At 60.7% G+C, this 56,803-nt stretch carries 51 protein-coding genes, 8 tRNA genes and 2 pseudogenes (1 of these 61 cut by a window edge); 23 read left to right on the top strand and 38 right to left on the bottom strand.

All coding sequences use genetic code 11. From position 1 onward, the window contains the following. A pseudogene (locus tag AD670_RS32210) lies at positions 1-655 on the top strand (cache domain-containing protein) (its annotated part extends 158 nt beyond the left edge of the window); the annotation flags it as partial. A 36-nt stretch (positions 656-691) separates the two neighbouring features. Then, positions 692-1,513, top strand: a complete 822-nt coding sequence (locus AD670_RS32205; RefSeq protein ID WP_371263171.1) for a methyl-accepting chemotaxis protein — start codon at positions 692-694, stop codon at positions 1,511-1,513. Positions 1,514-1,755: 242 nt separating this feature from the next. Here the strand turns inward: AD670_RS32205 and AD670_RS04510 are convergent. The 4 genes from AD670_RS04510 to AD670_RS04495 form a co-directional block, all read right to left on the bottom strand. Beyond that, positions 1,756-1,832 (bottom strand) — tRNA-Asp (locus AD670_RS04510). A 19-nt stretch (positions 1,833-1,851) separates the two neighbouring features. Beyond that, positions 1,852-1,927, bottom strand: a tRNA-Val gene (locus AD670_RS04505). 176 nt (positions 1,928-2,103) lie between these two features. Then, positions 2,104-2,180, bottom strand: a tRNA-Asp gene (locus tag AD670_RS04500). A gap of 19 nt (positions 2,181-2,199) precedes the next feature. After that, positions 2,200-2,275: transfer RNA gene (locus AD670_RS04495), tRNA-Val, on the bottom strand. A 159-nt stretch (positions 2,276-2,434) separates the two neighbouring features. Here AD670_RS04495 and rdgC point away from each other — a divergent pair. From rdgC to sugE, 3 genes are all read left to right on the top strand, one after another. Then, positions 2,435-3,355 carry a recombination-associated protein RdgC gene (gene rdgC / locus AD670_RS04490; protein WP_053128675.1) on the top strand — a complete coding sequence of 307 codons (921 nt, stop codon included), beginning with the start codon at positions 2,435-2,437 and terminating at the stop codon, positions 3,353-3,355. Between the two features lie 84 nt (positions 3,356-3,439). Then, positions 3,440-4,405, top strand: a complete 966-nt coding sequence (locus AD670_RS04485) for a bile acid:sodium symporter family protein (protein WP_053128673.1) — start codon at positions 3,440-3,442, stop codon at positions 4,403-4,405. A gap of 107 nt (positions 4,406-4,512) precedes the next feature. Next, the gene (gene sugE / locus AD670_RS04480; protein ID WP_017136389.1) at positions 4,513-4,827 is read left to right on the top strand and encodes a quaternary ammonium compound efflux SMR transporter SugE; all 315 of its coding nucleotides are present in this window, start codon (positions 4,513-4,515) and stop codon (positions 4,825-4,827) included. Positions 4,828-4,883: 56 nt separating this feature from the next. On the opposite strand, the gene AD670_RS04475 is transcribed toward sugE, so the two are convergent. From AD670_RS04475 to AD670_RS04465, 3 genes are all read right to left on the bottom strand, one after another. Beyond that, positions 4,884-6,758: an MFS transporter gene (locus tag AD670_RS04475; RefSeq protein ID WP_053128671.1), complete on the bottom strand. Its 1,875-nt coding sequence runs from the start codon at positions 6,756-6,758 to the stop codon at positions 4,884-4,886. A gap of 57 nt (positions 6,759-6,815) precedes the next feature. Then, the gene (locus AD670_RS04470; protein ID WP_053128669.1) at positions 6,816-7,964 is read right to left on the bottom strand and encodes a TDT family transporter; all 1,149 of its coding nucleotides are present in this window, start codon (positions 7,962-7,964) and stop codon (positions 6,816-6,818) included. An 88-nt stretch (positions 7,965-8,052) separates the two neighbouring features. Next, positions 8,053-9,252: an MFS transporter gene (locus AD670_RS04465; RefSeq protein ID WP_053128666.1), complete on the bottom strand. Its 1,200-nt coding sequence runs from the start codon at positions 9,250-9,252 to the stop codon at positions 8,053-8,055. 91 nt (positions 9,253-9,343) lie between these two features. Here AD670_RS04465 and AD670_RS04460 point away from each other — a divergent pair, with 91 nt between their 5' ends. Next, a complete protein-coding gene (locus tag AD670_RS04460; protein ID WP_082340903.1) occupies positions 9,344-9,883 on the top strand; it encodes a TetR/AcrR family transcriptional regulator in 540 nt (179 codons plus the stop codon). A gap of 125 nt (positions 9,884-10,008) precedes the next feature. Here AD670_RS04460 and AD670_RS04455 read toward each other — a convergent pair whose 3' ends face one another. From AD670_RS04455 to AD670_RS04440, 4 genes are all read right to left on the bottom strand, one after another. Beyond that, complete coding sequence (locus tag AD670_RS04455) at positions 10,009-10,788, bottom strand: ABC transporter permease (RefSeq protein WP_053128662.1); 780 nt, start codon at positions 10,786-10,788, stop codon at positions 10,009-10,011. Next, positions 10,785-11,717 (bottom strand): ABC transporter ATP-binding protein, encoded by a 933-nt coding sequence (locus tag AD670_RS04450; RefSeq protein ID WP_053128661.1) that lies wholly within the window; start codon positions 11,715-11,717, stop codon positions 10,785-10,787. The genes AD670_RS04455 and AD670_RS04450 overlap by 4 nt, the downstream gene beginning before the upstream one ends. A gap of 133 nt (positions 11,718-11,850) precedes the next feature. Continuing rightward, a complete protein-coding gene (locus tag AD670_RS04445; protein ID WP_053128660.1) occupies positions 11,851-12,468 on the bottom strand; it encodes a glutathione S-transferase family protein in 618 nt (205 codons plus the stop codon). A gap of 56 nt (positions 12,469-12,524) precedes the next feature. After that, positions 12,525-13,184, bottom strand: a complete 660-nt coding sequence (locus tag AD670_RS04440; RefSeq protein ID WP_053128657.1) for a transglutaminase family protein — start codon at positions 13,182-13,184, stop codon at positions 12,525-12,527. Positions 13,185-13,386: 202 nt separating this feature from the next. On the opposite strand from AD670_RS04440, the gene AD670_RS04435 reads away from it, so the two are divergent. Both AD670_RS04435 and AD670_RS04430 read left to right on the top strand, forming a co-directional pair. Beyond that, a complete protein-coding gene (locus AD670_RS04435; RefSeq protein ID WP_053128655.1) occupies positions 13,387-15,834 on the top strand; it encodes an acyl-CoA dehydrogenase in 2,448 nt (815 codons plus the stop codon). A gap of 75 nt (positions 15,835-15,909) precedes the next feature. Then, positions 15,910-16,317 (top strand): PA2817 family protein, encoded by a 408-nt coding sequence (locus AD670_RS04430; protein ID WP_053128652.1) that lies wholly within the window; start codon positions 15,910-15,912, stop codon positions 16,315-16,317. Positions 16,318-16,346: 29 nt separating this feature from the next. On the opposite strand, the gene AD670_RS04425 is transcribed toward AD670_RS04430, so the two are convergent. Beyond that, positions 16,347-17,279, bottom strand: coding sequence for a LysR family transcriptional regulator (locus AD670_RS04425; protein WP_053128651.1), 933 nt, complete (start codon positions 17,277-17,279; stop codon positions 16,347-16,349). Between the two features lie 89 nt (positions 17,280-17,368). Here AD670_RS04425 and AD670_RS04420 point away from each other — a divergent pair, with 89 nt between their 5' ends. Next, on the top strand, positions 17,369-17,995 hold the full coding sequence (locus AD670_RS04420; protein WP_053128648.1) for a serine-tRNA(Ala) deacylase AlaX: 627 nt from the start codon (positions 17,369-17,371) through the stop codon (positions 17,993-17,995). Between the two features lie 147 nt (positions 17,996-18,142). Next, entirely contained in the window at positions 18,143-19,882 is a 1,740-nt protein-coding gene (locus tag AD670_RS04415) for a dipeptidase (protein ID WP_053128646.1), read from the top strand. A gap of 93 nt (positions 19,883-19,975) precedes the next feature. Here AD670_RS04415 and gltS read toward each other — a convergent pair whose 3' ends face one another. The 5 genes from gltS to AD670_RS04390 form a co-directional block, all read right to left on the bottom strand. Beyond that, on the bottom strand, positions 19,976-21,187 hold the full coding sequence (gene gltS, locus AD670_RS04410) for a sodium/glutamate symporter (protein WP_053128644.1): 1,212 nt from the start codon (positions 21,185-21,187) through the stop codon (positions 19,976-19,978). A 199-nt stretch (positions 21,188-21,386) separates the two neighbouring features. Next, positions 21,387-21,462 (bottom strand) — tRNA-Gly (locus tag AD670_RS04405). Positions 21,463-21,465: 3 nt separating this feature from the next. Continuing rightward, a tRNA-Glu gene (locus AD670_RS04400) sits at positions 21,466-21,541 on the bottom strand. 105 nt (positions 21,542-21,646) lie between these two features. Next, positions 21,647-21,722: transfer RNA gene (locus AD670_RS04395), tRNA-Gly, on the bottom strand. A gap of 3 nt (positions 21,723-21,725) precedes the next feature. Further along, a tRNA-Glu gene (locus tag AD670_RS04390) sits at positions 21,726-21,801 on the bottom strand. Between the two features lie 359 nt (positions 21,802-22,160). Here AD670_RS04390 and AD670_RS04385 point away from each other — a divergent pair. After that, positions 22,161-22,931, top strand: a complete 771-nt coding sequence (locus AD670_RS04385) for a hypothetical protein (protein WP_053128643.1) — start codon at positions 22,161-22,163, stop codon at positions 22,929-22,931. Positions 22,932-23,057: 126 nt separating this feature from the next. Further along, on the top strand, positions 23,058-23,870 hold the full coding sequence (locus AD670_RS04380) for an alpha/beta fold hydrolase (RefSeq protein ID WP_053128641.1): 813 nt from the start codon (positions 23,058-23,060) through the stop codon (positions 23,868-23,870). Between the two features lie 36 nt (positions 23,871-23,906). Here AD670_RS04380 and AD670_RS32200 read toward each other — a convergent pair whose 3' ends face one another. The 4 genes and pseudogenes from AD670_RS32200 to AD670_RS04365 all read right to left on the bottom strand — a co-directional run bounded on the left by AD670_RS32200 (position 23,907) and on the right by AD670_RS04365 (position 28,365). Then, positions 23,907-24,749, bottom strand: a complete 843-nt coding sequence (locus AD670_RS32200; protein WP_371263170.1) for a methyl-accepting chemotaxis protein — start codon at positions 24,747-24,749, stop codon at positions 23,907-23,909. Between the two features lie 15 nt (positions 24,750-24,764). Then, positions 24,765-24,965, bottom strand: a pseudogene (locus AD670_RS32195) (HAMP domain-containing protein); the annotation flags it as partial. Between the two features lie 1,024 nt (positions 24,966-25,989). Then, entirely contained in the window at positions 25,990-27,402 is a 1,413-nt protein-coding gene (locus tag AD670_RS04370; protein ID WP_053128638.1) for a PLP-dependent aminotransferase family protein, read from the bottom strand. Between the two features lie 201 nt (positions 27,403-27,603). Then, positions 27,604-28,365, bottom strand: coding sequence for an SDR family oxidoreductase (locus AD670_RS04365; RefSeq protein WP_053128636.1), 762 nt, complete (start codon positions 28,363-28,365; stop codon positions 27,604-27,606). A gap of 228 nt (positions 28,366-28,593) precedes the next feature. Here AD670_RS04365 and AD670_RS04360 point away from each other — a divergent pair, with 228 nt between their 5' ends. After that, a complete protein-coding gene (locus AD670_RS04360; RefSeq protein WP_053128635.1) occupies positions 28,594-29,601 on the top strand; it encodes an NADP-dependent oxidoreductase in 1,008 nt (335 codons plus the stop codon). Between the two features lie 36 nt (positions 29,602-29,637). Here the strand turns inward: AD670_RS04360 and pyrF are convergent, their stop codons facing one another. Beyond that, positions 29,638-30,336, bottom strand: coding sequence for an orotidine-5'-phosphate decarboxylase (pyrF, locus tag AD670_RS04355; protein ID WP_017734306.1), 699 nt, complete (start codon positions 30,334-30,336; stop codon positions 29,638-29,640). A gap of 259 nt (positions 30,337-30,595) precedes the next feature. Here pyrF and AD670_RS04350 point away from each other — a divergent pair, with 259 nt between their 5' ends. Together AD670_RS04350 and AD670_RS04345 are read left to right on the top strand one after the other, a co-directional pair. Beyond that, positions 30,596-31,360: a response regulator gene (locus AD670_RS04350; protein WP_053128749.1), complete on the top strand. Its 765-nt coding sequence runs from the start codon at positions 30,596-30,598 to the stop codon at positions 31,358-31,360. Further along, positions 31,360-32,397, top strand: coding sequence for a HAMP domain-containing sensor histidine kinase (locus tag AD670_RS04345; RefSeq protein WP_053128634.1), 1,038 nt, complete (start codon positions 31,360-31,362; stop codon positions 32,395-32,397). The genes AD670_RS04350 and AD670_RS04345 overlap by 1 nt, the downstream gene beginning before the upstream one ends. Here the strand turns inward: AD670_RS04345 and AD670_RS04340 are convergent. From AD670_RS04340 to AD670_RS04300, 9 genes are all read right to left on the bottom strand, one after another. Beyond that, the gene (locus AD670_RS04340) at positions 32,394-33,455 is read right to left on the bottom strand and encodes an AI-2E family transporter (protein WP_053128632.1); all 1,062 of its coding nucleotides are present in this window, start codon (positions 33,453-33,455) and stop codon (positions 32,394-32,396) included. The two genes, AD670_RS04345 and AD670_RS04340, sit on opposite strands and share 4 nt — an antisense overlap. Before the next feature lie 71 nt (positions 33,456-33,526). Then, positions 33,527-34,345 carry a DUF4892 domain-containing protein gene (locus tag AD670_RS04335; RefSeq protein WP_053128630.1) on the bottom strand — a complete coding sequence of 273 codons (819 nt, stop codon included), beginning with the start codon at positions 34,343-34,345 and terminating at the stop codon, positions 33,527-33,529. 102 nt (positions 34,346-34,447) lie between these two features. After that, entirely contained in the window at positions 34,448-35,302 is an 855-nt protein-coding gene (locus AD670_RS04330) for an alpha/beta hydrolase (RefSeq protein WP_053128628.1), read from the bottom strand. Continuing rightward, positions 35,299-36,102, bottom strand: a complete 804-nt coding sequence (locus tag AD670_RS04325; RefSeq protein WP_053128626.1) for an alpha/beta fold hydrolase — start codon at positions 36,100-36,102, stop codon at positions 35,299-35,301. The genes AD670_RS04330 and AD670_RS04325 overlap by 4 nt, the downstream gene beginning before the upstream one ends. Positions 36,103-36,199: 97 nt before the next feature. Continuing rightward, complete coding sequence (locus AD670_RS04320; RefSeq protein WP_053128624.1) at positions 36,200-36,643, bottom strand: hotdog fold thioesterase; 444 nt, start codon at positions 36,641-36,643, stop codon at positions 36,200-36,202. 31 nt (positions 36,644-36,674) lie between these two features. Continuing rightward, positions 36,675-38,324 carry an AMP-binding protein gene (locus tag AD670_RS04315; RefSeq protein WP_053128622.1) on the bottom strand — a complete coding sequence of 550 codons (1,650 nt, stop codon included), beginning with the start codon at positions 38,322-38,324 and terminating at the stop codon, positions 36,675-36,677. Between the two features lie 85 nt (positions 38,325-38,409). Next, entirely contained in the window at positions 38,410-38,859 is a 450-nt protein-coding gene (gene sixA, locus AD670_RS04310) for a phosphohistidine phosphatase SixA (RefSeq protein ID WP_053128620.1), read from the bottom strand. After that, positions 38,856-39,203, bottom strand: coding sequence for a DUF4389 domain-containing protein (locus AD670_RS04305; protein WP_053128618.1), 348 nt, complete (start codon positions 39,201-39,203; stop codon positions 38,856-38,858). Before AD670_RS04305 ends, sixA begins: the two co-directional genes overlap by 4 nt. Positions 39,204-39,213: 10 nt before the next feature. After that, positions 39,214-40,239: an NAD(P)H-dependent glycerol-3-phosphate dehydrogenase gene (locus AD670_RS04300; protein WP_053128616.1), complete on the bottom strand. Its 1,026-nt coding sequence runs from the start codon at positions 40,237-40,239 to the stop codon at positions 39,214-39,216. A 195-nt stretch (positions 40,240-40,434) separates the two neighbouring features. Here AD670_RS04300 and AD670_RS04295 point away from each other — a divergent pair, with 195 nt between their 5' ends. From AD670_RS04295 to fabB, 5 genes are all read left to right on the top strand, one after another. After that, the gene (locus AD670_RS04295) at positions 40,435-42,555 is read left to right on the top strand and encodes a TonB-dependent receptor domain-containing protein (RefSeq protein ID WP_347709461.1); all 2,121 of its coding nucleotides are present in this window, start codon (positions 40,435-40,437) and stop codon (positions 42,553-42,555) included. Position 42,556: 1 nt separating this feature from the next. Next, a complete protein-coding gene (locus AD670_RS04290; RefSeq protein ID WP_053128611.1) occupies positions 42,557-43,486 on the top strand; it encodes an ABC transporter substrate-binding protein in 930 nt (309 codons plus the stop codon). Further along, positions 43,483-45,384 (top strand): ATP-binding protein, encoded by a 1,902-nt coding sequence (locus tag AD670_RS04285; RefSeq protein WP_053128609.1) that lies wholly within the window; start codon positions 43,483-43,485, stop codon positions 45,382-45,384. The genes AD670_RS04290 and AD670_RS04285 overlap by 4 nt, the downstream gene beginning before the upstream one ends. Before the next feature lie 250 nt (positions 45,385-45,634). After that, positions 45,635-46,150 (top strand): 3-hydroxyacyl-[acyl-carrier-protein] dehydratase FabA, encoded by a 516-nt coding sequence (gene fabA / locus AD670_RS04280; protein ID WP_003172830.1) that lies wholly within the window; start codon positions 45,635-45,637, stop codon positions 46,148-46,150. 11 nt (positions 46,151-46,161) lie between these two features. Further along, entirely contained in the window at positions 46,162-47,382 is a 1,221-nt protein-coding gene (fabB, locus tag AD670_RS04275; protein WP_012723103.1) for a beta-ketoacyl-ACP synthase I, read from the top strand. A 147-nt stretch (positions 47,383-47,529) separates the two neighbouring features. On the opposite strand, the gene AD670_RS04270 is transcribed toward fabB, so the two are convergent. After that, on the bottom strand, positions 47,530-48,552 hold the full coding sequence (locus AD670_RS04270; protein WP_053128607.1) for an amidohydrolase family protein: 1,023 nt from the start codon (positions 48,550-48,552) through the stop codon (positions 47,530-47,532). Positions 48,553-48,691: 139 nt separating this feature from the next. Here AD670_RS04270 and AD670_RS04265 point away from each other — a divergent pair, with 139 nt between their 5' ends. Next, positions 48,692-49,108: an OsmC family protein gene (locus tag AD670_RS04265; protein ID WP_053128605.1), complete on the top strand. Its 417-nt coding sequence runs from the start codon at positions 48,692-48,694 to the stop codon at positions 49,106-49,108. A gap of 64 nt (positions 49,109-49,172) precedes the next feature. Next, positions 49,173-50,069 (top strand): pirin family protein, encoded by an 897-nt coding sequence (locus tag AD670_RS04260; RefSeq protein ID WP_053128602.1) that lies wholly within the window; start codon positions 49,173-49,175, stop codon positions 50,067-50,069. A 4-nt stretch (positions 50,070-50,073) separates the two neighbouring features. On the opposite strand, the gene AD670_RS04255 is transcribed toward AD670_RS04260, so the two are convergent. The 4 genes from AD670_RS04255 to AD670_RS04240 all read right to left on the bottom strand — a co-directional run bounded on the left by AD670_RS04255 (position 50,074) and on the right by AD670_RS04240 (position 53,788). Continuing rightward, positions 50,074-50,802 (bottom strand): dienelactone hydrolase family protein, encoded by a 729-nt coding sequence (locus tag AD670_RS04255; protein ID WP_053128600.1) that lies wholly within the window; start codon positions 50,800-50,802, stop codon positions 50,074-50,076. Positions 50,803-50,868: 66 nt separating this feature from the next. Next, entirely contained in the window at positions 50,869-52,773 is a 1,905-nt protein-coding gene (htpG, locus tag AD670_RS04250; RefSeq protein WP_053128747.1) for a molecular chaperone HtpG, read from the bottom strand. An 89-nt stretch (positions 52,774-52,862) separates the two neighbouring features. Beyond that, positions 52,863-53,315, bottom strand: coding sequence for a PaaI family thioesterase (locus tag AD670_RS04245; RefSeq protein WP_053128598.1), 453 nt, complete (start codon positions 53,313-53,315; stop codon positions 52,863-52,865). Continuing rightward, positions 53,312-53,788, bottom strand: a complete 477-nt coding sequence (locus AD670_RS04240) for a PaaI family thioesterase (protein WP_053128596.1) — start codon at positions 53,786-53,788, stop codon at positions 53,312-53,314. The genes AD670_RS04245 and AD670_RS04240 overlap by 4 nt, the downstream gene beginning before the upstream one ends. A 158-nt stretch (positions 53,789-53,946) precedes the next feature. Here AD670_RS04240 and AD670_RS04235 point away from each other — a divergent pair, with 158 nt between their 5' ends. Further along, the gene (locus AD670_RS04235) at positions 53,947-54,198 is read left to right on the top strand and encodes a hypothetical protein (protein WP_012723095.1); all 252 of its coding nucleotides are present in this window, start codon (positions 53,947-53,949) and stop codon (positions 54,196-54,198) included. 104 nt (positions 54,199-54,302) lie between these two features. Here AD670_RS04235 and AD670_RS04230 read toward each other — a convergent pair whose 3' ends face one another. Both AD670_RS04230 and brnQ read right to left on the bottom strand, forming a co-directional pair. Next, positions 54,303-55,040, bottom strand: coding sequence for a DUF599 domain-containing protein (locus AD670_RS04230; protein WP_053128594.1), 738 nt, complete (start codon positions 55,038-55,040; stop codon positions 54,303-54,305). Positions 55,041-55,183: 143 nt separating this feature from the next. Further along, positions 55,184-56,497, bottom strand: coding sequence for a branched-chain amino acid transport system II carrier protein (brnQ, locus tag AD670_RS04225; protein ID WP_053128592.1), 1,314 nt, complete (start codon positions 56,495-56,497; stop codon positions 55,184-55,186). Positions 56,498-56,803 lie beyond the last annotated feature (306 nt).

Raw genomic sequence — 56,803 nt, 5'->3', positions numbered from 1 at the left:
GAAAGACTACGCCAACCTTGCCCAAACCTCAGTGGCGCAACTGTATGCGCAGGCCGAGACGGGGGACACCGCAACGCGTGCGCTGGCGATCGCGCGACTGTCGAAAATGAAGTATGGGGACGATGGCTATTTTATCGGTTACGACAGTCAGGTCGTGCGCCTGTTTCGTGGCGACAGCAGCGAAGGCGTCGGCACTAACATGAGTGACCGCAAAGACAAGAACGGGATTTACCTGAACCGGGAAATGGTTGCCGCAGCGAAGAACGACACCCACTTCGTCAACTATTCGGGGGCCCTGATCAATACGGATAAAGTCGTTCCCAAGCTGGCTTACAGCTTTTACCTGCCTGCCTGGGACATGGTGGTGGTCACTGCGGTTAACCTCGACAGTATCGAAAGCCAGGTGGCCAAAGTACGAGGGGAAATCCATCAGCGTGTGCGCAGCCTGGTCTACGGGATAACCGTCATCGCCTTGATTGCGCTCGGGATCACCGGCGTGCTCGCATTGTTATTGGTTAAAAGCAGCCTGCGTCCCCTTTCGCGGATTCGCGAGCACCTTGATGAAATCGCAGCGGGCGAAGGCGATCTGACACGGCGCTTACCCATCAGCCGCGACGAGTTCGGCCAGGTGGCTGTGTCGTTCAATGCCTTCGCCGATAAGATTCATGGGCTGGTCAGCCAGATCGTCGGCATGGCCCGAGAGCTGAATACATCGGTCACCCAGGTGGCCGAACAGAGCAAATGCATCGATCAGGTCATGGAACAGCAACGCCAGGAAACCGATCAGGTCGCCGCAGCCATTAATCAGATGTCATCCGCGGCGCAAGAGGTAGCGGTCAGTGCGCAGAGCGCTTCGGATGCAGCCGGCGAAACCGATTTGCAGGCCCAGCACGCCAGGCAGGTCGTCAATGAAAGCATCGCCCGGCTGGGTACCCTGACCGAGGACCTGTCCGCGGGAGGCGTCTCATTGAAAAGCCTGCAAGGCGATGTAGAAGGCATTGTCACGGTGCTTGATGTCATCCGCTCGATCGCCGAGCAAACCAACCTGCTGGCACTCAATGCCGCGATCGAAGCGGCACGCGCCGGGGACGCGGGGCGCGGATTTGCCGTGGTTGCCGATGAAGTACGCGCGCTGGCAAGCCGGACGCAACTTAGCACCCAGGAAATTCAAGCGATGATCGAGCGCCTTAACCAGGCCACAACCAAGGTCGTCACTGCGATGAGCCACTCCGGCGCAGCAGGTCATGGCGCCAGCCTGCACGCGGAACAAGCCGGGCAGTCGCTGGGCAAAGCGGTCGAGTTGATCGTCACCATCAACACGATGAACGCGCACATCGCCAGCGCCGCGCAAGAGCAGACGTCGGTCGCCGAAGAAATCAATCGCAGCGTCCATCAGATAGCCCGCGCGATTGAAAACGTCGCCGACCAGACGCAAAGCGGCGTACACACGGTCGATGAGCTGTACGCCATCGGTCATCGCCTGGAAGGTTTGTTGAGGCAATTCAAGATTTAACCGGGACGCCGGCTTGCGTTCAGATTGCAACGTCTGCATGCGGTGGGGCCAGATGAGCCTTCACCAAGACACTGCTGCTGTGCTTATCCACAATTGCCGGGATAACAATCAGCAATCCGCCTTGGGTCAATTTTCAAGTGGCTGGAGGTGGATTCCAGTGGAATCCAGAAACGAAAAAAGCGGCACAAGGCCGCTATTTCCGTGACCTCCAGGCGCTCAGTGGGCCTTGGCGGAAGCAAATATGGCGCAGCGGACGGGACTCGAACCCGCGACCCCCGGCGTGACAGGCCGGTATTCTAACCGACTGAACTACCGCTGCGCGTAACACTTGAAGCGAATGGTGGGTGATGACGGGATCGAACCGCCGACCCTCTGCTTGTAAGGCAGATGCTCTCCCAGCTGAGCTAATCACCCTTCGTTTCGGTGTGGGCGCATCATACACCAAAAAATCGTAATGTCTTGATTTAAATGCAGTTTATTCAAAAAAAGTTTACCGCACGATTTTTTGCCATATTCCGGACAGCAAAAAGCCCGCTATTAAGCGGGCTTTCTGTGGTGACCTGGCGTTCAGCGTTCCAGATTACCGAATATGGCGCAGCGGACGGGACTCGAACCCGCGACCCCCGGCGTGACAGGCCGGTATTCTAACCGACTGAACTACCGCTGCGCGTAACACATGAAGCGAATGGTGGGTGATGACGGGATCGAACCGCCGACCCTCTGCTTGTAAGGCAGATGCTCTCCCAGCTGAGCTAATCACCCTTCGTCTCGGTGTGGCGCGCATTCTACGGAGCGACCTTGGGTCTGGCAAGCACTTTCTTAAATCTTTTTTTTGAGGCCTTCCAATGGCTTAGGCAGGGTTGGCCTGGGGCGCTATCAAGAGAATAATGCCCCCCTTTGTATAAAGGAGAGACTCACCCCATGTGGTTCAAGAACCTGCTTATCTATCGCCTGACCCAAGATCTGCCTGTTGATGCCGAGGCGTTGGAAGCGGCCATGGCCACCAAACTGGCGCGCCCTTGTGCCAGCCAGGAGTTGACCACCTACGGTTTCGTCGCACCGTTCGGTAAAGGTGAAGACGCTCCCCTGGTTCACGTCAGCGGTGACTTCCTGCTGATCGCCGCCCGCAAGGAAGAACGCATCCTGCCGGGTAGCGTGGTGCGTGACGCACTGAAAGAGAAAGTCGAAGAGATCGAGGCCGAGCAAATGCGCAAGGTCTATAAAAAGGAACGCGACCAGATCAAGGATGAAATCATCCAGGCCTTCCTGCCCCGCGCTTTTATTCGCCGCTCGTCGACCTTTGCCGCCATCGCGCCGAAGCAAGGCCTGATCCTGGTGAACTCGGCCAGCCCGAAACGCGCCGAAGACCTGCTCTCCACCCTGCGTGAAGTGATCGGCACCCTGCCGGTGCGCCCACTCACCGTGAAAACCGCGCCAACGGCCATCATGACCGACTGGGTCACCACCCAGAAACCGGCCGATGACTTCTTCGTCCTCGACGAATGCGAACTGCGCGACACCCACGAAGACGGCGGCATCGTACGTTGCAAGCGTCAGGACCTGACCAGCGAAGAAATCCAGCTGCACCTGACCACCGGCAAAGTCGTGACCCAACTGTCCCTGGCCTGGCAGGACAAGCTGTCCTTCATGCTTGACGACAAGATGACCGTCAAGCGCCTGAAGTTCGAAGACCTGCTGCAAGACCAGGCGGAACAGGACGGTGGCGAAGAGGCCCTGGGTCAACTGGACGCCAGCTTCACGCTGATGATGCTGACCTTCGGTGACTTCCTGCCGGCGCTGATCGACGCCCTCGGCGGCGAAGAAACCCCGCAAGGCATCTAAGCCGTGTGAAGATCAAATGTGGGAGGAGCCCCTCCCACATTTGATCGCAGTTGCACTTCAAGCCTCTAACAACAAGGACACCCCATGCGCGCACTCGCCGCCTTGAGCCGCTTCGTCGGCAATACCTTCGCCTACTGGGTGTTGATTTTCGCCGTCGTCGCGTTCCTCGAACCCAGCTGGTTCATCGGCCTGAAAAGCGCCATCGTCCCGCTGCTGGGCCTGGTGATGTTCGGCATGGGGCTGACCCTCAAACTTGAAGACTTCGCCGAAGTCGCCCGCCATCCGTGGCGCGTGGCCCTGGGCGTAGTCGCACACTTCGTGATCATGCCGGGAGTGGCGTGGCTGCTGTGCCAGGCCTTTCACCTGCCGCCGGAAATTGCCGTCGGCGTGATCCTGGTCGGTTGCTGCCCAAGTGGCACGTCCTCCAACGTGATGACCTGGCTGGCCCGTGGCGACCTGGCGCTTTCAGTGGCCATCGCCGCCGTCACCACCCTCCTCGCCCCGCTGCTCACTCCGGCACTGATCTGGCTGTTGGCATCAGCCTGGTTGCCGGTGTCGTTCATGGAGTTGTTCTGGTCGATCCTGCAAGTGGTGCTGCTGCCGATCGTGCTCGGCGTGGTCGCGCAACGCCTGCTCGGCGAGCGGGTCCGCCACGCGGTAGACGTGCTGCCCCTGGTGTCGGTGATCAGCATTGTGATCATCGTTGCTGCAGTAGTGGCGGCCAGCCAGGCGAAAATCGCCGAGTCGGGCCTGCTGATCATGGCCGTGGTGATGCTGCACAACAGCTTCGGTTACCTGCTGGGCTATTTCACCGGCCGTGTGTTCAAACTGCCATTGGCCCAACGCAAATCGTTGGCGCTGGAAGTGGGCATGCAGAACTCCGGGCTCGGCGCCGCATTGGCCAGCGCGCACTTTTCGCCCCTGGCGGCGGTGCCCAGTGCGTTGTTCAGCGTCTGGCACAATATTTCCGGGGCATTGCTGTCGACGTATTTCCGCCGCATGAGCGAGAAAGAAGACCGCCGCGCACTGGAGAACACGCCGCAAACTTGATCGCATGATCAATTGTCGGCACTCTACCTAGCTTCGCGGGGACGACCTCGCGACGCTATTGAGGCGCACAATCCGGGGACGACCCCGCCTATAGAAGCGAGGTCATCATGTCCTGGATCATTCTGTTTTTTGCCGGCCTGTTCGAAGTCGGCTGGGCCGTCGGCTTGAAATACACCGACGGTTTCAGCAAGCCACTGCCCACCGCCCTGACCATTGCTGCCATGGCCATCAGCCTCGGCCTGCTGGGGCTGGCCATGAAAGAACTGCCCCTGGGCACCGCCTACGCCATCTGGACCGGCGTGGGTGCCGTGGGCACGGTGATCGCCGGAATTATCCTGTTTGGGGAATCCATGGCGTTGTTCCGGCTGGCCAGTGTGGCGTTGATCATTTGCGGGCTTGTTGGGCTTAAGATCAGCGCTTAGGCTGCTACCGCCATCGGGGGCAAGCCCCCGATGAGTCCGGAACATCCAGCACAGAACTACCTGACACTCCCCCGCAAAACACCAACCACCGCCTGCAACTGCGCAGGCGTAGCCGCCTCCACAGCAACAGGCTCACCTGCCACCAACACCACCCGCGACCAGATTCGATGAAACAAGCCCTTGTTCGGATCGCGGCTGAAGAAACTCCCCCACAACCCCTGCAACGCCATCGGAATCACTGGCACCGGCGTCTCTTCCAGAATGCGCGTCACACCGCCACGGAACTCGTTCATCTCGCCATCACTGGTCAATTTGCCTTCCGGAAAGATACACACCAACTCCCCGTCCTTCAGGTACTGCGCAATGCGCGTGAAGGCCTTTTCATAGATCTGGATATCTTCGTTGCGCCCGGCAATCGGAATCGCCCCGGCGGTGCGGAAGATAAAGTTCAGCACCGGCAAACGGTAGATCTTGTAGTACATGACAAAGCGAATCGGCCGACGCACCGCGCCGCCAATCAACAGCGCATCGACAAACGACACGTGATTGCACACCAGTAGCGCGGCGCCTTCGTCCGGGATCAGGTCGAGGTTGCGATGCTCCACGCGGTACATGGAATGGCTGAGCAGCCAGATCATGAAGCGCATGGTGAACTCGGGGACGATCCTGAAGATGTAGGTGTTGACGGCGATGTTGAGCAGCGACACCACCAGGAACAACTCAGGGATCGACAGCTTGGCCACACTCAGCAGCAGGATCGACACAATCGCCGACACCACCATGAACAACGCATTGAGAATGTTATTGGCGGCGATCACCCGCGCCCGCTCGTTCTCGGCAGTACGCGACTGGATCAGCGCATACAGCGGCACGATATAAAAGCCGCCGAACACACCCAGGCCCAGGATATCGAACAACACCCACCAGGCCTGGCCATAGCTGAGCACCGCGAGCCAATCGTTGGCTTGAACGTTCTGCGGGAAGCCCCCGGAATGCCACCACAACAGCAGGCCGAACACCGTCAGGCCGAACGAGCCAAACGGCACCAGGCCGATTTCCACCTTACGCCCGGAGAGTTTTTCGCAGAGCATCGAGCCCAGGGCGATGCCCACCGAGAACACGGTGAGGATCAGGGTCACCACGGTTTCATCGCCGTACAACCACTCCTTGGCGTAGGCCGGGATCTGCGTCAGGTAGATCGCGCCGACAAACCAGAACCATGAGTTGCCGACAATCGAGCGCGACACCGCCGGCGTCTGCCCCAGGCCCATGCGCAGCGTGGCCCACGACTGGGTGAAGATATTCCAGTCCAGACGCAGTTGCGGCGTAGAAGCCGCTGCCCGCGGAATGCTGCGGCTGGCCAGGTAACCCAGCACGGCCACGCCGACAATCGCCACCGCCACGATCGGCGCGTAATGACTGGACGACATCATGATCCCGGCGCCAATGGTGCCGGCCAGGATGGCCAGGAACGTGCCCATCTCCACCAGGCCGTTGCCACCTACCAGCTCATCTTCGTGCAGGGCCTGGGGCATGATCGAGTACTTCACCGGGCCGAACAACGCCGAGTGGGTGCCCATGGCAAACAGCGCCAGCAGCATCAATTCCAGATGGTTGAACAGGAAGCCCGTGGCGCCGACGGCCATGATCACGATCTCGCCGATCTTGATCGCGCGGATCAACGCATCCTTGTTGAATTTCTCGCCAAACTGCCCGGCCAGCGCCGAGAACAGGAAGAACGGCAGGATAAACAGCAAGGCGCACAGGTTGACCCAAATGGCGCGGTCACCGTCGATAGTGAGCTTGTAGAGAATCGCCAGGATCAGCGATTGCTTGAAGATGTTGTCGTTGAAAGCGCCCAGCAACTGGGTGATGAAAAACGGCAGGAAGCGCCGTGTGCGCAGCAAGGTGAATTGTGAGGGGTGGCTCATCGTCCGTGTTCCTGCGTGGCCTAATAGTTATCAGGCCACGACTTTACCTAACTCCGCTTACTTATTCCCTAGTCCTGCAATGCACAGCGAAACAAAAAGCTCTCCTTTATAGGCGCCCTGCAGGGTGCGCTTGGCCACGATCAGCCACATCAGCGCCAACGCCACCACCAGCATGCTGCCAAATGCGCTGAAGAAGCCCAGGTGCAGCAGGCTCGCCAGCTTCAGCGTGGCCAGGGCGTAAACGCCCAACGGGAAGGTAAAACCCCACCAGCCCAGGTTGAACGGAATACCGCCGCGCAGGTAACGCAGGGTGATCAATACCGCGATCAGCATCCACCATAAGCCGAAGCCCCACAGGGTGATACCTGCAACCAGGCCGAGACCATTGGCCATTTCACCGACGCCAGGCAAGCCATTGGCGGCAAAGATGGCCGGTGCATCGCCGCCCAGCAGCAACATGCCCAGGGCACCGGTACCGATCGGGCCCAGCGCCAGCCAGCTCGACGCGGCCATGTTGGCGTGGGGCAGTTTGTGCAGGGCCATACGCAACATCAGGATGGTCAGGATGCTGAACGCCACCGGCAGCGAAAACGCCCACAGCACGTAGCTGGTCACCAGCATCACCAGTTGCGAGTGAGCGTCCGCAAGATGCGGCGCGAGCAAGCCACCGCTGGCTGCGGCGACTTCGGCCGCCACCACCGGCAACAGCCAGACAGCCGTCATCTGGTCGATGCTGTGTTCCTGGCGGGTGAACATCATGAAGGGAATCAGTACACCGCAGGCCAGTGCCATCGCCACATCCAGCCACCACAGGGCTTCGGCCAGCGGGATCACATCACCACCCCAACGCGGCAGGCCAAACAGCAGCAAGCCATTGAGAATGGTCGCCAGGCCCATGGGAATGGTGCCGAAGAACATCGAGACCGTGGAGTGCCCGAAGATCCGCCGCGCCTCGTGGAAAAACATCACCCAACGCGCGGCATATAAGGCACTGAACAAGATGAACAGGCCGATGGTGAACCACCACAGCCCTTCGGCAATGGCATGCAAACCTGGCAGATTGGCCGCCAACTGCGCCAGGGCCAGCGCCAGCACGCCGGTGCCCATGGTCGCGGCGAACCAGTTGGGGGTGAATTGACGAATCACTTCCCGGGGACGGGTCAGGTGACTGAAGGGTTTGTAGCTGGTGGTCGTCGAGCAGGTCATGATGGCAATCCTCTTCCTCGCATGAGGTTGAGACCATGGTAGAACCTGATCGAATATCTATATAACGGGTAATATCTCTAACTGTTATCTACTTTGCAGATATACAGGCCGCCTTGGACTTTGCCGAATCCTGCAGCAGCAACGCGATCAACGCCCCGAGGGCCAGCAGAATGAGGACTGCGCCGTAACCGTCGGTGGTGGCGATCAGGCCAAAGCGGCGAATGAGGTTGCCCGCCAGCAGCGAAGGCAAGCAAAACGCCAAATAACTCAGCACATAGAATGCCGACATCAAGCCTGCCCGTTCATGGGGCAAGGCCAACGGCACCACACTGCGCAAGGCGCCGAGAAAGCCGGCGCCGAAGCCACTGCCGGCGATCAACGTGGCGATAAAAAACAGTGGCAGGCTGGCGCTGTGCACCGCCGTGAGGATCATCGCCACGCCCACAGCCAAGAGCATCGCGCCCAGGCGCAGTACCTTGCTGGCCGGGCGATTGCGCAGGGTGAAGATCATCAGCGCACCGCTCAAGGTCAGCACCGCCACCAGGCCGCCGCCGATAAGGTTGGACGTGGAGCCTGTCGCCGCCCGTACCAGCGACGGCGCCAGCGACAAGTAGAAACCACCCATCGCCCACACCGCCACGTCCACCGGCAACGACAGCCATAACGCCCGACGCGCCTGGGGCGGCACATGCAGGGTTGGGCGCAGCGAAGCCAGCGCACCGGGAATACGCTGGACGGTTTCCGGCAGGCGCCACACGCACAGTGCCTGCACCAGCATCAGCGCCAGCAGTGTCCAGTAGATCAACTGCGTCGGCAGCGGCGCGAACTCCACCAGCAAACTGCTGCCCATCGCCCCGCACGCCATGCCCAGCAGCGGCGCCACACTGTTGACCAACGGGCCCTGCTGGCGGTCGGTGTCGAGCAACGCCGCGCCCAGCACCGCCGTGGCCATGCCGGTGGCAAACCCCTGCACGGTACGTGCGGCGATCAGCCAGGCCACGCTGCTTTCATTGATAAACAACACCATCGCCAGCATATTCAGAAGCAGTGCGGTGAAAATCACCGGCCGGCGCCCCAGATGGTCCGACAGCGATCCGACGGTCAACAACGCCGCCAGCAGGCTCAAGGCGTACACACCAAAAATCAGCGTGAGCATGCCCGCGGAAAAATGCAGGCCTTCCTGATACAGGTGATACAACGGCGTTGGCGCACTGGACGCCGCGAGAAACGTCAGCAAGGTGACCGCAAGGAACACCAGGCTGGAACGATGAGAAGTGAGGCTGGACATGGGCACGCTCCGCTAAAGCTAATATTTTGCTTTTGCGGAGTGTGCTACCCGCCAGCGCTTAAAGCAAATTCTTTGTGTTAAGGTCGCAAGCATGGCGATAAAAGAAGGTCTCCGCCCGGGGGGCCGCAGTGCCCGGGTACAAGAATCGGTCCATTCGGCCGTGCGTGATTTGCTGGAAGCCCATGAGCGCTCCAGTGTCACAGTGCCGATGATTGCCGCACGCGCAGGCGTCACGCCGTCGACTATCTACCGGCGCTGGGGCGACCTCTCGGTGCTGCTCGCGGACGTGGCCCTGGCGCGCATGCGCCCCGACAGCGAGCCCGCCAACACCGGCAGCCTGCGTGGCGACTTGCGGGCGTGGGCCGAGCAATACCTGGATGAGATGAGTTCGGAGCCGGGCCGCAACATGATGCGCGACCTGCAATGCAGCGTGACGCCGGGCTACTGCGTGAGCATCTTGAGTGGGCAGTTTCAGGCGATTGTCGATCGTTATCCGGACCCGGCGCCACCGAGCGTGGACCACTTGATCAATCTGCTCGCAGCGCCGACGGTGTTTCGTATTCTGTTCTCAACCGCGCCACTGAAAGTTGAAGAACTGCACGCGCTGATCGAGCTGGCACTGAAGGCCTGAAGACCTGACACAAACCAAATGTGGGAGGGGGCTTGCTCCCGATAGCGGTATGTCAGTCAGCTTATCTGTAGCTGACACATCGCAATCGGGAGCAAACCCCCTCCCACATTTTTCTACCGCGTTTATCAGGTACGCATCCCGCGCCCGCTCACCAACAACCGCGCGCAACCGATATACAACACCACCGTCGCCACCAGCATGAAGGTGATCGCCACGCTGATCTTGATATCCGACACGCCAAGGATGCCGTAGCGGAAGGCGTTGACCATGTGCAGCACCGGGTTGGCCAGCGACACGGTCTGCCAGAACGGCGGCAGCAGGGTGATGGAGTAGAACACGCCGCCCAGGTAGGTCAGCGGTGTCAGCACGAAGGTCGGGATGATCGAAATATCATCGAAATTGCGCGCGAACACGGCGTTGATAAACCCCAGCAACGAGAAGATCGTCGCCGTCAGCACCACCACCAGGATAGTGACGCCGAGGTGATGCACCTGCAGGTGGGTGAAGAACAGCGACAGCAGCGTCACGATCACCCCCACCATCAGGCCGCGCAGCACGCCGCCCAGGGTGTAGCCGATCAGGATGGTGTGCGGCGACACCGGCGAGACCATCAGCTCTTCGATGGAGCGCTGGAACTTGCTGCCGAAGAAACTGGAGACCACGTTGCCGTAGGAGTTGGTGATCACCGACATCATGATCAGACCCGGCACGATGTACTCCATGTAGGTGAAACCACCCATGTCGCCGATCTGGCGGCCGATCAGGTTGCCGAAGATCACAAAGTACAAAACCATGGTGATCGCCGGCGGCAGCAGGGTCTGCGGCCAGATCCGGGTAAAGCGCTTCACTTCGCGGTAGACGATGGTCTGCAGCGCGACGAGGTTGGGTTGCAGCTCAGAACTCATACCGCCACCTTCGTCAGATTTTTCTCCACCAGGGACACGAACAACTCCTCAAGGCGATTGGTTTTATTACGCAGGCTCAGCACTTCGATGTTCTGGGTCGCCAACTGGGTGAACAACGCAGTGATGCCCATGGCTTTATCCACCTGGACTTCCAGGGTGTGGCTGTCCACCAGGCGGCTGGGGTAACCAAGCAGTTGCGGCGGGACCGACAGGTTGTTCTTCAGGTCAAGCAGGAAGGTCTCCACATGCAACTGGCCCAGCAGGTTACGCATGCTGGTGTTCTCGACAATGGTGCCGTGGTCGATGATGCCGATGTTGCGGCACAGCTGCTCAGCCTCTTCCAGATAGTGAGTGGTGAGGATGATGGTGATGCCCTTCTCGTTCAGCTCAGTGAGGAAGGTCCACATCGACCGACGCAGCTCGATGTCCACGCCGGCGGTGGGTTCGTCGAGGATCAACAAGCGCGGTTCATGCACCAGTGCGCGGGCGATCATCAGGCGACGCTTCATGCCGCCGGACAGCGAACGCGAAGGCACGTCGCGCTTGTCCCACAGGCCCAGTTGAGTCAGGTACTGCTCGGCGCGTTCCTTGGCGATTTTCGCCGGGATGCCGTAGTAACCGGCCTGGGTCACGACAATGTCGAAGGTCTTTTCGAACTGGTTGAAGTTGAATTCCTGGGGCACTACGCCGATGGAACGCTTGAGCGCCGCCGGGGATTTGTCCAGGTCATGGCCGAAGATATTCACTGTACCGCTGGTCTTGTTGACCAGGGTCGAGAGGATGCCGATGGTGGTGGATTTGCCGGCACCGTTGGGACCGAGCAAGGCGAAGAAGTCACCTTCAGCAACGTCCAGATCGATACCACTCAGGGCCTGGAAACCGTTGCCGTAGGTTTTGGTTAGCTGCCGGATGGACAGAGCGGAACTCATATCGGAATACGCACCAAAGAAGGATTAGAAACAGTAGATGAGGGCGCAGCCCACGTAGTTCAACGGCGGCGCATGACAGGCATGGTGCTTGCCCGCGCCGCACAAGTACAGTCACCTGTATTAATAGTCAGTATTAAGTCAACGCGGTCATGACCGCTTTGCGGTAGGCAGGGCGTTGTTGCAGGCGCTGGTACCAGGCCTCCAGATGGGGCATCGAAGGGCGTTCGATGGGCATCTCGAACCAGGCGTAGATAAAGCAGCCGAGGGGAATATCACCGATGCCGAAGGTATCTCCCGACAGGTAAGGCTGCTCGGACAATGCGCTGTCCACGGTGCTCAGTGCATCAATACAGGCCTGACGCCCGGCATTGATGCTGTCCCAGTTCTGCTTTTCCGCCGGGGTGCGCACAATGCCCCAGAACACAGCCTTGAACGGTTCGGCAAGGGTCGAGGTGGTCCAGTCCATCCACTTTTCGGCACTGGCACGCACTTGCAGGTCGCTCGGGTAAAACGCCGACGCGTGCTTGGCGCAGAGGTAGCGCACGATGGTGTTGGACTCCCACAACACAAAGTCACCGTCCTCGATCATCGGCACCCGACCGTTCGGGTTCAATGCCCGGTACTGCGGCGTGTCGACCACACCAAAAGCCCCGCCCGCATCAATTGCCTCATAGTCCAGGCCGAGTTCCTCGGCGCACCACAGTGCTTTCCTGACGTTTGATGAATTTTTACGACCCCAGATTTTCAGCATGACCGCGCCTTATTGTTGATGAACATGGCTTGATGAACGCAGCAGCATACGCCGGTTCACGCGCGGCTTAAATCGCTCTGCATATCGCCCAGCAGGGCCGGCATGTCCTCGCCAAACAAGTGCGGGTAACAGGCCTGGATATGCGCGAAGAAAAAATCCTCGGGCACATCCGGGAACTGGCCATGGTCCACCACGTACTCCATCGAGCGCTGTCCCTGGCGATTGAATGCATGGAATACGCTGTGGTTGATCCCGTCGAAGTCCAGCGGTGGTACGTCGAACACGTCACACAGTTGCCGGTTGAACGCCGGGGTCGCCTTGACCCAGCGGCCATCGAGGTAAAGCTCGGTGTAGCCATGCATGGCGAACACATCGCTTTTGAGCAACGCGATCAGGCGTGGCGTCGACAGATGATTGCGCACGTCCGCCAGGCCGATGCGCGCCGGAATGCCACAGTGGCGGGCGCAGGCCGCGAGCAGGGTGGCCTTGGGCACGCAATAGCTTTCGCCGGCGGCCAGCGCAAAGCTCGCGCTCAGGCTGTCGGGGTCGCGGCTGAAGGTGTAGGGGTTGTAGCGAATGGCCTCACGCACGGCGTAATAGAGGCTGACCGCCTGGTCACGTAAAGCCGCGCTGGGACCGCGATGTTTTTCGGCGAACTCCACCACCGCAGGGTGGTCACTATCGATGAAGCGGCTGGGACTCAGGTACGTATCCATGAGCTTGATCTCCGAGGGAAGCCTGGAGTTTAACGACAGGTCTGTCCTAGAGATAACGACGAATCGGCCAAATGTCGGCGCCTGCTGAGAGGCGCTCCCAACCTAACTTCCAGTACAACTTGTAACACCTGATCACCCCGCTTGTTCGGATGCCGACTAAGCTCCCTGGTGGTTTCGCCCCTGGTTTCACGGAGGATTGAATATGCTGTTGTTGTGGATACTGGTTCTGGTGGTCGGCGTTGCCTATCTGGCACATCGCCGCGTCGCCCCGCTGCCCGCCCTGGGCGTGGTCGCCGTTTACCTGCTGGCGATGGGCGCCTGGAGCCACGCACCGGGTTGGCTGCTGCTGATTTTCTGGGTGTTGATCGCTGTGGTCGCCGCGCCCCTGCTGTTGCCGGACCTGCGCCGCCAATACTTCACCAAGCCGTTGTTCAGCTGGTTTCAGAAAGTCTTGCCGCCGATGTCCGAGACCGAGCGCGATGCCATCGACGCCGGCACCGTGTGGTGGGACGGCGAGCTGTTCAGCGGTCGCCCCGATTGGGACAAGTTGCTGGCCTACCCCAAGGCCCAACTGACCGAGGAAGAACAGGCATTTATCGACGGCCCCACCGAAGAACTCTGCGCCATGGTCAGCGACTGGGAAATCGGCCAGGCCATGGACCTGCCGCCAGCCGCGTGGGAGCACATCAAGACCCACGGCTTCTTCGCCCTCATCATCCCCAAGGAATACGGCGGCAAAGGCTTCTCGGCCTACGCCCACTCCCAGGTCGCGATGAAACTCGCCACCCGCAGCGGCGACCTGGCCTCCACCGTGATGGTGCCCAACTCCCTCGGCCCGGCCGAACTGCTGCTGCACTACGGCACCGACGAACAACGCAACCACTACCTGCCGCGCCTGGCGCGTGGCGATGACATTCCCTGCTTCGCCCTCACCGGCCCGCTGGCCGGCTCCGATGCTGGCGCCATGCCTGACACGGGCGTGATCTGCAAAGGTGAATGGGAAGGCAAGGAAACCCTCGGCCTGCGCCTGAACTGGGAAAAACGCTACATCACCCTTGGCCCGGTCGCGACCCTGCTGGGCCTGGCCTTCAAGGCCCACGATCCAGACCACCTGCTGGGTGACGAAGAAGACCTGGGCATCAGCCTGGCGCTGATCCCTACCGACACCCCCGGTGTGGAAATCGGCCGTCGCCACCTGCCCCTCGGCGCCGCATTCATGAACGGCCCGAACTCCGGCAAGGACGTGTTCATCCCCCTGGAGTACCTCATCGGCGGCCAGGAAATGCTCGGCAAAGGCTGGATGATGCTGATGAACTGCCTGTCAGTCGGCCGTTCGATCTCCCTGCCCGCCGTGGGCACCGGCGCCGCCAAGTTCACCAGCCTGGTCACCGGCCAATATGCCCAGGTACGCGAGCAGTTCAACGTACCGCTGTCGGCTTTCGAAGGTATCCAGGAAGCCCTGGCCCGCATCGGCGGCAACGCCTGGCTGATGGACAGCGCGCGCATGCTCACCGCCAATGCCGTGGACCTCGGCGAAAAACCCTCGGTGCTGTCGGCGATCCTCAAGTACCACCTGACCGAGCGCGGCCGCGAGTGCATCAGCCACGCCATGGACGTGCACGGTGGCAAGGGCATCATCATGGGCCCGAACAACTACCTGGGCCGCAGCTGGCAGGGCGCGCCGATCTTCATCACCGTGGAAGGCGCGAACATCCTTTCGCGCAACCTGATGATCTTCGGCCAGGGCGCCATCCGTTGCCATCCGTTCGTGCTCAAGGAAATGGCGTTGGCCGGTCGTGAAGACCACGATCAGGCGCTGAAGGAGTTCGATGGACTGCTGATGCAGCACATTGGTTTTGCCGTGAGCAATGCCGCCAGCACCCTGGTGCTGAACCTCGGCGTTGGGCACTTCGAGAAAGCCCCGGGCAACCGTTTGAGCCAGGGTTATTTCCGCGCCTTGAACCGCCAGGCTGCCGCGTTCGCGCTGCTGGCGGACCTGAGCATGATGCTTCTGGGTGGTGAGTTGAAACGCCGCGAACGCCTGTCGGCACGCCTCGGTGACGTACTGAGCCACATGTACCTGGCATCGGCGGCACTCAAGCGTTACCACGACCTGGATTCGCCGGATCACCTGGAACCGCTGTTCGCCTGGGCCATGGAAGAAAGCCTCGGCGAGTCCGAACGTGCGCTGGATGAACTGCTGAGCAACTTCCCGAATAAAGTGCTGGGCTGCCTGCTGCGGGTGATTGTGTTCCCGTTCGGGCGTCGCCATACCGGTCCATCCGATGCGCTGGATGCCGAAGTGGCCGCGGTGATTGGCCGCGCCAAAGGCGATCCGACCCTGGAAGAATTGCTGGCTGGCTGCTACCGCCCGCAATCGGCAGAAGATCCCGTGGGCGCGCTGCAACACGCCTACGACCTGCTGGGTGCCAGCCACCCGCTGCAGAAAAAACTGCATGCCGCGCTCAAAAGTGGCCAGGTCAAACCGACCGCCGGCGAACATGCCATCGACGCCGCGCTGCATGCCGGTGTGTTGCAACCGGCGGAAGCGCAAACCCTGCGTGACGCCGAAGCGGCACGGCGCAAGGTGATCGACGTGGATGATTTCAGCAAGGAAGAGCTGGTAAACGCTGAGGGTAAAGTCCGCTGAGTCCGGCGGTCATATAAAAACGGGCGCGAGGGGCATATACTCTCGCGCCCGTTTTTGCTTTAGAGGACTTATCTCGTGTCCAACGTCGTTGCCGATCATCTCGTCTTGCTCGACCACCTGCGCAGCATCCTGGTTGCCGTCGGCGAAGCCGAACAGGTGCCCGAGGAAAGCCACACCCTGTTCCTGGAGCGCTTTGACGAACTGCGCGCCCTGCTGCCGATCGACCCGATCGAAAGCCAGTACCTGGGCCAGGACCTGATGAGCCAGGTCATCCTGCGCTACCCACAGATCGCCCACCTGGTTCCACGCGACCTGCTGTGGTTCTTTGGCGGCGATTGCCTGCACTTCATGCCCGACGAAGAACTGGACCTGTACCAGGCCCTGGAAGAACGTCGCTTTGAAGCCGAACAGAATGAAGAACCGTTCGACTGGAACCAGGAAAAGCAGCTGCTGGCCATGCCGCAAGACCAAAGCAAACACTGATCCATAGGCGCGAGGGAGACGCTTGGTTCCTACAGCTTTTTCAACGTGGGCTCCCTCGCCATACACTCCACCAGATAATCGATAAATACCCGCAGCTTCGGCGGCAGGTAACGCGTGGGCGAATGCAACAACCACGCCTCGCCATGGTAGGACGCAATAAAGTCCCACCCCGGCAACACCTGTACCAACCGCCCCTCCTCCAACGCATGCCGCGCGGTGAAATACGGCAAGCTGCCAATTCCCACATGCTGCGACACCGCATCCAGCCGCACGCCGGTGTGGTTCGCCGCATAACGCCCACGCACGCCGACCGTTACCGTCTTGCCGCCCTGGCGGAATTTCCAGCGCGAGTCCCCCGGAGTTTCACCCAGATAGATGCAACTGTGCGCCAGCAAGTCGTGGGGATGCTCCGGCGTACCGTGCTCGACTAAATACTGCGGCGTGGCACAGAGTAAATGTTCAATCGGCAATAGCTGCCGCCCCACCAGACCCGGCGGTGGGCTGTCGGTGATGCGGATGCTCAGGTCGACGTTGTCGTCAATCAGATCCACATGCCGATCTTCAAGGATCAATTGCACGTCCACCTTGGGATAACGCCGCAGAAACTCCGGCATATGCGGGTGCACCACAAACCGCCCCACCGCCTTGGGCACACTGACCCGCACCAGGCCCTCGGCTTCGTGGGTGAACTGGCCGCTGATCTCCATTACTGAGCGCGCCGCATTGACCATCTCCTGACAGCGCTTGAACACCTCCTCACCACCCTCACTCAGGCGCAATTTGCGCGTGGTGCGCTGCAGCAAACGGGTAGCCAGGGCCTTTTCCAGGCGCGAAATACTGCGACTTACCGCCGACGGCGAAACGCTCAACTGTCGCGCCGCTTCAGAGAAGCTGCCGGTCTCTACTACCTTGACGAAAATCGCCATTTCACCCAGCAGCGGCAAAGGAAGATTGATGCTCATGACGCACAGGTCCATTGATATTTGAGCGGATTATCACCTATCCAAGCACTATTTATACTGCCCGCAGAACCCTGATGCGGATGCAGAAAATGACCGAACGCCTGTTTTTCACCCACGACCACCTGACCGCCGAGCTGGAAGTGCTGAGCTGCACACCCTGGGAGGGCCAGTTTGCGGTCGTCTTGCAGTCGACGATTTTCCATCCCCAAGGCGGTGGCCAGCCGTTCGACACGGGCTGGCTGGGCGACAGCCAGGTACTGCGGGTCACCCAGGAAACTGATCGCGTGGTGCACTACGTCAACCAACCGCTGGAGCCGGGCCCCATCACCGCTCGGGTCGATGAACCACGCCGCACCCTGCATACCCGCCTGCATTCCGCCGGACATTTGATCGGCAACGTCGGCGAAACCCTGGGCTGGATGCCCATCAAGGCGCATCACTGGCCAGGTGAGGGCAAGATCACGTTTATCCGTGGCGAAACGGCTCAAGCCATGGACGCCGAGTTCATTCAACAGCAGATCAACCAATGGATCGCCGCCGACTACCCGCGCCATATGACCCTGGACGACGGCAGCCGCGAAGTGGGTTTCGGTGATTTGCCCGCCTACGCGTGCGGCGGCACCCATGTGCAAACGCTGAGCGAACTGGGCCAGGTCACGATCCTCGCACTCTCGGAGAAAAAGGGTGCGTTGTCGGTGCGTTACAGCCTGGAGTAGAAAGCGGCGCTGAGGGTGCTATTGAGTTTTTAGATAAGCCTCCTGTTCGCGTCCCGGGCACACCTTGGCAGTGGTAGTGTGTCGAAATATTTCTGACATATTGATCAGAAATCCCCTACTTCCCCCTGCAAAGGAATGCCTTCAACCATGCACTTTCCACTCAAGCAATTGGCGGCTGCCACACTTTTCGCGGCCAGCCTTTCGGTGATGACTACGCCCGCCTTTGCCAACATCACTCCAGAGCAAAGCACGGCGATTCTGAAGAGTTTCAGCGAAACGTCGGTCACTGATTTCCGTGGTTTCCTCGGCACCCTGGCCAAGGGCGACCTGGGCAAGGCCGACGACGTGGGCCCGGCGATCAGCGCCTTCCTCGATAACAAAACCCTGACCGCCGACCAGCAGAACGAAATCCACCGCCTGCTGGGTATTTACACCCGAGTGAAATACGGCAAGGCTGCCCTCGACACCCTGCGCGAACTGGTGGAAATCCCGACCTTTAACGTCGACGGCGTGCCGCAGTACAGAAACCCGGAATTCATCCGGATTGCCGACAAGATCCAGGCCCTGGCCAAGACCTTCAACCTGAACTTCCGTAACGTCGACAACCGCGTGTACGAGATTTCCCTGCAAGGCAGCGGCGACGAAGTGGTGGGCATCCACGCCCATGCCGACGTGGTGCCGGTAACGCCGGAAAACTGGGTGCTGAAAGACGGCACCAAGCTCGACCCGTTCAAGGTCACGCTGATTGGCGACCGCATGTATGGCCGGGGCACCGAGGATGACAAAAACGGCATCGTGGTGGCGATGTACGCCATGAAGGTGATCAAGGAAGAAAAGTTGCCGTTGGCCCGCAACTTCAAGCTGCTGGTGGACACCACCGAAGAAACCTCCGGTGACGCGATCCCCTATTACTTCGAACGCAACCCGACGCCGCAATACAACCTGGCGCTGGATGGCGGCTACCCGGTGGTGATTGCCGAGAAAGGTTATGGCACTGTCATGGCCACCTTCCCGCGCCGCAAAGGAGAAGGCAAAGGCGCCGAAATCATCTCGATGACCGGCGGCATGGCCACCAACCAGATTCCATCGGCCTCGGTTGCCACGTTTATCAGCGACAAGCCTGCCGCACTGGCCGCCAGCCTGCAAAAAGCCGGCGCGGAGTATGCCAAGCGCAATGGCGGCGACTTCGAGGTCGCAGCCAAGGTGGTCGGCAAAGAGGTCAAGCTGACGGTGACCGGGGTTTCCGCACACTCCTCCGAACCACAATCGGGCATCAACCCGGTGTCGCGCATGCTGGAGTTGATCCACGTTGTCGACGGCAAGATCGCCCTCAAGCATAACCACATCACCGACGCCGCCCGTTATGCCTCGGATAACTGGGGCCTGGATTATCTGGGCGGCAAATTGGGCGTAGGTTTCTCCGACGATTTCATGGGGCCGTTGACCACCTCGTTGACCTTTGTCGGCCTGGATGACAAAGCCTTCAAGCTGGCGGTGAACCTGCGTGTACCAAAGGGCAAATCGCCGGAGAAGCTGAAAACCGAGATTGCCGACAAGCTGAGCGCCTGGGACAAGCAAACCAAGGTCAACGTGGACTTCACCTACTCGGTCGCCGAACCGATGTTCCGCAACCCGGAAGGTGAGTGGGTGAAGGCGTTGTTGGCCGTGGCCAGCGAGAACCTGGGCATGGAGCATAAGTTCGGCACCTCGGCCGGCGCGACGTCCGTGCATGAACTGCCCAATGGCGTGCAATTCGGCCTGGCGCGGCCGGAAGTGAAATACACCGGACACACCGACAATGAGTTCAAGACGGTCGAACAGTTCTTGCTGGATCTGCAGATCGTCACCGAGATGATGGGGCGTATCGGGCAGTTGCCGAAGCTCTGACAGCGGTTCGAGCCCGCTACGGCTCAGCAACAGATAGCACATGCAAAAACGCCGATCAGCATTGATCGGCGTTTGCATTGATAAACAAAAAACTCAACCTGCCACGCCCAGGAACGGCAACGCCAAGTACAACTTGATCACCACCGCATTGGTGATATCGATGAAAAACGCCCCCACCATTGGCACCACCAGAAACGCAATCTGCGACGGGCCGAAGCGTTGAGTCACTGCTTGCATATTGGCAATGGCGGTTGGCGTGGCGCCGAGCCCGAAACCGCAATGCCCTGCCGCCAACACCGCCGCATCATAGTTGCTGCCCATGACCCGGAACGTGACGAAAATCGCGAACAGCGCCATCAACAACGCCTGCGCGGCCAACAGGATCACTATCGGCAGCGCCAGTGCCGCAAGGTCCCAGAGTTTGAGCGACATTAGGGCAATGGCCAGGAACAACGACAAACTGACGTTGCCCAGCACCGACACTTCACGCTCGAAAACTTGATGCCAGCCCAGCGCCGACAACCCGTTACGCAGCACTACACCGATAAACAGCACGCACACGAAAGTAGGCAATTCGAACGCTGTTCCTTGAAGAAAACCATTGAGCAAAGTGCCGACCTGCAGACTGATCGCGAGAAGCGCGAGGGTCTCGATAAACGAGGATGAAGTGATCAAGCGTTCCTGGTTTGGCTGCTCGAAGCCCTTGGGCAGGCGCGGTTGCGGGTGCTCCAGGCCTGGCGTCTGGACACGCTTGATGAGCAAGCGCGCGACCGGCCCACCAATCAAGCCGCCGAGGACCAAACCGAAGGTTGCCGAAGCGATGGCCAGTTCGGAGGCGGAGGCGACCGCATACTTTTCGCTGAACACCGAGCCCCACGCAGCCCCGGTGCCGTGACCACCCGACAATGTCACGGAGCCCGCAAGCAAGCCCATCAGAGGGTCAAGCCCCAACGCCGTAGCCAACGCGATGCCCATGGCGTTCTGCACCACCAACAGTGCGGTAACGACCAGCAGGAAAATACCCAGGATGCGTCCGCCTTTCTTCAGGTTGGCGAAGTCCGCATTCAGTCCAATGGTGGCAAAAAATGCCAACATCAACGGGGTTTGCAACGAAGGGTCGAACCGCACCTCGATATCAGCCAGCCCGCGCAACGCCAGCAGCAGCATGGCAACCAATAAGCCGCCGGCCACCGGCTCAGGAATGTTGTAAATGCGCAAAAAACTGATACGTGCGACCAGCCCGCGCCCCAGCAATAGAACCAGTGACGCGGCGACCAGCGTGGAATAGAAATCGAGTTCAAGCATCTAGGCAGCTCTCTGGAATGGGCCGGGAAATCGGGCACGCCAGAGTAAAGATCACGAGGCCTGTACGCACCCACCTCACTCCAACTACAGAAAACTCCTACAAAACGTACAACAACGCCCGGCAAAACGGGTGTGCATCATCGAAAAAACAGCACAAACAAAAACGCCGATCATCTCTGATCGGCGTTTTTGTTGAATATGGAGCGGGAAACGAGACTCGAACTCGCGACCCCGACCTTGGCAAGGTCGTGCTCTACCAACTGAGCTATTCCCGCAAATGGCGTCCCCTAGGGGACTCGAACCCCTGTTACCGCCGTGAAAGGGCGGTGTCCTAGGCCACTAGACGAAGGGGACACGCTACTGAAACACATGGTGTGTATTTCAGTGCCCAGAGGCCTCGTCCGAAGACTTGGTCCTGGTTTCACTCAGTGCCGCCCGAAAGCCACACTGCTTGTAAATTGGAGCGGGAAACGAGACTCGAACTCGCGACCCCGACCTTGGCAAGGTCGTGCTCTACCAACTGAGCTATTCCCGCATATGGCGTCCCCTAGGGGACTCGAACCCCTGTTACCGCCGTGAAAGGGCGGTGTCCTAGGCCACTAGACGAAGGGGACACACGTACAACATTCACTCCCTACCGCGTTTCGCTGTGTGCTTTACGCTGTAAGTGGCGCGCATTCTATGGATGGATTGAAAGGTCGTCAACCCCCAAGGATAAATTTATTTAAATCAATGACTTCGCCCGCGTTTACCGGGCTTGGCGGGCATTCTGGCCGCCCGGGGCTTGGCGCCTATATTCTGGCGCCCGACAAGACGCTATAGTTCGCTGCAGCAAATGATGGCAATGTGCATCTACGCGGTAAGCGGCTACCTATATAGAAGAAACTACCTGGGCAACTGGTCGATCAGTCCTATCCGCCGACAAGTCCAGTCACTACACTCCACTGTAAACCCTATCAAAGAGGTCACACCGGTGACACCACTCATGATCACCCTGCTGGTAATAGCCGGGATCGTAATACTGATCGCCATTGGCTACATGAACCACGTGGTGGAAAACAACAAGCTGGAAAAGCAGCGCACCGAGATCGAGCTTAATGATCGGCTGCGTCGTTGCGGTGAAATCACCGAGACCTTCCCAGGCCAGTTGATGACCCCGGCGCTCAAACTGTTACTGACCCGCCTGGAACTCAACGTCAACCAGCGCCTGTTGAACCTCAACAAGACCAGGGCACCGCTCAAGGCACGTATCACTGAGCTGAACGCACTGATAGCCCAGGGTGAATCCATCCCGGTCAACAACCCGCCGGCGCCGATCCAGACCGAAGCCAAGGCCAAAGACGTGCGCTTCCTGCTGGAAGCCCTGCACGGCCAGGTCACCCGCGCTGCCCAGGACGGTTTCCTGCCGACCAACGAAGCCAAGCACTGGATCAAGGAAATCCGTCATATCCTGGTGCTGTTGCACATAGAATTCTTCAACAACCTCGGCCAGCACGCCTTGCAGCAAGGTCAGCCAGGCCAGGCGCGCCTGGCCTTCGAACGTGGTGTGCAGTACCTGCGCAAGCAACCTGAGCCGGTGCTCTACAGTGCTCAGTTGCAACTGCTGGAAGGCCAACTGGCGCGCGCCAACTCTACGGTACTGGCGAACAGCAAACAGGCGGCAGAAGAAGTCAACGAACTGACCCAAGGCATGAAAGAAGTCGACGCCGACGCCGAGTGGAAAAAGAAAGTCATCTACGACTGATCAACGCCCTCCCCTGTGGTGATCGGCCGGCCCGCTCACCACAACATGCCATCACTTTGCATCTATCGCCCCGCCCCCGACTAGCGTAAAAAAGTGCCCCTCACTCCGTGAAGTCAGAGGCCCGCTATGCCTATCGCCGTCATTGATGGACAACCGCTGCATTACGTTGACCAGGGCACCGGCCCTGTCGTCCTGCTCGGCTCAAGCTACCTGTGGGACCGCGACATGTGGGCCCCACAGATCGAAGCCCTGTCGCAACAGTACCGCGTGATCGTGCCCGAACTATGGGGCCACGGCGAATCGGGCCAACTCCCCGCGCACACCCACTCCCTCGACGACCTCGCGCGCCAGGCCCTGGCCCTGCTTGACCACTTGGAGATCGCACAGATCAACCTGGTAGGCCTCTCGGTCGGCGGTATGTGGGGCGCACGCCTGGCGCTGCAGGCCCCCGAGCGGATCAACAGCCTGGTGCTGATGGACACCTACCTCGGCGCCGAGCCAGAGGCCACGCGCCAGTATTACTTCTCGTTGTTCAAGATGATTGAAGACGCCGGCGCCATTCCTGAGTCGCTGCTGGATGTGATCGCGCCGATCTTCTTTCGCCCGGACATCGACCGCGAATCAGCGCTCTACCAGGATTTTCGCAAGTCGCTGCAGGACTTTCCCCGGGAACGCCTGCTGCACAGCATCGTGCCCCTGGGGCGATTGATCTTCAGCCGCACCGATGTGCTGGACCAACTCCCGCGCCTGGATGCCGATACCACCTTGGTGATGTGTGGCGAACAAGACAAACCTCGCCCACCCGCCGAATCCGAGGAGATGGCCGAACTGATAGGCTGTGCCTTGACCTTGATTCCCGACGCCGGGCATATCTCCAGCCGAGAGAACCCGGATTTCGTCAACGAAGCACTGCTGACCTTCCTCGCCAACCACGCCTGATCGCCCTTCCCTTTGATCGCGGCCTCTGTGCGGCGATCAAAGGCGGAAGTGCCCTACCATACCCTTGAGCTCCGCCCCCAACTGCGCCAGCTGGATACTCGACGCCGCATTGCCCTGCATGCTCAACGCCGACTGATCGGCACTCGCACGAATACTGGTGACACTGCGATTGATCTCTTCGGCCACCGAGCTTTGCTCCTCGGCCGCGGCGGCAATCTGTTGGTTCATCTGCTGGATCAACGACACCGCGACCGCGATGCTGCCCAGGGCACTCTCGGTTTCCAGCGCATCGCTGACCGCCAGTTTCACCAGCTCGCCACTTTGCTGAATCTGCTGCACCGACGATTGCGCAGCACTGCGCAAGGTACTGACGAGCCGCTCGATTTCTTCGGTCGATTGCTGGGTGCGCTTGGCCAGTGCCCGGACTTCATCGGCCACGACCGCAAAACCTCGGCCCTGTTCGCCGGCGCGGGCAGCTTCGATGGCGGCGTTCAAGGCCAGCAGGTTGGTCTGTTCGGCAACGCTTTTGATCACGCCCAGCACGGTGCCGATATGCTGGATTTCGGCACTGAGGCTATCGATGCTGGTGCTTGCGCGGGTACTGGAAGTGGCCAGCAGCTCGATGCGCTGCAAACTCTGGCGCACCACCTGTTGGCCACTGTCGACCTTCTCGTCCGCCGTCTGCGCGGCTTGCGCGGCCTCTTCGGCGTTGCGCGCCACATCGTGCACAGTGGCGGTCATCTGGTTCATCGCAGTGGCAACCTGCTCGGTCTCCTCCTTCTGGCTGCTCACCTCGACGTTGGTCTGCTCGGTCACGCTGGACAGCGACTGCGCCGAGCTTGCCAATTGTTCGATACCGGCCTGCAGGCCGCTGACCATCTGGCTTAGGCCGCTGCTCATCTGCTGCATCGCCTGCATCAACTGGCCGATTTCATCCCGCCGGCTGACCTCCATACGCCCGCTCAAATCCCCGGCGGCGATCTGTTGGGCCACCGCGATCACACTGCGCAGCGGCGCGACGATCAAGCGCGTAATCACCCAGGCCGCTATCAACCCCACCAGCAAGGCCAGGGCCGACGAACCGACGATCAGCATCGCGCTCTTCTTCAGTTGCGCCTGCATCGACAGGTCTTCGGCGTCATAGGCCTGATTGACTCGGCTGACCACTTGGTCAGCACGATCATGCAGTTGTTTGTAGACGACTTTTTCCTGGGCCAGCAGACCGGTGTATTCCCCCAGCTTCTCGCTGAACGCGGCGATATGCCCGGAAACTTCGTTGAGCACCGTCTGATAACCGGCGTCCTTGACCGACGTTTTCAGTTGCTCGACCTGGGCGAGGGCCTGGTCGGCCTGCTCGATCTTGCCTTGCTCAGCCTCGTCAGCATCCGCCTTGCGGCTCTGGTCCAGGCGGACATGGGCTTCGTTCATGGCCTGCAACATCAAGCGTGAAACCTGACTGACCTGGCCTGCCTGCTCGATAAACTCGGCCCCCTCCTTACCTTGGCTTTCCTTGAGGCCATAGGCACCGTCGTCCGCCAGGCCGGCCTGCAACACATCCAGGTTATTCGCCACGCTGGACACCGACCAACTGGCCATTTCCAGCGCCAGGTCCTTGGTCTGTGTCAGTTCGACAAACTCATCGAAGGCCTTGCGGTAGGCAGCGAGGGCCTGCTCGACCTCGACCATCACCGGCACATTTGCCGCAGACCGGGCCTTGAGACTGGCCGCCTGGGCCGCCAGGGCATCGACGCTTTCATGCAGGGCGTCGACGGCCTTGGGGTCGGCGTGCAGCGCGTAGTCCTGCTCGATCAGGCGCACCTTGAGCAAGCCGCTGTTAAGCGAAGACATCGCGTTGAGGCCTTCGAAACGCTGGCCAACGGTTTGCAGGGACCACACGCCGATAGCGGCTATCAAAGCCGTCAGCAACAGCACCAGGGTGAACCCCAAGCCGAGTTTTTTCGCCATACCGAGGTTGGCGAAACGTCGTTGCACGCCTGAAATCATTGCACTTGAATCCTCTTGCAATGGCAGATGCCATCAAGCCCGATTGACAAGCAGCGAGATTCGCAACCACACGGCACTGAACACAAGGCATTGGCGCCACAATAATGGCAAAAAGCTACAAGCTCGTCGTTTTCAGAATGGTCGAGGTCGATCTGGCGGCACCCATCGTGCGGAATAACGCCAAGGCACGTTGATCGGTGGCATAGGCGACATTGATGCGCAGCCACTCACTGTGCCCGCCGGTTGGACTGAACAACGCCCCAGGCGCCAACAATACGCCCAAGTGCCGGGCGCACGCCTGCAACCGCGAAGGCTGCGCCGCCCCCGGGCGTGCCCACAGGAACATACCGCCGGTGGGTACGGCGAACACCTCCCACTCTTCGTCCTCCAGCACTTGCAGGGTCACGGCCATCTCACTACTCAACCGCTTGCGCAGGCGCTGCACCCATTTGCGATACGTACCATTGGCCAGCAACGTGGCGACCACCGCTTCAGCAAACCGGGAGGTGCCGAAACCGGTCAGGGTCTTGAGGCTGGCCAGTTGCGCGATGATCGTACTGCTGGCGCAGAGGTAGCCCACGCGCAAGGCGCTGCTCAAGGTCTTGGAAAAACTGGCGACGTAGATCACTCGATCATCATGGGGGAGTGCCGAAAGCCGCGTGCAACTGGCCTGCTGCAGGTCACCATAGACGTCTTCCTCAATGATCAGGAAGTTTTCGCGGTGCGCCAGCTCCAGCAAACGCTCGGCCACCACGCGACACAGGCTGGTACCCGTCGGGTTGTGATACAGGCTGTGGATGAACAGGCACTTGGGGCGATGCTGTTGCAGCAGCGCCTCCAGCGCCGGAAGGTCAGGGCCACTTCGGGTGCGTGGCACTTCCAACAGTTGTACGCCCTGGAACGCCAACTGCCGATAGAGATTGCCATACCCCGGGGTTTCGACCACCACACTGTCGCCGGCCCTGAGTAGCGTGCGTATCAGCAGGTCCTGCGCGTGGCTGGCGCCGGCGGTGGTGAGGATGCGATCCAGGCTGGTGGCGATGTGAATCTGGGTCAGGCGCTTGAGCAGTTGCTCGCGCAGCGCGGGCAAACCCAAGGGCGTGCTGTAGTTGAACAGGCCGGCGGTGTCGGTGCGGGCGACCTCACGAATCGCGTAACTGATGTCATCGCTTTCGCGCCAGGCATCGGGTAACCAGCCGCAGCCCAGTTTCAACTCTCCCAACGGATTATCGGCGAAGGCGCCCCACTCGCGCTCCGCCCCCTCATACCAATTGCCTTCGTGGCACGCCGGTGGCTGGGCCACCACAAATCCCGAGCCCTGCCGGGGAGCCAGCACCCCCTGGGCGACCATCCTCTCGAATGCTTCGATCACGTTGGACTGGCTGAGCAGATTATCCAGGGCCAATTGGCGGATGGACGGCAAGCGTGTACCGGGGCTGACCCCGTCCCTGCGAATCCATTGCGCCACTGCACTGACGATTTGCTGCACCACCGGTACAAGGGCTTGTCGATCGATCCCTAAATCCATGAGCCACTCACTTCAACTGTCTGTTATCAACCCCAAGAGTTAAGCACAGAAGCCCTGAATTGCCGGTCGCGAAATTTTATTAAAGTATTGATTTAATTGACTTATTCACCTAATGACACATATTCGGTCGCGGCGTTTTGCCAGCTCTGGAAAAGCCCCACACCCCCCCTGACGTTTTCGAACAGGGGGCGACGCAGAGTCCTAGATAGCCGTCGCACCACCGTCCACAGCCAGGGCATGACCCGTGGTGAACGCGGCTCCGTCGCTGCACAGGTACAGCACTGCGCTGGCGATTTCCTCCACCTTGCCGATACGCCCGACCGGGTGCATGGCGGCGGCGAATTCGGCCTTGCGCGGGTCGGCTTCATAAGCGCGCCGGAACATGTCGGTGTCGATCACCGCCGGGCAGACCGCGTTGACGCGGATTTTCTTCTTCGCATACTCGATGGCCGCCGACTTGGTCAGGCCGATCACCGCGTGCTTGGAGGCCGCGTAGATACTCATCTTCGGTGCCGCACCCAACCCCGCCACCGACGCGGTGTTGACGATGGCCCCACCGCCCTGGGCCAGCAGCAACGGCAACTGGTACTTCATGCACAACCACACCCCTTTGACGTTCACGCCCATGATGGCGTCGAACTCATCCAGGCTGCCGTCCGCCAGCTTGCCCTTCTCGATCTCGATGCCGGCGTTATTGAAGGCATAGTCCAGGCGCCCATAGGCGCTGAGGGTCTGTGCCATCAACTGCTGCACATCCGCCTCCTGCGTGACGTTGCAGCGCACGAACAGCGCCTCGCCACCCGCCTGGTGGATCAGCGCAACCGTGCCCTCGCCGCCTGCCACGTCCAGGTCGGCGACCACGACCTTCAAACCTTCGGCGGCGAACGCCAGCGCGGTGGCGCGGCCAATACCGGCAGCGGCGCCGGTGACCAGGGCGACCTGACCGGAAAACGTCATGCTCATGGAAGATGTCCTATGGGGGTTAATTGCAGTGGACGGAGTCTAGCCAACGCCAAGACAGACCTGTCAGCACTATCAGAAGGCCGGTTAGTGCTGCATGAGTCACAGTGATAAGGCAGCCTGGCTCACTATCAATGACACCTATCGACGAGCATTCGCACCCTCGGCTGACCTTGCTCCCGGGCCGTTCAGGGTCTATCAATCATGCTTCACTTCTAAAGAGTCCTTGCCATGACCGCCCAGACCAACCGCCAATTCCTGCTCGCCAAACGCCCGGTCGGCGCGGCCACGCGGGAAACCTTCACCTACCAGGAAGTGCCGGTCGGCACGCCCGAGGATGGGCAGGTGCTGGTGCACAACGAATACCTGTCCCTCGATCCGGCCATGCGGGGCTGGATGAATGAAGGCAAGTCCTACATTCCGCCCGTAGGTATCGGCGAGGTCATGCGCGCGTTGGGTGTGGGCAAGGTGATTGCCTCGAACAACCCGAAATTCGCGGTCGGGGACTACGTGAACGGCGCCTTGGGCGTGCAGGATTACTTCCTCGGCGAGCCGCGCGGTTTCTACAAGGTTGACCCCAAGCTCGCGCCCCTGCCCCGCTACCTTTCTGCACTGGGCATGACCGGCATGACCGCCTACTTCGCACTGCTCGACACCGGCGCGCCCAAGGCGGGTGAAACCGTGGTGATCTCCGGCGCAGCCGGTGCCGTGGGCAGCATTGCCGGGCAGATCGCCAAGCTCAAAGGCTGCCGCGTGGTCGGCATTGCCGGCGGCGCCGACAAATGCAAATTCCTGATTGATGAATTGGGCTTTGATGCAGCCATCGACTACAAGAACGAAGACGTGCCCGCTGCCCTGAAGCGCGAATGCCCTAAAGGCGTGGACGTTTATTTCGATAACGTCGGCGGCGACATCCTTGATGCGGTGCTCAGCCGCCTGGCGTTGAAGGCGCGCGTGGTGATTTGCGGCGCCATCAGCCAATACAACAACAAGGAAGCCGTGAAAGGCCCGGCCAACTACCTGTCACTGCTGGTCAACCGCGCACGCATGGAGGGCTTTGTGGTAATGGATCATGCCGCCAACTTTGCCGCCGCCGGCCAGGAAATGGCCGGCTGGATGGCCCAGGGCAAGCTCAAGAGCAAGGAGGACATTGTCGAGGGGCTGGAGACGTTCCCGGAGACCCTGATGAAGCTGTTCAACGGCGAGAACTTTGGGAAGCTGGTGCTCAAGGTCAACTGATACACCGCCCCTCCCACCTTTTTGATCGCTGATCGATCAGGCGATCTCGGCGACGACCGCCGCCAAGGCCTTGGCTGGGTCGGCCGCCTGGCTGATCGGACGGCCGATCACCAGGTAATCGGAGCCCGCGTCCAGTGCCTGGCGCGGGGTCAGGATGCGGCGCTGGTCGTCCTGGGCGCTGCCCGCCGGGCGAATCCCCGGGGTGACCAGCTGCAACGACGGATGGGCGGTCTTCAGCGCCTGGGCTTCCAGTGCTGAACACACCAGGCCATCAAGGCCAGCTTTCTGCGCCAGGGCTGCCAGGCGCAGGACCTGCTCCTGAGGCTCGATATCCAGGCCGATACCCGCCAGGTCTTCACGCTCCATGCTGGTCAACACGGTCACACCGATCAGCAAGGGCTTGGGGCCGCTGCGCTGTTCCAGCACTTCGCGGCAGGCGGTCATCATGCGCAGGCCGCCGGAGCAGTGCACGTTGACCATCCACACGCCCATCTCGGCCGCAGCCTTGACCGCCATCGCGGTGGTGTTGGGGATGTCGTGGAATTTCAGGTCGAGGAACACCTCGAAACCTTTGTCACGCAGGGTGCCGACGATTTCTGCGGCGCAACTGGTGAACAGTTCCTTGCCGACCTTGACCCGGCAAAGCTTGGGGTCCAACTGGTCAGCCAGCTTCAGTGCGGCGTCACGGGTGGGGTAATCCAGGGCGACGATGATAGGAGTCTGGCAGACGGACATTGGAATGGGCTCTCAGGCAAGTCGAAATCGGCGCGGATTGTAGCGCAAGCAGCGCCGTTGCGGGATCCGATGATCGGTAAATACTGACCAACCGCCATCAGACGGGCATTTCAGGCAATTATTTCAAAGCTGATACATTCACGACATGCCCACAACACGCCCCGTCGCTAGTCTCGCCCGCATGACCCACCGACCAGCACTACCAGCCATGGGGCTGGGCGCCTATGCTGGGCGCAATAATCAGGCAGACGATCGCACTATGCATACCCCTCCCATCCCTGTGAACGACGAGCAAAAAGGCGCGGTAGTCGCCGATGACAAGCGCTGGAATACCCGCGCGCTGATCGTAGACGACGACGTGCCGATTCGCGAACTGCTGATCGACTACCTGGCACGCTTCAATATCCTTGCCACCGGTGTGACCGACGGCGCCGCAATGCGCCTGGCCATGCAAGCCGAAACCTTTGACGTGGTGGTACTCGACCTGATGCTGCCGGGCGAAGACGGCCTGACGTTGTGTCGTTGGCTGCGCGCTGAGTCGGACATCCCGATCCTGATGCTCACGGCCCGCTGCGAACCCACCGACCGCATCATCGGCCTGGAACTGGGGGCCGACGACTACATGTCCAAGCCCTTCGAACCGCGTGAACTGGTGGCTCGGATCCAGACCATCCTGCGCCGCGTGCGCGATGACCGCACCGAGCAGCGCGCCAATATCCGCTTCGACAACTGGCGCCTCAACAGCGTGTTGCGTCAATTGGTGGCCGACGATGGTCTGGTGGTGCCGCTGTCCAACGCTGAATTCCGCCTGCTGTGGGTGTTTATCGAACGCCCGCGTCGGGTGTTGAGCCGTGAGCAATTGCTTGATGCCGCCCGTGGCCGCTCGATTGAAGCCTTTGATCGCAGTATCGACTTGCTGGTGTCGCGCCTGCGGCAAAAACTCGGGGATGATCCCAAGGCGCCGCAGTTGATCAAGACCGTGCGTGGCGAAGGCTATCTGTTCGATGCACGGGATATTGGCTGATGCGCGCGCCCTTCAACACGCTGTTCGGTCGGCTGTTCGGCGTGTTGCTGGTGGCGATTGTGCTGGCCCATGCGCTGGCGTTCTTCTGGTTTCACCACTACGGGCAACCGCCGCCCCCACCGCCCGAGCGGTTTATCGAGTTGCCGGACGGGACCCTGGCGCCGATGCACGAGAAGCATAAACGCCCCTGGTTTGGCGGCCCGGTGGTGCCCCTGACCTTTCAATTCGTCTCGTTGATTATCGCAGCCTGGTACGGTGCCAAACTGCTGAGCCGGCCGATACAGCGCCTGAGTGAAGCGGCGGAACGTTTGAGCCTGGACCTCGACAGCCCGCCCCTCGACGAATCCGGCCCTCGGGAAGCACGACAGGCGGCCTCGACCTTTAACCTGATGCAGAAGCGCATTCGCGAGCAGGTCAGCCAACGCGCGCGCATGCTCGGCGCGGTCTCCCATGACCTGCGCACCCCGCTGTCGCGCCTCAAGCTGCGCCTGGAACAGATCGAGGACACGCGCCTGCAGGGCCAGATGCGCCAAGACCTGAACGACATGATCGGCATGCTCGATGCCACCCTGAGCTACCTGCATGAACAGCGCACCAGCGAAACCCGGCATTGGCTGGATGTGCAGGCGCTGGTGGAATCCATGAGTGAGAACGCCCAGGACCAGGGCTCCGATGTGCAATCTGCTGGCACCTGCGTGCCCTTGCAGGTGCAACCGATGGCCTTGCGTTCATGCCTCAACAACCTGATCGATAATGCCTTGCGCTATGCCGGCACGGCACGCGTGGAGTTGGAGGACAGCCGCGAGGCGCTGGTCATCCGCGTAATCGACCACGGGCCGGGGATTGCCGCAGATAAGCGCGAGGCGGTATTCGAGCCGTTCTATCGGCTTGAAGGCTCGCGCAACCGCAACTCCGGCGGCGTCGGCCTGGGCATGACCATTTCCAAGGAAGCCGCGGAGCGCCTCGGCGGCCGCCTGAGCCTGGAAGAGACGCCAGGCGGCGGGTTGACCGCGGTGATGTGGTTACCCAGGGCTTAAAGGGGCTTGTCTTCGCGCCGCCCCTGCGCCTGGGTTGCGCTCCAATCCATCAACAGGCTGTAGGCCACGGCCAGCAAGGTCGGGCCGATAAACAGGCCGATAAAGCCAAAGGCAATCAAGCCGCCGAAAACCCCGAGCAATACGATCACCAGCGGCAAATTGCCGCCACGGCTGATCAGGTACGGCTTAAGCACGTTGTCCACGCCGCTGATGATGAACGTACCCCACACACCGAGGAACACCGCGTAGGTGTAGTCGCCTTTCCACGCCAGCCAGGCCGTGGCCGGGATCCACACCAGCGGCGGGCCCATCGGGATCAGGCTGAGCAGGAACGTGACGATCCCCAGTACCAGCGCGCCCGGCACGCCGGCGATCAGGAAACCGATCAGCGCCAGTACCGCCTGGGCGGCAGCGGTGCCGATCACGCCGTTGACCACCCGTTGTACGGTACCCGCCACCAGTTCGATGTAGTAACCGGCGCGGTCACCGATCAGGCGCTCCAGCAAACGATGGACGAACATCGCCAGACGTGGGCCATCACGATAGAAAAAGAACACAAACACCAGGCTCAGGGTCAGTTCGAGGATGCCACCGCCGATCTGCGCACTGCGCGCCAGCAGCCAGTTGCCCACCTGCCCCAGGTACGGCTTGAGGCTGACCATCAGCGCCGCGCCCTGCTCGTCGATGCTGTTCCACATCCCGATCAGGCGCTCCCCCACAAAGGGAATCGCCGCCAACCAGGTTGGAGCCTCGGGCAGACCATCGACCTGAATATCCTTGATCAACGCCACGGCATCACGCACATGGTCCGCGAGGTTGAACCCCAGCCACACCAGTGGCACCGCCACCAGCAACATCCAGCCCAAGGTCAGGATGCCGGCGGCCAGGGATTCACGGCCGCCCAGCCAGCGGGTCAGCAGCACCATCAACGGCCAACTGGCAAACGCCAGCACAGCCCCCCAGAACAGCGCCGACCAGAACGGCGCCATCACCCAGAAACTGGCACCAAACAGCACCAGCAGCAGGATTTGCACCAGCAGGCGATCGTTATTGAGCATGGGGTATCTCTAGAAAAAGGCGGTAGGAGAGAGCTTAGGCGAACGGCACGGGTCCGTTCGCCCTGTTACGGTCAGCGTATCAGATGCAGGTGCAGGCCTTTGGTTTCAGTGCTGCCGGTTTCCAGGCGCGCGGCGCGCACGCCCTTGTCGACCAAGGCCTGGCGCCAGGCTTCGGCGTTGGGGCCGGTCAGACTGACGCGCAAGGTGGCATCAAGGTTCAAGCCCCGGGAAATCAGGGTCAGCCAGGTGTCGTCCGGGTCGCCGGCCAGCGCGGGAAAATCCAGCTCGCCGGTGCTTTTCAGCTCGCGCAACAAGGTGGCCGAGGTGGGCAACAAGTCGCCCAACGGTGCGCTGGCATCCAGTTGCTCCACATGCAGGTAGGCACGACGGTTGCCCCGGGTGATGCCATACATGGCCACCAGGGAATTGTCCTGCGGGGCCGCCAGACGCAGCAGCAGATATTCCTGCTGGCCGTCGGCACCGACCAGCTTGGCGTTGCCGAAGACTTCATTGGCCCACAGGCTGCTTTCACCGCAGTCGCGGGCCTGGCACCAGAACAACAACTGCGCGCCGTTGGCCTGCAACGCTTCGCGCGTCGACGTGAACGCTGCACTGGAGGTGTGCTCGGCAGGCAGTTCATAGGTAATCGCGGTGGTTTGCCCACGGGCGGTGGCCTGGCCCTCGTAACGCAACTGGCCACTGATCTTGCGGATCGCCCCCATGGGGTAGATGCGTTCCTTTTCTTCAGCGGGGCGGTAATCGACGATCTGCGCGTCGACCTGACGGGCCACGCCAGGTAAATCCTGGCTTCCCGGCACATCGGCGGCGAACACCAAGGGGCTGAAACAGCACAGTCCGAGGGCACGGATACATCCTTTACGCAGGCTCATCGGATCGGTGAGCCCTGGCCATCGGAGGTCGCAGCGGTGTTGAGTTGGTTCATGGTTGACTCCCTTTCAATCCGCCCAGCCTCGGCAGTTGACCGCCCCAAGTCAAGGCGCGGAGAAGAACCGATTGAAACAGTCTGCAACAAGGGCCGCACCGGGCTCATCATTCAGGTGTAAATGATGGCCACCCGGCAACGTGGTTACCGTAAAGGGTAGCTGGGAAAGCAATTCTGGATGTTTCGCCAACATGCCGTCGGCGGCGACCACTAACTGCGTAGGACAACCCACGCGCCGCACGAAGGCCATCGCCTGTTCATCGGTCAGACGCACCGGCGAAGCCAGGGTCAGGCGACTGTCGGAGCGCCAGGTATAACCCCCCGGCACCGGCATCAAACCGCGCTGGGCCAGCAGTTCTGCGGCTTCACGACTGACCGCAACCAAGCCTTTCATGCGCGCTTCAACCGCCCGATCCAAGGTGCTGTAGACCGGCTTGCGCTTGCCCTGCAGGTTCAATTGCGCCTGCAAGGCCATGCCCAGGCGCTCGGCCGCGTTCTCGCCACTGGCAGTGGGAGGGATCACGCCGTCAATTAAACCCAGGTGCGTCACCCGTTCCGGCAAGGCGCCAGCCAGGACCAGGGAAACGATGGCGCCGAGGGAATGGCCAAGTAATGCAAAACGTTTCCAGCCCAGTTGCTCGGCGACTTGCAGCACATCGTGGACGTAATCCCACAAGGCATAACCGGCACCCGCTGGACGATGCGCCGAATGTCCATGCCCGGCCATATCCAGGGCCACGATGCGCAGGCCCTCAAGCTTCGGCGCCAAGCGCGCAAAGCTGTTGGCATTGTCCAGCCAGCCATGCAGGGCAATCACCGGCAACCCATCTTCGGGACCAAACAGATGGGCCGCCAACTCGATATGCGGCAGGCTCAGGCGCACTTCTTCGACGGGTGTACTCATGCGCAACTGCGCTCACGGGCTTGCCAGCGGGCGAACAGGGTCTTGATCAAGGTCGCGGTGTCCTGGGGGCGTTCGAGGGGGAACATATGGCCGCCGGGCATGGTGAGCATTTCGCCCATGGGCAGACGGTCGACCCCGCTGGCGTGATGACGCATCACCACGCGGCTCTGGCGACCGCGCACGACTGCCAGCGGCACTTTCAATTGGCGCACCTGACCGGGGCTGGTGTGAGGCACGCCGCGATAGATGCTGATTTCGGTGGCCGGGTCGAAGCGCAGGCGCAGGCGGTCCCCCGCCTGGTACAGGCCGTGTTGCAGGTAAGCGTCGAAACAGTCGGGGTCGAAGCCACGGAACAGGGTCTTGCCGGCGAAGTAGCTGCGCGCGGCGTCCAGGTCGCTGAATTCCTCACGACGGCCCAAGGTGCGTCCAGCGGGCGTGAGGCGGTCGATAAACCCGAAGCGCTTGGCGGCGCGGATCACCCAGCGGTCGGCGCGGGTCAAGACGGGCGAGTCGAGCATCACCACCCCGCGATACAACTGTGGGCAGCGCATGGCCGCGTGTAGATGCAACACGCCACCCAGGGAGTGGCCCACGCCCCACACCGGTTCCGGTTGCTGCTCCAGATGATGGATCAACTCGTCCACCAGGTTCTGCCAGTTATCGTCCACCGGAAACCGGGGGTCGTGGCCGTGCTGCGGCAAGTGAGCCACCGCATACTCCGGAGCCAGGGCGGCAAACAGCTTGCCGTAGGTGGCAGAGGGGAAGCCATTGGCATGGGCAAAAAACACGTGCTGCGACATAGCGGATCCATCTACAAAAACCGAGATTGATTGTCACCAGCCTCAAGCCGCACAGCAATGACCGTAACCGACAGGAATGATGACACTCACGCCACGCCTATCGCGCTGGAGGGTTCTCGCCCAGGGGCACCACGGCCATGGTCAGGCGCGAGACACAATTGCACTTGCCGTCGTCGCTGGTCAGGCGGATGTCCCAGACCTGGGTGGTGCGGCCGATATGAATCGCCTTGGCCACCGCCGTCACCCGCCCGCTGCGCACACCGCGCAAGTGGTTGGCGTTGATCTCCAGGCCCACGCAATAGAACTTGCTCGGGTCGACGCACAAGTAAGCCGCCATGGAACCGACGCTCTCGGCCAGTACCACCGACGCGCCGCCATGCAGCAGGCCGAAGGGCTGGTGGGTGCGTTGGTCGACCACCATGCTGGCGGTGAGAGACTCATCGTCGAAGCTTTCAAAGCGGATATCCAGCAGTTCACCGATGGTGTTTTTCTGGCTGGCATTGAGTTGCTCGATATTCGGTTGGGCGCGCCACAAGCTCATGGAAATTGTCCTTATTGGTTTTATTACGACCCTAATCCTGCCACACAATCGCCTCGGTGCGCTCGCTCCACGCCTGAAACTGAGCGCCGTAGGTCGACTCGATGACGTTGCGCTTGATCTTCAAGGTCGGCGTCAGGAAGCCGTTCTCCACCGCCCAACTGTCTTTCACCACCACCAGTTGGCGCAGACGCTCATGTTTATCCAGCCCCCCGTTGACCTGTTCCAGCCAGCGTTCAAGGCTGCTGCGCAAGGCTTGCCTGTCCTGGGCTCCCGCCGACAACACGCATAAACCTATCGGCGCGGTGAGGCCATCCCCCACCACGCACACTTGCTCGATGCGCGCATGTTCGGCCAAGCGGTTTTCAATCGGTGCGGGGGCCACATACTTGCCCTTGCTGGTCTTGAAGATTTCCTTGAGCCGCCCGGTCAGGCGCAGGCGTCCGTCGGCATCCTGCTCGCCCTTGTCACCGGTGCGCAGGAAGCCATCGGTGGTGAGGGTCTCGGCAGTTTTCTGCGGATCCTTGAAATAGCCGCGCATGGTCGCGCCACTGCGCACCTGGACTTCGCCGGTCGGGTCGATGCGCACTTCCACACCTGGGCACGGCAGGCCGATCCAGCCGATTTTCTGCTGGCCGGGGCGACACACATGGGAGTAGCCGCAGCTCTCGGTCATGCCATACACCTCAAGCACATCCAGACCCAGGCGTTGATACCAGCGCAGCAGCGCCTCAGGCACGGGGGCCGCCCCGGACAGCGCAATGCGCAACGCGTCCAGGCCCAGGCCGGCGAGCACCTTGTGGCCCACGCGCTTGCCAATGAAGGGCAAGCGCAGCAGGGTGTCCAGGCGTTTTGCGGGGATCTTCGCGTAGACGCCCATCTGGAATTTGGTCCAGATGCGCGGCACGCCAAACAGTGCCGTCGGCTGCGCCCTACGCAGATCGGCCAGGAAGGTGTCGAGGCTTTCGGCGAAAAACACCGTTTGCCCGGTGTAGATCGAGGCCATCTGCACAAACATGCGCTCCGCCACATGGCACAGCGGCAGATAGGAGAGCAGCCGGTCGTCCTCCCCCAGGCCAAACAATTCGGTGCCGCGCGTGGCCGCGAAGCCCAGGGCGCCAAAGCTGTGCATCACGCCTTTGGGCAGGCCGGTGGTGCCGGAGGTGTAGATGATGGTGGCAAGGTCGGACGCGGCCGGCAGTGGGTCATCCTGGATCGGCGAGCAGGCTTGCAGATCGGCCCAACTGAAATCGAAGGAGCCCTTCGGGCACAACGGCAGGCTGACGCTCGGTACGCCCGCCGGTATGCCGGGGGCCATGGCGGGCCAATCATCGAGCTTGCCGATAAAGACCAGCGCCGCCTCGGAATGGCTGAGCACATGGGCGACGGAATCGGCAGTGAGGTTGGGGTACAGCGGCACCGAGACATGCCCGGCCATCCAGATCGCCAGGTCGGCGATGATCCAGTGAGCACAGTTTTTCGAGATCAGGGCAATGTGCGAGCCGACGGGCAGTTCCCTGGCTCGTAGCCAGTGTGCAGCGCAACGGGCCTGGTGGCCGACATCGGCCCAGGTGAGGGTCTGTACCTCACCCGCGCCAACGGGCTGGACCAAAAAGGTTTTGCGCGGGTGCCGCGCTTCACGTTCGAAAAAGACCTGCAACGGCAAACGAAAAGCGACGGGCATGGGACGCGCTCCTTTGTGGTCCGACGATAGCCAACCAAGCACTTGCTTGGTTGACTATATAGCACACACAAAGCAGCTATATAGCCTACGGATTCTTCACGCTGACCAGGCTCATCAGCCCCGCCAGCGGGAAGTCGCCCTCCAGTTCCGCCAGGCTGGCGGTGCACATCGGCTGCGGCTGGCGCTGATGACCATGCTGCAGAAAACTGATCAGGCTGCCGACCAGCGGCTGATGGCTGACCAACAGCACATTGTCATCGCTGTCGAGCTTGGTCAGGACCTCCAGCGGATTGCCCTCCGGCGTGAGCCAAGGCACCGTGCGGATGTCCGCTTCAAAACCCAACGCGGCCCGCACCAACTGTGCGGTCTGCTGCGCCCGGACATAAGGACTGGCAATGATTGCACTGAGCGGCTGGCCGATAAGATGCGCGGCACTGCGCAACACTTCGGCGCGGCCATGCTCGGTGAGGTTGCGCTCGGCATCCGTGCGGGCATGACCCTCGGCCTCACCGTGACGCAAGACCCACACCTTCATAGCTTCGGCTCCTCATCACGCACCGGGTGCGGCGCCGGCGGCACGCTGTGGGCGGCTTCGCCCTCGGGTGCACGCGGGGTCGGCCAATCGGCGAACGGCCAAGGCTTCTGCTCCGTGTGGAAGCTGCCAAAGCGGCCGATCTGCGCAAGAAACTGGCTGAGGCTGTCGCCAAAGTTCATCAGGCCCAGGTTCGGCGCGCCATAGATCAGGCGGTAAATCAACTGCACCACCACCAATGCGCCGAGCAGGAACTGCGCCACCTGCCACACCAGGGCAAACACCAGCATCCACAGGATACGCAGGAGGATGGACTCGTACTTGGGAGCTGCTTTCGGATCGTTCATGGCGCGTTCCTCAGTTGAAACCACTGGTGGAAATAAAGTCGACGTCGGTTTTGGGCTCGGCGCGCATCAGCAACTCGATGACCTGGTTCAAGGTGCGCCCTTCAAACAGGATCGCGTGCAGCCCGGCGACCAGCGGCATATACACGCCGACTTCCTGGGCCTTGGCCTTGAGCACCTTGAGGGTGTTGACCCCTTCGGCCACTTCGCCCAGGCGCGTCACCGCGTCTTCCAGGCTCAAGCCTTGGCCAAGCGCGAAACCCACCTGGTAGTTGCGGCTTTTCGGCGACGAGCAGGTGACGATCAAGTCGCCCACACCGGCCAGGCCCAGGAAGGTCATCGGATTGGCACCCTGGTTCACCGCGAAGCGGGTCATTTCCGCCAGGGCGCGGGTAATCAGCATGCTCTTGGTGTTTTCGCCCATGCCGAGGGCCACCGCCATACCGGCGATGATCGCGTAGACGTTCTTCAACGCCCCGCCCAACTCCACACCAAAACGGTCGCCACTGGCGTACACGCGGAAGGTCCGCCCATGCAGCACCGCCTGGACGCGCTCGCAGAGTTCCTCGTCTTCACTGGCGATCACCGTGGCGGTCAGCGCGTGCTCAGCGACTTCCCGCGCCAGGTTCGGCCCGGACAGCACGCCAATGCGCGCCTGGGGAGCGATCTCTGCGAGGATTTCGCTCATCAGCTTGAAAGTCTGCGCCTCGATGCCCTTGGTCAGGCTGACCAGCAGCTTGCCCGCCAGGCGCTCGGCATGGGGCGCCAGCACCGAGCGCAAGGCGCTTGAAGGCAGCGCAACGAAGCACAGGTCGCAGTACGTCAGGGTGGCCAGCAAGTCGGTGACCGGCTCGACCGCCGGATGAATCTTGATGCCTTTAAGGTAGCGGGGGTTTTCCCGATGCACACGAATGGCCTCGGCCTGCTCGGGATCGCGCATCCACTGACGCACCGCGTGACCGTTCTCGGCCAGCAGGTTAGCCACGGCGGTACCAAAACTTCCGCCTCCCAGGACCGCAATAGGGCGCTGTTCAGTCATATGCAATCCGTTAATCCATACCAGTGGCGATGGCGGCATTATACGGGGCGACCCGCTTGCGGCCAGCCCCCGTAGTAAATCGTGCGCCTGTCGGAAAATGCCATGCCCGCGTGACGTAAATGCGAGGGCGACGACTGGCAAATAGCCCCACCTCAGTTAACATGGGCGGCTATCCGTCATTATCAAGGCCATGTCGTGTATTTGGGCCCTCCTTCCCGTTCATCTCTATTGCTGATGCTGTTGTGCAGTGCCCCCGTACTGGCAGACGATCTGTTCCTCGACAGCCAGCCGCTGCCGCAGGTATTGACCGCCACGCGCCTCAAGCAATCTGCCGCCGCCGTGCCGGGCAGCATGACGGTGATCGACAGCGAGTTGATCAAGGCCAGCGGTGCCAGGGATATCAGCGAGCTGCTGCGCCTGGTGCCGGGGATGATGGTCGGCTACACCACCGGCAACCAGGCTGCCGTGAACTACCACGGCACCAGTGCCAGCGACGCGCGGCGCATGCAGGTATTGATCGACGGGCGCTCGGTGTACCGCGCCGGCTTGGCCACGGTGGACTGGAGCGACATTCCGGTGGCGATGGAAGATATCGAGCGCATCGAGGTCTTCCGTGGCCCCAACACCGTCAGCTACGGCGCCAATGCCTTGATGGCGGTGGTCAATATCCTCACGCGCGCACCGGCCAACAGCCACGGCTCCCGAGTGAAAGTCATTCGTGGCGAACGTGGCATCAACGACTTCTATGCCAGCCAGGGCCTGGGCTGGGACACCGGTGATCTGCGCCTGTCCCTGTCCGGGCAACAGGACGACGGCTTTGACAGCGATGCCGCCGGGGCCGACCGCCGCGACAGTCGCCGCCTCAGCCGCTTCAGCCTGGCGGTGAGCCAGACGTTGAACGCGCAGCAAAGTATCGACTGGCAACTGGACGCCAAGGAAGGCACCAACCAGCGCCCCTATACCTATACCCCTGTATTTGCCGGGATTACCGAAGGCGGCAACAACTCCGACATCGCGGCCAAGGACTACGCCGGCTCCCTGCGCTGGAATATCGACTTCAATCCCGAACACAGCCTGTATATCCAGGGCTCGGCCCAGCAGTGGGACCGCCAGCAAGTCTGGAAGGCCTGTGACGCCAAGGTCTCGTTCAGCCCGGAGCTGACCCAGTTGTGGCAGCTCAACCCCAACTATGCCGAACGACTGGCCCGGCACATGGACACCTACAGCCAGGGCACCGCGCCAGCTGGCAGCGCCGCCGAGCAAGCCTTGGCCAATCAGGTCCTGGACCAATGGCGCAACGGCGCCAGCCAGAGCGTGTGCGGCGACATCGACCAGAGCACCCGCGAAAGCCGCTACGACGTGGAAATTCAAGACACCCTCAGCCTGTCCGACAGCCTGCGCCTGGTCAGCGGCATGAACTACCGCTACGACCGCGCCGACTCCGACACCTACTTCAATGGCACGCTGGACGACACCACCTGGCGCCTGTTCGGCCAACTGGAGTGGCGCGCCAGTGAACATTGGCTGCTGCAAGGCGGAGCCATGTTCGAAGACACGCACCTGAGCGGCCATTCGCTGACGCCAAGGGTGGCGGTCAACTACTTGATCAACCCACGCCACGGCCTGCGTGCGGTGTACTCTGAAGCCATTCGCTCACCGGACATGTTCGAGAACAACGTCAATTGGAGCTACCGCGTCACCAACCTCAGCTCCCCGGCCTATGGGCAAACGACCGGGCAGTACTTCGTGAAGACCCGTGGTCCGGGCAATCTCGACAAAGAACTGATGCGCTCGCGGGAACTGGGTTACAACGGCTTCTTCGCCGACATCGGGCTGAACATGGACGTGAAGCTGTTCTACGATGAAATCACCGACATGATCAGCTCGCCGCTGCGCAATAACCAGTACATCGCCAGCAACGCCAACAGCTCACGGTTCACCGGCGCCGAGTCCCAGTTTGACTGGCGCGTGAGCAACGCCGACCGCCTGCGGCTGACCTATGCTTATGTCGACGCCACCACCAGCAATCCGCTGGACAAAGCGCAAACCGCGCGTAACAGTGGCTCGGCCGGCTGGTTGCGCGAATGGGGCCAAGGGTGGTCCAGCGCGCTGTTCTACTATGGCGACGACGCACTTAACCAATATCGCTTCGAACGGGTCGACCTGCGGGTGGCCAAGCGCATTGCCCTGGGCAAAGCCAACGTGGAGCTGGCCGGTATGTTGCAACAACGCCTCGACAACCAGCCCACCACCTGGGCCGACAACACTTACGACCATCGACATGTGCTCTACTTCAGCGCGGAGTTAGAGTTCTGACATGGGCACCTCGTCACGGATGACCTTCTTCTCTTTCTATGCCTTCTGCCGACGCAGCGTGCTGCTGGCCTGCCTGCTGCTGGCAGCCCCGGCATGGAGCGCCGAAATCCTGCTGACCGCCGCCGAAGACGGCGCCGGCGTCGAGGCCTTCACCCAGGCCCTGGCCCAGCAACGCCCCCATGACCACGTCACGTTCACCCCCCTCAAGGACATGCCCGCCCCCGGCCGCCTGCCGGCCGGCACGCGCTTGATCCTGCTGGACCTGCCCGGCCTCGACTGGCGCCTGCGGGATGCCCAAGGTCCGCCGACCCTGGTCATGCGTATCAGCCGGCTACAGGCCCACCAGCGCCTGGGCAGCACACAGCACGCGCGGATCAGCCTGTTGTGGAGCGACCCACCGCTGCAGCGCCAACTGCACCTGATCACCAGCATCCTGCCCCAGGCACAGCGCATTGGCGTGCTGTACAGCCCCGACAGTGAATTCCTGCTGCCCGAACTGCGCGAACACGCCACGCTCCTGGGCCTGGAAGTCGTGCCTCAGCGTTGGGACAACATTACTGACAGCCGCCCGCTGCAAACCTTATTCAGGCGCAGTGACGTGTTGCTCGGCCTTGATGATCCGCAACTGTACAACCCGAAAACCGTGAAAAACCTGCTGCTGAGCAGCTACGGCCAGCAATTGCCGCTGATCGGGCCCAACGCAGGGTTCGTGCGCGCCGGCAGCCTGGCCAGCACCTACAGCGACCAGGCCGACTGGCTGGCAGTACTCGACCGCCTGCTGGACCAGCCGCCGGCCGGATGGCCGCGCGCGTTGTACCCGGACCACTTCAAAGTCGTGGGCAACCCGCAAGTCGCACGCTCACTGGGCATCGAACAGGTGGACGAAGCCAACGTCGCCGCCCGAATGGCCGAAGGAGAAAAACGCCCATGACCTTGCGTCGTCGTTGGGACATCAATACCCGCACCCAGCTCATCACCCTGGGCCCGGCGCTGTTGCTGACGTTGCTGCTGATCAGTTTCTTTACCTTCGTGCGTATCCAGGACCTGCGCCAGGAACTGGACCACACCGGCCAACTGATCGCCAACCAACTGGCACCGGCCACCGAATATGGGGTGATCTCGGGCAATAACGATGTGCTCGACAGCCTGCTGCGGGCCACGTTGGCCACACCCCACGTGCGCTTCCTGGAGATTCAGGACAGCAGCGAAAACATTTTGGTGTACGTCGAACAGCCCTCGGAAAAACACGACCGCTCGCTGTCGGTGAAAGTGTTCCAATCGCCGATTCGCCTGCAGCATATCCAGCTGGGCAATGACTTTTTCCAGGACAACCTCAACGAACCCAAGGCGCCGCGCGCCGACTACCTGGGTCGGGTGATCGTCGGCATGTCCAATGACGCCTTCAGTCAGCGCCAGCAGGAAATCCTGTTCAAGGCCGGCATCCTGGCGCTGTTCGCCCTGTTGTTTACCTTCCTGCTCGCCCGACGCCTGGCCGCTAGCCTGTCGCAACCGATCAGCGCCATGGGCAATGCGGTCAAGGCCATCCAGCAAGGCGACTACAAGACGCCGCTGCCGATCGTGGATGACTCCGAGCTGGGCGACCTGTCGCGCCACATCAACAACCTGGCCGAAGGCCTCAACCAGGCCAGCCGCGAACAGCAGCAGGCCATCGCCCAGCTGATCCAGACCCGCGAAGAAGCCGAACGGGCCAACAACGCCAAGTCGGACTTCCTGGCCATGATGAGCCACGAACTGCGCACGCCAATGAACGGCGTACTGGGCATGCTGCAACTGCTCGAAACCACCGAAATGACCGAGGAGCAGACCGAATACGCGGCGCTGGCCTCCGAATCCACCGAGCATTTGCTCAAGGTGATCAACGACATTCTCGACTTCTCGCGCATCGAGCGCGCGGCCCTGGAACTGGAACATATCCCGTTCAACCTGGCCGACCTGATCAACAGTTGCGCCCAGGCCTTCCAGCACAGCGCCCAGCAGCGCGGGCTGGCACTCAAGCTGCCGATCCCGGCGGGCATGGACGCACTGCGGGTACAGGGTGATCCGACGCGCATCCGTCAGATTCTGGTGAATCTGATCGGCAACGCCCTGAAGTTCACCGAACACGGTACCGTCAGCGTCGAGCCGCACTGGCAGACCCTCGATCATGACCTGGTGTGGTTCACCTGCACCGTACGCGACAGCGGCATCGGGATTTCCGCCGAGCGCCTGGAATTGATGTTCGATGCGTTCCAGCAGGCCGACAGTTCCATTTCAAGACGTTACGGCGGCACCGGTCTTGGCCTGCCCATTGCCCGCACCCTGGCCGAACGCATGGGGGGCACCCTGCGTGCCCAGAGCGAAGAAGGCCGTGGCTCGGTGTTTACCTTGGAGATCCCCCTGGCCATCGACCAGCAAAGCCTGGCGCCGATCGCCCTGGATGCTGAAGGCAAGCACAGCGCCGGTGAGGGGCGCCATGTGCTACTGGTGGAAGACAATCCGGTCAACCGCACCGTGGTGGAGGCCATGCTGCGCAGCCTGGGCTTTGAAGTCAGCCTGGCCACCGATGGCGCCGAAGCGATCCGCAGTGCCGAGAGCCTGATTTTCACCGCGATCCTGATGGATTGCCGACTGCCGCTGATTGACGGCTACGAAGCCACTCGACAGATTCGACAACTGCCGGGCTGCGCCGACCTGCCAATCATCGCCCTGACCGCCAACGCCCTGCAGGGCGACCGGGAAGCGTGTCTGGCGGCAGGCATGAACGATTACCTGGCCAAGCCGTTCAAACGCACGGATTTGCAGCAAATCCTGCAGCGCTGGGTGCAATAGCGGCGCGCCATCAGCCAACTGCGACTGGCGTGAAAGACGAAAGTGCGGCAGTCTTAGGCACCCGAACGGGCACCTGAAACGGGCCCGGTTTAAAATTTCAGTGAACAAGTGTACATTCAGTGCCTTAACGCTGTGACTTTCACTACAACGCAATAGTCTATGTGTAGGCTGCCGACATGAGGCATGAACGCTTCATTCGGTTCGGGAAGATTTGCCCTACCCTGCCGCATGGGATTATTGAGGAGCTCGCATGACCAAACAAAACGCCTTTACTCGGGAAGACCTGCTGCGCTGCAGTCGCGGTGAGCTGTTCGGCCCAGGTAACGCGCAACTGCCCGCCCCGAACATGCTGATGGTGGATCGCATCACCCATATCAGCGAAGAGGGTGGCAAGTACGGCAAAGGTGAATTGGTCGCCGAGCTGGATATCAACCCGGACCTGTGGTTCTTCGCCTGCCATTTCGAAGGCGACCCTGTCATGCCAGGTTGCCTGGGCCTCGACGCCATGTGGCAGTTGGTCGGCTTCTTCCTCGGCTGGCAAGGTCTGCCGGGCCGCGGCCGCGCCCTGGGTTCGGGCGAAGTGAAGTTTTTTGGCCAGGTCCTGCCGACCGCCAAGAAAGTCACCTACAACATTCAGATCAAGCGCGTCCTCAAGGGCAAGCTGAACCTGGCCATCGCCGATGGTTCGGTGAGCGTCGACGGTCGCGAGATCTATACTGCCGAAGGCCTTCGGGTCGGCGTATTCACTTCCACTGACAACTTTTAAGGGTTATCCGCATGCGCCGCGTCGTTATCACTGGTCTGGGCATCGTTTCTTGCCTGGGCAATGACAAAGAGACCGTCACCGCTAACCTGCGTGCAAGTCGCCCTGGCATCCGCTTCAACCCGGAATATGCCGAAATGGGTCTGCGTAGCCAGGTTTCCGGCTCCATCGACCTGCCCCTCGAAGAACTGATCGATCGCAAGATCTATCGTTTCGTGGGCCACGCTGCCGCCTACGCCTACCTGGCCATGAAAGACGCAATCGCCGACTCCGGCCTGAGCGAAGACCAGGTATCGAACGTACGCACCGGCCTGATCGCCGGTTCGGGCGGCGCATCCACCCTGAACCAGATGGAAGCGTTGGACATCCTGCGCGAAAAAGGCGTGAAGCGCGTTGGCCCGTACCGTGTAACGCGGACCATGGGCAGCACCGTTTCGGCCTGCCTGGCCACGCCGTTCGCAATCAAGGGCGTGAACTACTCGATCTCCTCCGCGTGCGCCACCAGTGCCCACTGCATCGGCACTGCCGTTGAGCAGATCCAACTGGGCAAGCAGGACATCGTGTTCGCCGGCGGCGGTGAAGAAGAACATTGGAGCCAGTCGTTCCTGTTCGACGCCATGGGCGCCCTGTCCACCCAGTACAACGAAACCCCGGAAAAAGCCTCCCGCGCCTACGACGCCAAGCGTGACGGTTTCGTCATCGCCGGCGGTGGCGGCATGGTGGTGGTCGAGGAGCTGGAACACGCCCTCGCCCGTGGCGCCAAGATCTACGCGGAAATCGTCGGCTACGGCGCCACTTCCGACGGTTACGACATGGTTGCGCCAAGCGGTGAAGGTGCCATCCGCTGCATGCAGATGGCAATGTCCACCGTAGATACCCCGATCGACTACCTGAACACCCACGGCACCTCGACCCCGGTCGGCGATGCCAAGGAAATGGAAGGCGTGCGTGCGGTATTCGGCGACAAGGCCCCTGCGATCAGCTCCACCAAGAGCCTGTCGGGTCACTCCTTGGGCGCCGCCGGCGTTCACGAAGCGATCTACTGCCTGCTGATGATGGAAGGCAACTTCATGGCCGGTTCGGCCAACATCGACGAGATCGACCCGGTCGTTGCCGATATGCCGATCCTGACCAAGACGGTTGAAAACGCAAAAATCGACACCGTGATGAGCAACAGCTTCGGCTTCGGCGGCACTAACGCCACCCTGGTGCTGAAACGCTGGCAGGGTAAGTAAGCCCCGCAGGTTGATCACCTGAAAAAGCCCCGACTGGTTCGGGGCTTTTTTATGGGCGTGGATTTGAGACCGCAACGCCCCCCTTGCAGCCGGTCTCCCGGAAGTTATCAAAGCTGCGCCGCATGTGCGTAAAACGAAAATGCAGTATCAACGCGCACCATCATCGCGACGAGGTTTAGGCAGGATGCCCAGGAAGTTGTCCCTCGCCACTTTGTGGGCAACGTCTTCAGGCAATGCATCCAAGAACACATCAAAGCGGTGCATTTCCTTACCCAGCTTGTTGAAACGCCCGACGACGTCCGAACCCAGCATAAAGCGCTCCGGGAAGCGCTCCACCAGCGTTACCCACTCAGGTCGAGGCTTGCCAGCCTCATCCAACAAGTACGGCGTGAGCATGCTCCAGGAGAGGTCGATATACAGGTTGGGGTAAGCCTCAAGCATGCGGCTCAAGGTGGGCAGCAAAAAGTCCATTTGCACCTGATGGCGGTGGATTTCCTTGCTGGTGCCGGCGTGAGCCCAGATAAAGCGGGTGTGCGGGTGGTTGCGCAGCGGCTCTTCGATTTCGGCCAAATACAGCGGATTGCGCTCGCGCTTGGAGGTGATGTTGGAGTGCAACATCACCGGCAAATCGTTTTCCGCCGCCAAGTGATAGATGCGCGTCATGGCTTCGTTATTGGCACGCGGGGTGTCGCCCGCCGTAAGGGCAGTGAGGTCGTCGTGACGGGTGAAGACTTCACCGATGCCCTGCCAGAGCCCCGGGTTGAGGTCGAGCATGCGCTGGATATGGGCATCCGAGTTCTTGTCGTTGGGGTTGAAGCCGGACAGAAACGGATGAAAGTGCTGGCGCTGTTCAGGTGTCAGTTTATTTACCGCTGCGGCAACAATCACGTCAGTGGCGCTGTACCAATAGGCATCCGCGTCATCACCGGCGTAGTAACGCGGACGCTTGGGTTCGTCTTCGTGCCATTTCTTGGCCACTGGGACACCGGAAATCATTACGTGGTCGATGCGATTTTCTGCCATCGCCTTGAGCAATTTGTCCATCCCCGCCGTTTCCTGGAAAAAATCCACGTAATGCAGGTGCGCATCGCTGTAGGCATAGTCGCGAGCCTGTGCGGCAAGGCTGCCGGTCGTGAGCAATAGGGCAAGACTCAGGCGGATCCAGGGCACGATAAAACCTCGATAGGGGCTGATAGGGGTAGACCGTGCGCCACACATCGGGGTTCAGCAGGAAAAAACGCGGAACACCCAAGTGCCAGCATGCTCTATAACTGCATGACCTTCATCCTGCCACCTTGTGAGGTTCGCCATGCCTGTTACCGTCAATACGCTGAACGCTGATAACTTCCGCCACAGCGTCAACATCAATAACCACGAGCTGTTTACTGACCTGCCCAAAAGCCTGGGCGGCGACGATTCAGCGCCCTCCCCCCACGATTATTTCGATGCCGCACTGGCTTCGTGCAAGGCGTTGACGGTCAAGCTCTATGCGCAGAAAAAAGACATCCCCCTGACCGGCGTGACCGTGGAAGTCACCCACGACGCCACCGAAGAGCAAAAGGGCAAATACAAGCTCAACGTCAAGCTGACGCTCAAGGGTGTACTCACCGACGAGCAGCGCGACGAGTTGCACCGCGTGGCTGATCGCTGCCCGGTACACAAACTGATGACCACCGCTGAGATCACCATCGAAACCCGCCTCTCGGAGGGCGCGTTCAGTCAATAGCGGCAACCTCCCGTCGAGCGGGTTATGCTCAAGACTATCCAACCCGCTCAGACTGGGACGCACCATGACCACCCTCACCGTGATCCGCCCTCGCCCCGAAGATGTCGAAGGCCAGCCGATCCTGCGCCCGCTGCCCTCGCGCGAATGCCGCAGCGTCGGGCCGTTTGTGTTTTTCGACCATATGCTGCCCACCCGCTACGAACCGGGGAGCGGCATGAATATCCGCCAACATCCGCATATCGGGCTGTCCACCCTCACCTATCTGTTTGACGGCGCACTGCAGCACAAGGACAGCCTGGGCTCCAACCAAGTGGTAGAGGCCGGCGATGTCAGCTGGATGACCGCCGGCAGCGCGATTGCCCATGTCGAGCGCACACCCGACGCCCTCAAGGCACGCGGTTTCAGTATGCATGGCCTGCAGGTGTGGCTGGCATCGCCCAAGGACCACGAAGAGGGGCCGGGGCATTACAGTCATCACCCGGCGTCGAGCCTGCCGCTGAGTGACAACCTGGGTGTGCGAATTCGCCTGATCGCCGGCAGCGGCTTCTGCCTCAAATCACCGGTACCGGTGCTGTCCCCTACCTTGTATGCAGATGTGCAGATGCAAACGGCCACGACCCTGCTGATTCCCGACGAGCACGAGGAACGCGCAGTGTATGTGCTGGAGGGTGAAGCACAATTGGAGGGCGAGCGGCTTGAGGTCCACAGCCTGGTGGTATTGCCGACTGGACAGGAGATGACTCTGTTCGCCGACAGCGATTGCCACGTGGTGGTGTTTGGCGGGGCGCCACTGGATGGGCCGCGGCGGATCAACTGGAATTTTGTCGCTAGCGATCCGTTGAAGATCGAGCAGGCCAGGCAGCGCTGGGCCGATGGGGATTGGCCGACGGTGCCGGGTGAAACTGAAAGAATTGAGTTGCCTGTTCCGGCTTCATCGGAGGCAAGTCGGAACAGGCGCTGAAGATTTAGCCCTTGAACACTTCATCCAGCAAGTTATGCATCGACTGGAAGGCCCGTGCAGCGGTCTTCGCGTCGTACATCATCTTGCCCGGCACATTGGCATCCGGGTCAGTGAAGGAATGCACCGCACCGCCGTAGCTCAGCAATTGCCAGTCCACGCCGGCCGCGTTCATTTCATCTTCGAACGCAGGCAGTTGCTCTTTCGGCACCAGCGGGTCGGAAGCACCGTGCAGCACCAGCACTGAACCCTGGATGTTTTTCGCATCGGCCGGATTCGGCGTATCGAGAGTACCGTGGAACGATACGGTAGCCTTCAATGGCGCACCGGTACGCGCCAGCTCCAGGGAGCAGCACCCGCCGAAGCAGAAACCAAAGGTGGCGAGCTTCGAGGTGTCCACTGCCGCTTCGGTCTGGCCCTGCAGTTGCTCAAAGGCCGCCTGCATGCGCTTGTTCAGCAGCGGGCGATCATTCTTCAACGGCATCATTGCGGCGCCGGCTTCATCGCCGTTCGACGGGCGCACGGTTTGCCCGTAGAGGTCGGCGATCAGCACCACGTAGCCCTTTGCGGCAACGCTCTTGGCGATTTCTTCGGCCCCCGCACTCACCCCCATCCAGTTCGGCGCCATCAGCAGGCCGGGCAGCGGGTTCTTTTGGCTGGCATCAAACGCCAGGCGGCTTTCATACGACTGGCCATCAATCTGATAGACCACGGAACGCACAGTGACTTGGCTCATCATTTACTCCAGTTGAGGGGCGATAGAACGAAAAAACCCGCCGAAGCGGGTTTTTCTACAACGGTATCAAACCGACAGTTCAACCAACAGCTTGTTCAGTCGGCGCACATAGGCGGCCGGGTCTTTGAGGCTGTCGCCAGCGGCCAGGGCCGCCTGGTCGAAGAGGATGTGCGACAGGTCGCCAAACCGCTCTTCGCTCTGCTCGCCGTCGAGTTTCTCGATCAACGGGTGAGCCGGATTGAATTCGAAGATCGGCTTGGAGTCCGGGACCTTCTGGCCGCTGGCTTCAAGGATCTGGCGCATCTGCATGCCCAGGTCCTGCTCGCCGATAGCCAGGATCGCCGGGGAATCGGTCAGACGATGGGAAACCCGCACTTCGCTGACGGCATCGCCCAGGGACGCCTTGATCCGCTCCACCAGGCCTTCTTTGGCCTTGGCGACTTCTTCGGCTTCTTTCTTCTCTTCTTCGGAGTCCAGGTTGCCCAGGTCCAGGTCGCCACGAGCTACGTCGACAAAGGATTTGCCGTCGAACTCGTTGAGGTAGCTCATCAGCCACTCATCGATACGGTCGGTCAGCAGCAGCACTTCGATGCCTTTCTTGCGGAAGACTTCCAGGTGCGGGCTGTTCTTGACCTGGGCATAGGTTTCGCCGGTCAGGTAGTAGATCTTGTCCTGACCTTCCTTGGCACGAGCCAGGTACTCGGCCAGGGAAACGACCTGCTCGCCGTCTTCACCCTGGGTGGAAGCAAAGCGCAGCAGACCGGCGATTTTCTCCTTGTTGGCGAAATCTTCTGCCGGGCCTTCTTTCATGACCTGACCGAAGTTTTTCCAGAAGCCCTTGTATTGCTCAGGCTCGTTCTTCGCCAGTTTCTCCAGCATGTCGAGTACACGCTTGGTCAGCGCCGACTTCATGGAGTCGATGATCGGGTCTTTTTGCAGGATTTCCCGCGACACGTTCAGCGACAGGTCATTGGAGTCGACCACGCCCTTGATAAAGCGCAGGTACAGCGGCAGGAACGACTCTGCCTGGTCCATCACGAACACGCGCTGCACGTACAGCTTCAGGCCTTTCGGCGCTTCACGCTGGTACAGGTCGAACGGCGCACGGGCCGGCACATAGAGCAGCGAGCTGTATTCCAGCTTGCCTTCGACCTTGTTGTGGCTCCAGCTCAGCGGGTTTTCGTAGTCGTGACCGATGTGCTTGTAGAACTCCTGGTATTCCTCGTCCTTGATCTCGGTACGCGGACGGGTCCACAGGGCACTGGCGCGGTTAACGGTTTCCCATTCCTCGGCAGGCTTCTCTTCACCTTCGGCGGCCGCTTGTTCTTTCGGCAGCTCGATCGGCAAGGCGATGTGGTCGGAGTACTTCTTGATGATATTGCGCAGGCGCCAGCCATCGGCGAACTCGTCTTCACCGGACTTGAGGTGCAGGACGATGCGGGTACCACGGTCAGCCTTGTCGATGGTGGCGATTTCAAATTCGCCCTCGCCTTTGGAAGACCAGTGCACGCCTTCGCTGGCGTCAAGGCCGGCACGACGGCTGAACACTTCAACCTTGTCGGCCACGATAAAGGCCGAGTAGAAGCCCACGCCGAACTGGCCGATCAGGTGCGAATCTTTCTTCTGGTCGCCAGACAGGTTTTTCATGAAGTCGGCGGTGCCGGATTTGGCGATGGTCCCCAGGTGGGTGATCGCATCGTCCCGGCTCATGCCGATACCGTTATCTTCGAGGGTGACGGTATTGGCGTCTTTGTCGAAGCTCACACGGATCTTCAGTTCCGCGCCACCTTCCAGCAGTTCAGGCTTGGACAGGGCTTCGAAACGTAATTTGTCGACAGCGTCAGAGGCGTTCGAGATCAATTCGCGAAGGAAGATTTCCTTGTTGGAATACAGCGAATGGATCATGAGGTGCAGCAGTTGCTTCACCTCGGTCTGGAAGCCCAGGGTTTCCTTTTGAGTTTCCACACTCATGGTCATCAAACTCCAATTGGATGGCAGTGGCCGCGCCCTTGAGGGTTGGCGGCGGGTTGTCATCAAAGTTGGGGGCTAAGACCAGGATTTCAAGGGCGGCTTGTTTCCTCAATCTTGAAATGCGCACGGGCGGTGGCAATCGGTTCGGCGGCAGTGCTTTGCCAGGCGGTGATCGCGACATTCGCCACCCGTCGGCCCTGTCGCCACACCTGGCATTTGGCGTAAGTGTCGCGAAACTGGCCGGCACGCAGGTAATCGAGGGAGAAATCGATGATTTTCGGGAGACCTGGCGCGCCGGTAAACACCAGCAGGTGCAGCGCCGCCGCCAGTTCCATAAAGCCGGCAATCACTCCGCCGTGAAGCGCCGGCAATATAGGGTTACCAATATTGTCCTTGTGTGCCGGCAGGCGAAACAGCAACTCATCGCCCAACCGGGTGCATTCGATGCCGATCAGTTTGGCGTAGGGGATCAGGTCCAACAGTTCGTCGTAGCTGCCCCGCTGATGAGCCTGCTCCAGTCGGGTCTTGAATCGATGCGTCATGCCTGCTCTCCCTTGATCGTGCTGTCCAGCCCTTGTGTGCCCCTGAGGCGCTTGCCCATGCGCATGAAGGTGCCGACCACATGGGCGATGGGTTGTTGCGGATCGTCCTGGTAGGCAAAACCGCGCGCAAAGATCACGTCAGCCGTCACCCGGTAGCACTGGGCGAAGCCATACACCGGTTTATGGGGCTCGGCGGGATGCATATAGTCGACACGCAGGTCCAGGGTCGGGCACACCTCGAACTCCGGCAGGACACACAGGGTGGCCATGCCGCAGGCCGTGTCCATCAAGGAGGTCAGCGCGCCACCGTGGATCACGCCGGTCTGGGGATCACCCACCAGCTGTGGCGCGTAAGGCATGAGCAACGTAATGCCGTCTTCGCTGGCGCGATGAGCCGTGATACCCAGCACCTGACAATGGCGCAAGGCTGAGACAAAACGCGTCGCGCGCTCTAACAAGGGATTTCCGGTCATTCGTTCAAGACTCTTATTAGTGTTGATGTGCGAAATGGGCGCTAGGGGTGAAAGTTCCTTTGAGACTGCGGTTTATATATCTGTGGAATAAAAGGAACTAATGCTGAACTGCCATGCTCGAAAGGCCAGAAGATATCTTCACTAAGGAGAAACACCCCATGCGTAAGACTTTAGCTATTTCCATGATGTTGGCCGCTGCCCTCGGTCTCGCTGCTTGCGATAAAAAATCCGAAGACAAAGCCCAAGACGCCGCAGCACATTCCGAGCAAGCTCAAAAAGACATGGCGAAAGCTCAGGATAAAGTGAACGACGCTGCGAAAGAAAACGCCGATGCTGCCAAAGCTCAGGCTGAATCGAACGCAGCCGCCGCAAAAGAAGCAGCACCTGCTACCCCTGCCACCGGTTCTTGATACCGCGGCATGAAATAGCTTTGCTGCAAAAAGAAAGCCCGCTTAGATAGCGGGCTTTACTTTGTCTGCTGTTTTTATTCGCCGCGTTAATAGGCTGGAGCGCACTAAGCCGCTTCTTTGACGGCCTCCGGCAGCGGCGTATCCGTCTGCGTATACACCATCACTTGCAGTACGTCGGAATGAAACTCCCGACGGTACAGCACCAACACCACCCCGGCGCTCATCAACATGAACAACCAGGGACTGACAAACCACGCCAGCATGGTCATGCCGAAGTAATAAGCGCGCAGGCCAAAGTTGAACTGGTTGGCAGCCATTGAGATTACCCGCGCCGCACGCAGGGCAAACGCCTTGCGCTCCTGCTCCGACACATGCCGCTCACCGATCATCGGTGCCGAGCCTACCAGCACTGCTGCAAAGTTGTACTGGCGCATGCACCAACTGAAGGTGAAGAACGCATAGACGAAGACCAGCGCCAGGCAGAGCAACTTGATCTCCGACATCCCCTGAGAGGCTTGCTGCACCATGGGTATGTCCGCCAACAACGACACCGCACGCTCGGAGGCACCCAGCACCGTGAGAATACCGGCGAGAATGATCAAGGTGCTGGAGGCGAAAAATGAGGCGTTACGCTCCAGGTTGCCGATCACACTGGCGTCGGCGATGCGGTTGTCGCGCAGCAACATGCGGCGCATCCAGTCTTCGCGATACAAATGCAGCACGCTGGCCAGGCACGCGGTATCTCGGGCTTTCCAAGTGGCATAACGGGTGTAGCCGCCCCAACACAGGATGAACCAGAGGGCGGCAAGCAGGTGGATCTGATTGGCTTCGACGAACGACATGCGGGTCCTTGCAGAAACGAGATTGAAAAACTTTTTGCGTCTGTTCGACGTTAGCGCAAAGAAAAAGACACTGCCCGCGGCTCAAAAAAAATGCCCCGTATCGATTGATACGAGGCATTTCCGTACTGCATGAAACCCGCTTGTTATGCGATGGCTTCGCTGCGCTTACCCAGCATGCGATCAATGACGACCGCCACACCCAGCGTCATCACCGACGGCACCAACCACGCCAGGCCTTGCTCGCTCAGCGGCAGGTTCGCCAGCTGCGAAGGCATCCAGCCCGCGAGGCCGGCACCCTTGAGCGCGTCGATACAGCCAAAGATGAACGACACCAGCATGACCGGCCCGACGATACGGCCCTGCTCCTGCCAGAAGTCTTTGCAGAAGCTCAAGGCCACCAGCACGATGCATGGCGGGTAGATCGCGGTGAGTACCGGGATCGAGAACGCAATCAGCTTGGTCAGGCCCAGGTTCGACACGAACAGCGAGAACAGCGCCAGGATCACGACCAGGGTCTTGTAGGACAGTGGCAGGATTTTGCTGAAGTACTCGGCGCAAGCGCAGGTGAGGCCGACAGCGGTGACCAGGCACGCGAGCGAAATCAACACGGCCAGGAAACCACTGCCCAGGGAGCCAAAGGTGTGCTGCACATAGGCGTGCAATACGGCGGCACCATTGGCAGCGCCAGCCGCCACTTCATGGCTGCCCGCCCCGAGACGGAACAGGCTGATATACACCAGCGCCAGGCCCACGCCGGCAATCAACCCGGCAATGATCGCGTAGCGGGTGATCAGCTTGGGCGACTCGACACCACGGGAACGGATCGCGTTGACGATCACAATGCCAAACACCAGCGCACCCAGGGTATCCATGGTCAGGTAACCATTGACAAAGCCCTGGGAGAACGGCGCGGCGACATATTCCGGAGTGGCAACACCCACCTCACCTGCCGGCAGGGCAAACGCGGCAATACCGAGAATGGCCAACGCGATGATCTTCAGCGGCGCCAGGAAACGACCCACGGTGTCCAGCAGTCGGCCTGGGTACAGGGAGACAAAGAACACCACCAGGAAATACACCGAGCTGTAGAGGAACAGCGCCAGCGGGCTTTCGCCGGTCAGCGGCGCCAGGCCCACTTCAAACGACACGGTCGCGGTACGCGGGGTGGCGAACAGCGGCCCTACCGCCAGATACGCCGCCGCCGCGAGCAGGCCACCGGCGATCTTGCCGATCGGGCTGCTCAACGCGTCCATACCGCCACCGACCTTGGCCAGGGCGATCACAGTGACCACCGGCAAACCAACGGCGGTGATCAGGAAGCCCAGCGCCGCCATCCAGACGTGAGGCCCGGACTGCAAACCAACGATAGGCGGGAAGATGATGTTGCCGGCGCCCACGAACAGGGCAAAGGTCATGAAGCCCAACGCCAGGATGTCCTGGCTTTTCAACACTTTCATTTGAGGAAATACCACACTACTGAATCGGAATTTAGAGAGGGATTCCCTATGGATGAGGGAAATGCTGCCGGCCCTTATGGGCACCGGCCGGTCTAGCGCGCAGCTTCCTTTTGGGAGGCGGACGCATAAAGAGGCGGCTAGGGTACAGAATTAGCCTGACAAACGCACTGTTGCGGGGCGAACTGTCCGATAAGCGACATTTACATGTCGCGTTTTCATACCAAATTTGGCAATACAGACAAAAATGTGGAGGGGGCTTGCTCCCGATAGCGGTGGTTCAGTCACTGATGAGGTGACTGAGCTACC

Source organism: Pseudomonas sp. MIACH, from assembly GCF_001269925.1.
Taxonomy (GTDB): Bacteria; Pseudomonadota; Gammaproteobacteria; order Pseudomonadales; family Pseudomonadaceae; genus Aquipseudomonas.
This window is presented reverse-complemented; position numbering and strand designations above follow the sequence as displayed.

Coding starts and splice junctions, on each gene's coding strand:
- AD670_RS32205 (WP_371263171.1), top strand. CDS start 692: ATGGCCCGAGAGCTGAATACATCGGTCACCCAGGTGGCCGAACAGAGC.
- rdgC (WP_053128675.1), top strand. CDS start 2,435: ATGTGGTTCAAGAACCTGCTTATCTATCGCCTGACCCAAGATCTGCCT.
- AD670_RS04485 (WP_053128673.1), top strand. CDS start 3,440: ATGCGCGCACTCGCCGCCTTGAGCCGCTTCGTCGGCAATACCTTCGCC.
- sugE (WP_017136389.1), top strand. CDS start 4,513: ATGTCCTGGATCATTCTGTTTTTTGCCGGCCTGTTCGAAGTCGGCTGG.
- AD670_RS04475 (WP_053128671.1), bottom strand. CDS start 6,758: ATGAGCCACCCCTCACAATTCACCTTGCTGCGCACACGGCGCTTCCTG.
- AD670_RS04470 (WP_053128669.1), bottom strand. CDS start 7,964: ATGACCTGCTCGACGACCACCAGCTACAAACCCTTCAGTCACCTGACC.
- AD670_RS04465 (WP_053128666.1), bottom strand. CDS start 9,252: ATGTCCAGCCTCACTTCTCATCGTTCCAGCCTGGTGTTCCTTGCGGTC.
- AD670_RS04460 (WP_082340903.1), top strand. CDS start 9,344: ATGGCGATAAAAGAAGGTCTCCGCCCGGGGGGCCGCAGTGCCCGGGTA.
- AD670_RS04455 (WP_053128662.1), bottom strand. CDS start 10,788: ATGAGTTCTGAGCTGCAACCCAACCTCGTCGCGCTGCAGACCATCGTC.
- AD670_RS04450 (WP_053128661.1), bottom strand. CDS start 11,717: ATGAGTTCCGCTCTGTCCATCCGGCAGCTAACCAAAACCTACGGCAAC.
- AD670_RS04445 (WP_053128660.1), bottom strand. CDS start 12,468: ATGCTGAAAATCTGGGGTCGTAAAAATTCATCAAACGTCAGGAAAGCA.
- AD670_RS04440 (WP_053128657.1), bottom strand. CDS start 13,184: ATGGATACGTACCTGAGTCCCAGCCGCTTCATCGATAGTGACCACCCT.
- AD670_RS04435 (WP_053128655.1), top strand. CDS start 13,387: ATGCTGTTGTTGTGGATACTGGTTCTGGTGGTCGGCGTTGCCTATCTG.
- AD670_RS04425 (WP_053128651.1), bottom strand. CDS start 17,279: ATGAGCATCAATCTTCCTTTGCCGCTGCTGGGTGAAATGGCGATTTTC.
- AD670_RS04420 (WP_053128648.1), top strand. CDS start 17,369: ATGACCGAACGCCTGTTTTTCACCCACGACCACCTGACCGCCGAGCTG.
- AD670_RS04415 (WP_053128646.1), top strand. CDS start 18,143: ATGCACTTTCCACTCAAGCAATTGGCGGCTGCCACACTTTTCGCGGCC.
- gltS (WP_053128644.1), bottom strand. CDS start 21,187: ATGCTTGAACTCGATTTCTATTCCACGCTGGTCGCCGCGTCACTGGTT.
- AD670_RS04380 (WP_053128641.1), top strand. CDS start 23,058: ATGCCTATCGCCGTCATTGATGGACAACCGCTGCATTACGTTGACCAG.
- AD670_RS32200 (WP_371263170.1), bottom strand. CDS start 24,749: ATGGTCAGCGGCCTGCAGGCCGGTATCGAACAATTGGCAAGCTCGGCG.
- AD670_RS04370 (WP_053128638.1), bottom strand. CDS start 27,402: ATGGATTTAGGGATCGATCGACAAGCCCTTGTACCGGTGGTGCAGCAA.
- AD670_RS04365 (WP_053128636.1), bottom strand. CDS start 28,365: ATGAGCATGACGTTTTCCGGTCAGGTCGCCCTGGTCACCGGCGCCGCT.
- AD670_RS04360 (WP_053128635.1), top strand. CDS start 28,594: ATGACCGCCCAGACCAACCGCCAATTCCTGCTCGCCAAACGCCCGGTC.
- pyrF (WP_017734306.1), bottom strand. CDS start 30,336: ATGTCCGTCTGCCAGACTCCTATCATCGTCGCCCTGGATTACCCCACC.
- AD670_RS04350 (WP_053128749.1), top strand. CDS start 30,596: ATGCATACCCCTCCCATCCCTGTGAACGACGAGCAAAAAGGCGCGGTA.
- AD670_RS04345 (WP_053128634.1), top strand. CDS start 31,360: ATGCGCGCGCCCTTCAACACGCTGTTCGGTCGGCTGTTCGGCGTGTTG.
- AD670_RS04340 (WP_053128632.1), bottom strand. CDS start 33,455: ATGCTCAATAACGATCGCCTGCTGGTGCAAATCCTGCTGCTGGTGCTG.
- AD670_RS04335 (WP_053128630.1), bottom strand. CDS start 34,345: ATGAGCCTGCGTAAAGGATGTATCCGTGCCCTCGGACTGTGCTGTTTC.
- AD670_RS04330 (WP_053128628.1), bottom strand. CDS start 35,302: ATGAGTACACCCGTCGAAGAAGTGCGCCTGAGCCTGCCGCATATCGAG.
- AD670_RS04325 (WP_053128626.1), bottom strand. CDS start 36,102: ATGTCGCAGCACGTGTTTTTTGCCCATGCCAATGGCTTCCCCTCTGCC.
- AD670_RS04320 (WP_053128624.1), bottom strand. CDS start 36,643: ATGAGCTTGTGGCGCGCCCAACCGAATATCGAGCAACTCAATGCCAGC.
- AD670_RS04315 (WP_053128622.1), bottom strand. CDS start 38,324: ATGCCCGTCGCTTTTCGTTTGCCGTTGCAGGTCTTTTTCGAACGTGAA.
- sixA (WP_053128620.1), bottom strand. CDS start 38,859: ATGAAGGTGTGGGTCTTGCGTCACGGTGAGGCCGAGGGTCATGCCCGC.
- AD670_RS04305 (WP_053128618.1), bottom strand. CDS start 39,203: ATGAACGATCCGAAAGCAGCTCCCAAGTACGAGTCCATCCTCCTGCGT.
- AD670_RS04300 (WP_053128616.1), bottom strand. CDS start 40,239: ATGACTGAACAGCGCCCTATTGCGGTCCTGGGAGGCGGAAGTTTTGGT.
- AD670_RS04290 (WP_053128611.1), top strand. CDS start 42,557: ATGGGCACCTCGTCACGGATGACCTTCTTCTCTTTCTATGCCTTCTGC.
- AD670_RS04285 (WP_053128609.1), top strand. CDS start 43,483: ATGACCTTGCGTCGTCGTTGGGACATCAATACCCGCACCCAGCTCATC.
- fabA (WP_003172830.1), top strand. CDS start 45,635: ATGACCAAACAAAACGCCTTTACTCGGGAAGACCTGCTGCGCTGCAGT.
- fabB (WP_012723103.1), top strand. CDS start 46,162: ATGCGCCGCGTCGTTATCACTGGTCTGGGCATCGTTTCTTGCCTGGGC.
- AD670_RS04265 (WP_053128605.1), top strand. CDS start 48,692: ATGCCTGTTACCGTCAATACGCTGAACGCTGATAACTTCCGCCACAGC.
- AD670_RS04260 (WP_053128602.1), top strand. CDS start 49,173: ATGACCACCCTCACCGTGATCCGCCCTCGCCCCGAAGATGTCGAAGGC.
- AD670_RS04255 (WP_053128600.1), bottom strand. CDS start 50,802: ATGAGCCAAGTCACTGTGCGTTCCGTGGTCTATCAGATTGATGGCCAG.
- htpG (WP_053128747.1), bottom strand. CDS start 52,773: ATGAGTGTGGAAACTCAAAAGGAAACCCTGGGCTTCCAGACCGAGGTG.
- AD670_RS04245 (WP_053128598.1), bottom strand. CDS start 53,315: ATGACGCATCGATTCAAGACCCGACTGGAGCAGGCTCATCAGCGGGGC.
- AD670_RS04240 (WP_053128596.1), bottom strand. CDS start 53,788: ATGACCGGAAATCCCTTGTTAGAGCGCGCGACGCGTTTTGTCTCAGCC.
- AD670_RS04235 (WP_012723095.1), top strand. CDS start 53,947: ATGCGTAAGACTTTAGCTATTTCCATGATGTTGGCCGCTGCCCTCGGT.
- AD670_RS04230 (WP_053128594.1), bottom strand. CDS start 55,040: ATGTCGTTCGTCGAAGCCAATCAGATCCACCTGCTTGCCGCCCTCTGG.
- brnQ (WP_053128592.1), bottom strand. CDS start 56,497: ATGAAAGTGTTGAAAAGCCAGGACATCCTGGCGTTGGGCTTCATGACC.